This is a genomic window from Streptomyces acidiscabies, from assembly GCF_020010905.1.
Lineage (GTDB): Bacteria > Actinomycetota > Actinomycetes > Streptomycetales > Streptomycetaceae > Streptomyces > Streptomyces acidiscabies.
The window spans coordinates 1,967,455-2,025,125 of sequence record NZ_JAGJBY010000001.1 but is presented as its reverse complement, the minus strand read 5'-3'; the positions used below and the strand labels follow the sequence as shown (position 1 = coordinate 2,025,125).

46 protein-coding genes and 3 pseudogenes (2 of these 49 only partly in view) are annotated in these 57,671 nt (G+C 69.1%); 20 read left to right on the top strand and 29 right to left on the bottom strand.

The genetic code is table 11. The annotated features are described in order from the left end of the window. The 4 genes from J8M50_RS09535 to J8M50_RS09520 all read right to left on the bottom strand — a co-directional run. Nucleotides 1-790: the 5' end (the start) of an AMP-dependent synthetase/ligase gene (locus J8M50_RS09535; protein ID WP_010355660.1), read on the bottom strand. Its footprint begins 1,133 nt before the window's first position; the window shows 790 of its 1,923 coding nt (coding positions 1-790); the start codon lies at nt 788-790; its stop codon lies beyond the left edge, outside the window. A 76-nt stretch (nt 791-866) separates the two neighbouring features. Continuing rightward, the gene (locus J8M50_RS09530) at nt 867-1,721 is read right to left on the bottom strand and encodes an ABC transporter permease (RefSeq protein ID WP_010355659.1); all 855 of its coding nucleotides are present in this window, start codon (nt 1,719-1,721) and stop codon (nt 867-869) included. Continuing rightward, nucleotides 1,718-4,342 carry an alpha/beta fold hydrolase gene (locus tag J8M50_RS09525; protein WP_010355658.1) on the bottom strand — a complete coding sequence of 875 codons (2,625 nt, stop codon included), beginning with the start codon at nt 4,340-4,342 and terminating at the stop codon, nt 1,718-1,720. The genes J8M50_RS09530 and J8M50_RS09525 overlap by 4 nt, the downstream gene beginning before the upstream one ends. Nucleotides 4,343-4,509: 167 nt before the next feature. Continuing rightward, entirely contained in the window at nt 4,510-7,989 is a 3,480-nt protein-coding gene (locus J8M50_RS09520; protein ID WP_141655598.1) for a DNRLRE domain-containing protein, read from the bottom strand. Nucleotides 7,990-8,203: 214 nt separating this feature from the next. On the opposite strand from J8M50_RS09520, the gene J8M50_RS09515 reads away from it, so the two are divergent. The 3 genes from J8M50_RS09515 (at nt 8,204) to J8M50_RS09505 (ending at nt 17,844) form a co-directional block, all read left to right on the top strand. Further along, nucleotides 8,204-9,030, top strand: a protein-coding gene (locus tag J8M50_RS09515; protein ID WP_370516800.1) for an IS5 family transposase whose coding sequence is annotated in 2 segments (ribosomal slippage) — nt 8,204-8,560 and nt 8,563-9,030 — 825 coding nt in all. Because the reading frame shifts where the segments join, the coding sequence is not laid out codon by codon here. 260 nt (nt 9,031-9,290) lie between these two features. Beyond that, a complete protein-coding gene (locus J8M50_RS49660; RefSeq protein ID WP_010350108.1) occupies nt 9,291-17,336 on the top strand; it encodes an RHS repeat-associated core domain-containing protein in 8,046 nt (2,681 codons plus the stop codon). 145 nt (nt 17,337-17,481) lie between these two features. After that, on the top strand, nt 17,482-17,844 hold the full coding sequence (locus tag J8M50_RS09505; protein WP_029183334.1) for a hypothetical protein: 363 nt from the start codon (nt 17,482-17,484) through the stop codon (nt 17,842-17,844). On the opposite strand, the pseudogene J8M50_RS50050 reads toward J8M50_RS09505, so the two are convergent. Next, nucleotides 17,741-18,511 (bottom strand): annotated as a pseudogene (locus J8M50_RS50050) (hypothetical protein); the annotation flags it as partial. The gene J8M50_RS09505 and the pseudogene J8M50_RS50050 sit on opposite strands and share 104 nt — an antisense overlap. A gap of 298 nt (nt 18,512-18,809) precedes the next feature. Here J8M50_RS50050 and J8M50_RS49040 point away from each other — a divergent pair. Then, nucleotides 18,810-18,941: a hypothetical protein gene (locus tag J8M50_RS49040; RefSeq protein WP_256725274.1), complete on the top strand. Its 132-nt coding sequence runs from the start codon at nt 18,810-18,812 to the stop codon at nt 18,939-18,941. Here J8M50_RS49040 and J8M50_RS50045 read toward each other — a convergent pair. The 3 genes and pseudogenes from J8M50_RS50045 to J8M50_RS09485 form a co-directional block, all read right to left on the bottom strand. Then, nucleotides 18,938-19,042 (bottom strand): annotated as a pseudogene (locus tag J8M50_RS50045) (hypothetical protein); the annotation flags it as partial. The gene J8M50_RS49040 and the pseudogene J8M50_RS50045 sit on opposite strands and share 4 nt — an antisense overlap. 60 nt (nt 19,043-19,102) lie before the next feature. Further along, nucleotides 19,103-19,315, bottom strand: coding sequence for a DUF397 domain-containing protein (locus tag J8M50_RS09490; protein WP_010350110.1), 213 nt, complete (start codon nt 19,313-19,315; stop codon nt 19,103-19,105). Then, on the bottom strand, nt 19,294-20,142 hold the full coding sequence (locus J8M50_RS09485) for a DUF5753 domain-containing protein (protein WP_010350111.1): 849 nt from the start codon (nt 20,140-20,142) through the stop codon (nt 19,294-19,296). The genes J8M50_RS09490 and J8M50_RS09485 overlap by 22 nt, the downstream gene beginning before the upstream one ends. 139 nt (nt 20,143-20,281) lie before the next feature. Between J8M50_RS09485 and J8M50_RS09480 the strand changes: the two genes are divergently transcribed. Next, entirely contained in the window at nt 20,282-20,602 is a 321-nt protein-coding gene (locus J8M50_RS09480; protein WP_010350112.1) for a hypothetical protein, read from the top strand. Nucleotides 20,603-20,637: 35 nt separating this feature from the next. Here J8M50_RS09480 and mmsA read toward each other — a convergent pair whose 3' ends face one another. Genes mmsA through iolC form a run of 5 tightly spaced genes read right to left on the bottom strand, consistent with a single transcriptional unit; the run spans nt 20,638 to nt 26,797 of the window. Next, nucleotides 20,638-22,140, bottom strand: coding sequence for a CoA-acylating methylmalonate-semialdehyde dehydrogenase (gene mmsA, locus J8M50_RS09475; RefSeq protein ID WP_010350113.1), 1,503 nt, complete (start codon nt 22,138-22,140; stop codon nt 20,638-20,640). A 23-nt stretch (nt 22,141-22,163) separates the two neighbouring features. Beyond that, nucleotides 22,164-24,032, bottom strand: a complete 1,869-nt coding sequence (gene iolD, locus J8M50_RS09470; RefSeq protein ID WP_010350114.1) for a 3D-(3,5/4)-trihydroxycyclohexane-1,2-dione acylhydrolase (decyclizing) — start codon at nt 24,030-24,032, stop codon at nt 22,164-22,166. Next, on the bottom strand, nt 24,029-24,841 hold the full coding sequence (gene iolB, locus J8M50_RS09465) for a 5-deoxy-glucuronate isomerase (RefSeq protein ID WP_010350115.1): 813 nt from the start codon (nt 24,839-24,841) through the stop codon (nt 24,029-24,031). The genes iolD and iolB overlap by 4 nt, the downstream gene beginning before the upstream one ends. A gap of 7 nt (nt 24,842-24,848) precedes the next feature. Further along, nucleotides 24,849-25,739 (bottom strand): Cgl0159 family (beta/alpha)8-fold protein, encoded by an 891-nt coding sequence (locus tag J8M50_RS09460; protein ID WP_040835146.1) that lies wholly within the window; start codon nt 25,737-25,739, stop codon nt 24,849-24,851. Continuing rightward, nucleotides 25,736-26,797: a 5-dehydro-2-deoxygluconokinase gene (gene iolC, locus J8M50_RS09455; protein WP_010350117.1), complete on the bottom strand. Its 1,062-nt coding sequence runs from the start codon at nt 26,795-26,797 to the stop codon at nt 25,736-25,738. Before iolC ends, J8M50_RS09460 begins: the two co-directional genes overlap by 4 nt. A gap of 143 nt (nt 26,798-26,940) precedes the next feature. Between iolC and J8M50_RS09450 the strand changes: the two genes are divergently transcribed. The 3 genes from J8M50_RS09450 to J8M50_RS09440 all read left to right on the top strand — a co-directional run bounded on the left by J8M50_RS09450 (nt 26,941) and on the right by J8M50_RS09440 (nt 28,920). Further along, on the top strand, nt 26,941-27,858 hold the full coding sequence (locus tag J8M50_RS09450; RefSeq protein ID WP_010350118.1) for a sugar phosphate isomerase/epimerase family protein: 918 nt from the start codon (nt 26,941-26,943) through the stop codon (nt 27,856-27,858). 178 nt (nt 27,859-28,036) lie between these two features. Next, nucleotides 28,037-28,237, top strand: coding sequence for a helix-turn-helix transcriptional regulator (locus J8M50_RS09445; protein WP_010350119.1), 201 nt, complete (start codon nt 28,037-28,039; stop codon nt 28,235-28,237). Between the two features lie 65 nt (nt 28,238-28,302). Next, nucleotides 28,303-28,920 carry a GNAT family N-acetyltransferase gene (locus tag J8M50_RS09440; RefSeq protein WP_010350120.1) on the top strand — a complete coding sequence of 206 codons (618 nt, stop codon included), beginning with the start codon at nt 28,303-28,305 and terminating at the stop codon, nt 28,918-28,920. Here J8M50_RS09440 and J8M50_RS09435 read toward each other — a convergent pair. Beyond that, on the bottom strand, nt 28,901-29,944 hold the full coding sequence (locus tag J8M50_RS09435; protein ID WP_010350121.1) for a zinc-dependent alcohol dehydrogenase family protein: 1,044 nt from the start codon (nt 29,942-29,944) through the stop codon (nt 28,901-28,903). The two genes, J8M50_RS09440 and J8M50_RS09435, sit on opposite strands and share 20 nt — an antisense overlap. 142 nt (nt 29,945-30,086) lie before the next feature. Between J8M50_RS09435 and J8M50_RS09430 the strand changes: the two genes are divergently transcribed. The 3 genes from J8M50_RS09430 to J8M50_RS09420 all read left to right on the top strand — a co-directional run bounded on the left by J8M50_RS09430 (nt 30,087) and on the right by J8M50_RS09420 (nt 33,665). After that, nucleotides 30,087-31,037 (top strand): PrsW family intramembrane metalloprotease, encoded by a 951-nt coding sequence (locus tag J8M50_RS09430; RefSeq protein WP_010350122.1) that lies wholly within the window; start codon nt 30,087-30,089, stop codon nt 31,035-31,037. Nucleotides 31,038-31,117: 80 nt separating this feature from the next. After that, nucleotides 31,118-31,348: a heavy-metal-associated domain-containing protein gene (locus tag J8M50_RS09425; RefSeq protein WP_010350123.1), complete on the top strand. Its 231-nt coding sequence runs from the start codon at nt 31,118-31,120 to the stop codon at nt 31,346-31,348. 79 nt (nt 31,349-31,427) lie between these two features. Continuing rightward, the gene (locus J8M50_RS09420; protein WP_010350124.1) at nt 31,428-33,665 is read left to right on the top strand and encodes a heavy metal translocating P-type ATPase; all 2,238 of its coding nucleotides are present in this window, start codon (nt 31,428-31,430) and stop codon (nt 33,663-33,665) included. A 620-nt stretch (nt 33,666-34,285) separates the two neighbouring features. Here the strand turns inward: J8M50_RS09420 and J8M50_RS09415 are convergent. Further along, nucleotides 34,286-35,515 carry a mannosyltransferase family protein gene (locus J8M50_RS09415; RefSeq protein ID WP_010350125.1) on the bottom strand — a complete coding sequence of 410 codons (1,230 nt, stop codon included), beginning with the start codon at nt 35,513-35,515 and terminating at the stop codon, nt 34,286-34,288. 546 nt (nt 35,516-36,061) lie between these two features. On the opposite strand from J8M50_RS09415, the gene recD2 reads away from it, so the two are divergent. The 3 genes from recD2 (at nt 36,062) to J8M50_RS09400 (ending at nt 40,854) form a co-directional block, all read left to right on the top strand. Beyond that, the gene (recD2, locus tag J8M50_RS09410; RefSeq protein WP_010350126.1) at nt 36,062-38,314 is read left to right on the top strand and encodes an SF1B family DNA helicase RecD2; all 2,253 of its coding nucleotides are present in this window, start codon (nt 36,062-36,064) and stop codon (nt 38,312-38,314) included. A 261-nt stretch (nt 38,315-38,575) separates the two neighbouring features. Next, nucleotides 38,576-39,865, top strand: coding sequence for a citrate synthase (locus J8M50_RS09405; RefSeq protein ID WP_010350127.1), 1,290 nt, complete (start codon nt 38,576-38,578; stop codon nt 39,863-39,865). A 215-nt stretch (nt 39,866-40,080) separates the two neighbouring features. Beyond that, nucleotides 40,081-40,854 (top strand): helix-turn-helix transcriptional regulator, encoded by a 774-nt coding sequence (locus J8M50_RS09400; protein WP_010350128.1) that lies wholly within the window; start codon nt 40,081-40,083, stop codon nt 40,852-40,854. A gap of 27 nt (nt 40,855-40,881) precedes the next feature. On the opposite strand, the gene J8M50_RS09395 is transcribed toward J8M50_RS09400, so the two are convergent. The 9 genes from J8M50_RS09395 to J8M50_RS09355 all read right to left on the bottom strand — a co-directional run bounded on the left by J8M50_RS09395 (nt 40,882) and on the right by J8M50_RS09355 (nt 48,850). Continuing rightward, a complete protein-coding gene (locus tag J8M50_RS09395; protein ID WP_010350129.1) occupies nt 40,882-41,385 on the bottom strand; it encodes a hypothetical protein in 504 nt (167 codons plus the stop codon). 334 nt (nt 41,386-41,719) lie between these two features. Beyond that, nucleotides 41,720-42,109, bottom strand: a complete 390-nt coding sequence (gene rbsD / locus J8M50_RS09390) for a D-ribose pyranase (protein ID WP_010350130.1) — start codon at nt 42,107-42,109, stop codon at nt 41,720-41,722. Then, nucleotides 42,106-43,011: a ribokinase gene (locus tag J8M50_RS09385; RefSeq protein WP_010350131.1), complete on the bottom strand. Its 906-nt coding sequence runs from the start codon at nt 43,009-43,011 to the stop codon at nt 42,106-42,108. The genes rbsD and J8M50_RS09385 overlap by 4 nt, the downstream gene beginning before the upstream one ends. A 77-nt stretch (nt 43,012-43,088) precedes the next feature. Then, complete coding sequence (locus J8M50_RS09380; RefSeq protein ID WP_010350132.1) at nt 43,089-45,035, bottom strand: ABC transporter permease/substrate-binding protein; 1,947 nt, start codon at nt 45,033-45,035, stop codon at nt 43,089-43,091. Next, nucleotides 45,025-46,545, bottom strand: a complete 1,521-nt coding sequence (locus J8M50_RS09375; RefSeq protein WP_010350133.1) for a sugar ABC transporter ATP-binding protein — start codon at nt 46,543-46,545, stop codon at nt 45,025-45,027. Before J8M50_RS09375 ends, J8M50_RS09380 begins: the two co-directional genes overlap by 11 nt. Beyond that, nucleotides 46,542-47,558, bottom strand: a complete 1,017-nt coding sequence (locus J8M50_RS09370; protein WP_010350134.1) for a LacI family DNA-binding transcriptional regulator — start codon at nt 47,556-47,558, stop codon at nt 46,542-46,544. Before J8M50_RS09370 ends, J8M50_RS09375 begins: the two co-directional genes overlap by 4 nt. A 121-nt stretch (nt 47,559-47,679) precedes the next feature. After that, the gene (locus J8M50_RS09365; protein WP_010350135.1) at nt 47,680-48,150 is read right to left on the bottom strand and encodes a GNAT family N-acetyltransferase; all 471 of its coding nucleotides are present in this window, start codon (nt 48,148-48,150) and stop codon (nt 47,680-47,682) included. Between the two features lie 98 nt (nt 48,151-48,248). Further along, a complete protein-coding gene (locus J8M50_RS09360) occupies nt 48,249-48,446 on the bottom strand; it encodes a hypothetical protein (RefSeq protein WP_010350136.1) in 198 nt (65 codons plus the stop codon). Further along, nucleotides 48,443-48,850: a hypothetical protein gene (locus tag J8M50_RS09355; protein ID WP_010350137.1), complete on the bottom strand. Its 408-nt coding sequence runs from the start codon at nt 48,848-48,850 to the stop codon at nt 48,443-48,445. The genes J8M50_RS09360 and J8M50_RS09355 overlap by 4 nt, the downstream gene beginning before the upstream one ends. 168 nt (nt 48,851-49,018) lie before the next feature. Here J8M50_RS09355 and J8M50_RS09350 point away from each other — a divergent pair, with 168 nt between their 5' ends. Both J8M50_RS09350 and J8M50_RS09345 read left to right on the top strand, forming a co-directional pair. Continuing rightward, a complete protein-coding gene (locus tag J8M50_RS09350; RefSeq protein ID WP_010350138.1) occupies nt 49,019-49,861 on the top strand; it encodes a helix-turn-helix domain-containing protein in 843 nt (280 codons plus the stop codon). Then, nucleotides 49,843-50,046 (top strand): DUF397 domain-containing protein, encoded by a 204-nt coding sequence (locus tag J8M50_RS09345; RefSeq protein WP_010350139.1) that lies wholly within the window; start codon nt 49,843-49,845, stop codon nt 50,044-50,046. The genes J8M50_RS09350 and J8M50_RS09345 overlap by 19 nt, the downstream gene beginning before the upstream one ends. A 63-nt stretch (nt 50,047-50,109) precedes the next feature. On the opposite strand, the pseudogene J8M50_RS09340 reads toward J8M50_RS09345, so the two are convergent. The 5 genes and pseudogenes from J8M50_RS09340 to J8M50_RS09320 form a co-directional block, all read right to left on the bottom strand. After that, nucleotides 50,110-50,609, bottom strand: a pseudogene (locus J8M50_RS09340) (sugar phosphate isomerase/epimerase family protein); the annotation flags it as partial. Nucleotides 50,610-50,651: 42 nt separating this feature from the next. Continuing rightward, a complete protein-coding gene (locus J8M50_RS09335) occupies nt 50,652-51,473 on the bottom strand; it encodes an MOSC domain-containing protein (protein WP_010350140.1) in 822 nt (273 codons plus the stop codon). A gap of 99 nt (nt 51,474-51,572) precedes the next feature. Next, on the bottom strand, nt 51,573-52,406 hold the full coding sequence (locus tag J8M50_RS09330; protein WP_010350141.1) for a sugar phosphate isomerase/epimerase family protein: 834 nt from the start codon (nt 52,404-52,406) through the stop codon (nt 51,573-51,575). Further along, nucleotides 52,403-53,557, bottom strand: coding sequence for a dihydrodipicolinate synthase family protein (locus tag J8M50_RS09325; RefSeq protein ID WP_010350142.1), 1,155 nt, complete (start codon nt 53,555-53,557; stop codon nt 52,403-52,405). Before J8M50_RS09325 ends, J8M50_RS09330 begins: the two co-directional genes overlap by 4 nt. Next, complete coding sequence (locus J8M50_RS09320) at nt 53,554-54,705, bottom strand: Gfo/Idh/MocA family protein (RefSeq protein ID WP_010350143.1); 1,152 nt, start codon at nt 54,703-54,705, stop codon at nt 53,554-53,556. Before J8M50_RS09320 ends, J8M50_RS09325 begins: the two co-directional genes overlap by 4 nt. A gap of 246 nt (nt 54,706-54,951) precedes the next feature. Between J8M50_RS09320 and J8M50_RS09315 the strand changes: the two genes are divergently transcribed. The 4 genes from J8M50_RS09315 to J8M50_RS09300 form a co-directional block, all read left to right on the top strand. Beyond that, the gene (locus J8M50_RS09315) at nt 54,952-55,998 is read left to right on the top strand and encodes a LacI family DNA-binding transcriptional regulator (RefSeq protein WP_010350144.1); all 1,047 of its coding nucleotides are present in this window, start codon (nt 54,952-54,954) and stop codon (nt 55,996-55,998) included. A 207-nt stretch (nt 55,999-56,205) separates the two neighbouring features. After that, nucleotides 56,206-56,730 (top strand): DUF6232 family protein, encoded by a 525-nt coding sequence (locus J8M50_RS09310; RefSeq protein WP_010350145.1) that lies wholly within the window; start codon nt 56,206-56,208, stop codon nt 56,728-56,730. Next, entirely contained in the window at nt 56,727-57,059 is a 333-nt protein-coding gene (locus J8M50_RS09305) for a hypothetical protein (protein WP_029183335.1), read from the top strand. Before J8M50_RS09310 ends, J8M50_RS09305 begins: the two co-directional genes overlap by 4 nt. A gap of 339 nt (nt 57,060-57,398) precedes the next feature. After that, nucleotides 57,399-57,671, top strand: the 5' portion of a protein-coding gene (locus J8M50_RS09300) for a Cmx/CmrA family chloramphenicol efflux MFS transporter (protein WP_010350147.1). The gene runs 930 nt beyond the window's last position; the window shows 273 of its 1,203 coding nt (coding positions 1-273); its start codon is at nt 57,399-57,401; the stop codon falls past the right edge of the window.

The window sequence follows — 57,671 nt, the reverse complement described above, 5'->3', positions numbered from 1 at the left end:
GGGGGAGGAAGAGGAGGGTGGAGGCGGTGCGGCCGGTGACCGCCTTGAAGACGGGGTGGAGGAGTTCGAGGACGTTGCCCGCCTCCTCGTGGAGGTTGGTGTGGGTGAGGACGCAGCCCTTGGGTCGTCCCGTAGTACCTGAGGTGTAGCAGATGGTCGCGGTGGCGTCGGGGGTGAGTTCCCGGCGGCGCTTGGTGACCTCGTCGTCGTCGACCTCTCGGCCGAGGTTCCTCAGGTCGGCGAGCGCGCCCGCGTCCAGCTCCCAGAGGCGGGGGTCGCGGCCGGCGGTGGCGGCTACGGCCGTGGCGGTGTTCGCGGGGTTCTCGGTGATGATGTGCCGGGCGCCGGAGTCGCGGACGATCCACTCGACCTGTTCGGTGGAGGAGGTCGCGTAGACGGGTACGGTGACGCCGCCCGCCGACCAGATCGCGAAGTCGAGGACCGTCCACTCGTACCGGGTCCGCGACATCACCGCGACCCGGCCGCCGGGTTCGAGGCCTGCCGCGATCAGGCCCTTCGCGACGGCGGTGACCTCGGCGGCGAACTCCGCCGCCGTGATCGGGCGCCAGGTTCCCGCGGAGTCGCGGCGGCGGAGGATCGCGTCGCCGGGGGCCTCGGTGGCGTTCTTGTACGGCAGGTCCGCCATGCTGCCGGTCGTCAGGGGGGCCGTGAGGGACGGGACGTGCGCCTCGCGGACCGTGCCGGCGCTGTCCCGGACCAGGTCCAGGGCAATGCGGGCCGCGAGGTCGGTGCGCCGCTTGGCTTTCCTGAGGTCCCTGCGTACGCCCATGACGGCTCCCCTGACTTCAACTGGCTGGAAGTGAGGGCAACTTACTCGTGCGTAGCCTTCCGAGGCCAGAGGTTGGTCAAGAGACCACGTCCTTCTTCGCGAACCCCCTGAACGCCAGCGCGAACAGGATCACCGCGTACGTCACCGACACCGACGCCCCCTGCGCCATCCCCGCCCACTCCGGCGTCGGCTGGACCGCGTCCGCCCAGGCGTACTGCCAGTGCGCCGGGAGGAAGTCGCGCCAGTCGCCGAGCGCGGTGACCTGGTCCAGGACGTTGCCGACGATCGTCAGGCCGACCGCGCCGCCGACCGCGCCGAGCGGGGCGTCAGTCCTGGTCGAGAGCCAGAACGCGAGCCCGGCGGTGACCAGTTGGGAGACGAAGATGTACGCGACGACGATCAGCAGCCGCTGCGCCGCCGTACCCGGATCGAGCGCGCCGCCCGTCGGGAGGTCCAGTGAGCCCCAGCCGTACGCGGCCGTGCCGACCGCGAGCGCGACCAGCGGGAGCAGGACCATCGCGGCGAGGCTGAGGCCGAGGCCGACGACGAGCTTCGACCACAGGAGCCGGGCCCTGGGGACCGGCGCCGCGAGCAGGTAGCGCAGGGAGGACCAGCCGGCCTCCGAGGCGACCGTGTCCCCGCAGAACAGGGCGACCGGGATGACCAGGAGGAAGCCGGCCGACACGAAGAGGTTCACGGCGGCGAAGTTGGCGCCCGACGCGGTCGCCGTGTCCATCAGGGTGACCCGGCCGTCGCGGCCGTCCGGTGTGCCGCCGATCAGGAACGCGATCCACAGGACGAACGGCAGCGCGGCGAGGATGCCGCCCATGACCAGCGTGCGGCGGCGCTTGAGCTGGCGGGCGAACTCCACCTTCAGCGGCAGGGTCTTGGCCGCCCGGTAGCCGGAGGCCGTCTCGGTGAGCGTGCTCATGCGGAACCTCCGATCAGGGTGAGGAAGGCGTCCTCCAGGCGGCGGTGCGGGCCGACGGACTCCACCGGTATGTCGAGCCGGACCAGCTCGGTGATCAGGCGCTGCGCGGTGCCGTCGGGACCGAGGCGGACCAGGATGCCGCCGTCCGCCTGCGTCGCCGAGACGATGCCGGGCAGGGCCGCGATCTTCTCGACGATCGGCTCGTCGAGCGGCGTCGCCGTACCGACCAGGAGCGTGTCACCGGAGCCGACGATCTCGGCGACCTTGCCCGCCTGGACGAGCTGGCCGCGGTCCATGACCACGAGGTGCGTGCAGGACTGCTCGACCTCGGACAGGAGGTGGCTGGAGACGATGACCGTACGGCCCTGGGCCGCGTACCGGATCATCACCTCGCGCATCTCGCGGATCTGCGGCGGGTCGAGGCCGTTGGTCGGCTCGTCGAGGATCAGCAGGTCCGGCAGGCCGAGCATGGCCTGGGCGATCGCGAGGCGCTGGCGCATGCCCTGCGAGTACGTGCGTACCGCGCGGGCGAGCGCGTCGCCGAGGCCCGCGATCTCCAGGGCCTCCTCCATGTGCGCGTCCTGCGCGGGGCGGCCGGTCGCCTGCCAGTACAGCTCCAGGTTCTCGCGGCCCGACAGGTGCGGGAGGAAGCCCGCGCCCTCGACGAACGAGCCGACCCGGGAGAGGACCGGCGCGCCCGGGCGGATCGCGTGCCCGAAGACGCGGATCTCGCCGCCGTCGGGCCTGATGAGGCCCATGAGCATGCGTAGGGTGGTCGTCTTGCCGGCGCCGTTCGGGCCGAGCAGGCCGAGGACCTGGCCCTTCTCGACGGTGAAGCTCAGGTCCTTGACGCTGTAGCGGTCGCCGCCCTTGTACTTCTTCGTCAGGCCGGTGATCTGGAGGGGTACGTCGCTGTGCTCCGGGTCCGGCGCCGGGGTCGCCGTGCGGCGGCGGGCCGTGAGGAGCAGGGCGGCGGCGACGCCCGCGCCCGCGAGGGGGAGCCACCAGACCCAGGCGGGCAGGGTGGACGCCGTGCTTTCGAGGGCCGGGTCCGTCGGGACGGTCAGCTTCTGGTCGGCCAGGGAGACCGTGTACGACGCCGTCGCCGCCGGGGAGGCGTAGCCCAGGTCCGTCGAGGCGAGGACCAGGCGCAGGCGGTGGCCCTGCTCGATCTTGCGGTCGATCGCGGGGAGGGTGATCTTGACGTCCTGGCCGTCCTTCGCGTTGTCCACGCGGAGGGGGGTGACCAGTTGGGAGGGGAGGACCTGGCTGCGGCCGTCCGCGCCTACGTCGTACACCTTCGCGAAGAGGACGGCTTCGTCGCTCGTGGACTTGACATGGACGGTGGCCGTCGGGGAGCCGGTGATGCGGAGGTCGTCCGTGACCGGCTGGGACGTGAACGCCGCGTACTGGCCCGGGAAGTCCAGGGAGAGGCCGACGCCCAGGGAGGAGAGCTGGGCCAGGCCGCCGCCGCCCGCGCCGAGGCCCGGGAGTGCGGAGATGGCGGGCGGGTTGGCGCCGGGCGGGTTGGTGAACGTCTGTGCTTCGCCGGTGAGTTGGATGTTCTTGGTGTCGTTGCCGAGGCCCGGGTACGTGTTCGCGCTCGCGCCCCTGAGCTGCGCCGCGCCGTCCGTGGAGTCGACGCCGCCTGTGCGCGTGACGCGGAACGCCGGGCCCGTGTCCGTCGCCTTGTCGTCCTTCAGGTAGCGGTCGAACCAGTTCCGTACGCGGGTCTGGACGCGGTCCGACTCCAGGTCGCCGCCGTCGTGGCCGCCGGCGATCCAGTCGACGTCCACGGGGGCGCCGTTCGCCTTGATCGCCTTCTGTGCGGCGTCCGACTGGTTCAGGGTGAAGAGGGAGTCCGTCTGGCCCTGGATCAGGAGCGTCGGGACCTTGATGCGGGTGCCCACCGCCGAGGGTGAGCGGTCTTCGAGGAGCTTCTTCGCCTGCGCGTCCGGGACGCCGGATTCCGCGACCCTGTCGTACATCGCGCACAGCGCGGGCTCGAACTTCGCGCAGCCGCCCGCCGTGTTGAAGAAGACGCCGGTCCAGAGTTTCTTGAACACGCCGTCCGGGAAGAGGGCGTCGGCGAGGTTCCAGTACGTGATGGAGGGGGCTATCGCGTCGACGCGGGTGTCGTAGCCGGCGGCGAGCAGGGAGATCGCGCCGCCGTACGAACCACCGGCGATGCCCACGCGCGGGTCGTTGGTCTTGTCCAGCTCGACCTGGGGCTGTTTCGCGAGCCAGTCGATCAGCTTGGAGACGTCCTTGACCTCGGCGTTCGGGTCGTTGAGCCCGATCTTGCCGGTGGACTTGCCGAAGCCGCGCGCGGACCAGGTGAGGACGGCGTAGCCGTCGCGGGCGAGGTCTTCGGCCTGGTCCTTGAGGTCGTCCTTGCTGCCGCCGAAGCCGTGCGCGAGGAGCACGGCGGGGCGCTTTTTCGTACCGCCGGTCGTGAAGTACGAGGTGTCCAGCTTGACGCCGTCGATGTCCATGACACGGTCCGCTTCACGCACCGCCGGCTTGCCGTCCGACGCCACCGCCGTCCACGTGCCTGCGCCCGCGAGGACGACGACGGCGGCTGCTCCGGCCAGAAGGCGCCGTGGGGAGAGGCGCCTCATGTGCGGCCCCGGGTCTGCCTGGACACTCGATCACTCATGCGTCAACGGTACGGGGTGAGTCTGACAAAGAGCTGTCGACCGTAGGGCGAGGTGGGGGCCATCCTTGGGGTGTACAAGTCGCCGGGGCGTACCGCAGGTGCGGTACGCCCCGACACTGGTCTCCCCGGTCAGCCCAGTTGCTTCGTCGTGGCGAAAAGGCTGGCGCGCAGGGTCGTGGCCGCTCCGATGGTGGTGGCGCCCCCCTTGTAGAGCAGCAGGGCTCCCGCGCTGTTGGTGGCGACGATGTCGGGGATTCCGTCCTTGGTGATGTCCGGGCTGCCGTACAGGAGAGGGAAGTCGGCAGCGGTGAAGGTGCCCGGGGTGACGTAGTAGTCGTCACCGTCCAGGCTGTCGGCAGAGGTACCGAGACTCTTGAGGACCGTGCCCACACCGTCGCTGTCGAGAATGCCCTTGCGCAGGTAGATATTGCCTGCGGCGGTTCCGGTGCGGACGCGGTACGTCATGTCGGCGGCGCCGTCACCGTTGTAGTCGGCGATGGCGACGAAGTCACGGTCCGCCCAGGCACCGGTGGTCAGTTGGATCGCCTCGGTGAATGTAACGCCGGTGTAGCCGGTGAACACCCACAGCTCGGCCCCGCCCGCACCACCCGCGACGAACAGTTCGGGTCTGCCGTCACCGGTGACGTCGCCTGCCGACTTGATCTCGGAGAACGTCGAGGGGTGAGGCGCGTTCGCCGGTAGGCGTACCTGGATACGACGGCTGACGTCGATGCCTCCGTAGCCGTCACCGGGGTAGACGAAGAGCCGACCCTCAGGAGTACGGATCACCCAGTCGGTGACGCCGTCGCCGTGGGCGAAGTCGCCGTTGTGGGTGACCAGGGAGAACGTGCCCTGGCCGTTCCAGATGTGGGGAACGGTGGCAGCGTCTCTGAGGATCTTGCCCTGATCGTGCGCGGCATATGTCTGGTTGAACCAGGTGCCGTTCTGTGACAGTGCGCCGATCCAGAGGTTCCCGACGTCACTGATGTGCGCGAAGTCGGCGGTGCCGTCGCCGTTCAGGTCACCGGGGCTGTCCGGGGTCGAGCGTGGCTTGACGTAGAAGGTGTGGATGCGGGCGGCGGGGGACATGTTGCCCGCCGCGTCGACAGCCTTGACGTACAGGGTGTTGGGGCCTGCGGCAGGTGGCATGACTCCGGTGACCGTGGCCGACTTGAGGGCCGTGGTGCAGGAGACCGTGGTACCACCCGAGGTTCCCTGCTTACCGTTCGCGCAGACGTAGCCCGCGTAGTTGGTGGAGTTGATCGACCAGACGAACTTCACGATGTCCGTCTCGCTGGTGTCACCGACTGCGAAGGTGAAGCTGCCGGCGGTGCCGAAGGGATTCTTGGACCAGGTCTCGCCGTCACCGTCGTTGTCGTTGTCACCGGGGAAGTCCGTCGAGACGACCGGAGCAGGCGAGTCGGGCAGGTCGGTGTCGTAGGTGAAGCGGCAGGTGGGGGTCCAGCCGCTGCTGGTAGCGGCATCCCAGGCACGTACCCGCCAGGCGTACGTCACTTTGTTCACCAGGCCGGTGAGAGAGGCTCCGGCGACCTCACCGTCGTCGGCGGCCCGGTTGTACGTCGTCTTCGCACCGGTGTCGGAGCGCGTGACCTCGAACTCCAGCTTGGCGAGGTCACCGTCCGGGTCGACGGCCTTGGCACTGATGGTGGGTACGGTCTTGCCGAGTTTGATGTACGGGGCACTGCTGGTGTCGCAACCACCCGGCGTCATCGTGTAGTTGGTCGGAGCACCGGGCCTGCGGTTGTAGGTGACGGCAAGTACGGGCGAACCGGCGCCCTCCGCCTGGAACTTCTTCCAGGAGTACGTGTCCGTCTCCAGGCCGCCGGCGGAACTCGTGGGTGCCGTCGACGAGTTGGAGGCGACCATACCGAGGTTGAACTCGGTCCAGCCGTTGTCGGCGGCCTCCTGGAGGAGGGAGGTGACGGTGAAGTTGACGTAGGCGTCCGGGCAGGCGCTGTTGGACTTCCAGCCATAGGCGAAGGACTTGGAAGTGATCTTCCGCTTCCACGCCGGCTGGTTGTTCCAGGTCGTCCGGGTGCCGAAGCCGTCGGTGCGCCACAGCTGCACGGTGCGCTTGCTGCACGACCAGGAGTGGGTCTCCAGGACCTTCAGGTTGGCGGCGGAGACCGTCGCGCCCTTGATGGCGGTGCGCAGCCTCATCTTGAAGAAGGAGCGGGCGGTGCCCCAGGTGTCCCGCTCAAAGCCGACCCGGGCCTCTTTGGTGTCCTCGTTGTAGTTGGCACCGTCGTAGAAGCTGGAACCCGGATATTTCTTGTAGACCGTCGTCCAGTTGGCCCGGATGCCGGTGGTGGAGGGGTCGAGAAAGAGAGGGTAGGTCAGTCCTTCGGTACTCACGAGATAGCTGCTGGGTGGGCTGACCGTGAGAACACCCGTGTCGAAGGAAGCAGCCGCGGTAGTCGCGTGAGCGCCTTCGCCGGGACCTCCCGCGGCGGGCAGCGCGAGAGTCTCGTGTGCGGCAGCCGGTACGGCGTAGGCGGCAGGGTCGATGCCCTCCTCGCCGGGCACGGTGCCCGCGTCCTGGCCTGCGGAGGGAGCGAGGGAGGGTTCGATGGTGAAGTCCGCGTCCGGGACCTCGCCGGGGTCGTCGCCGTGCGCGTCGGCACTCGGCGGTTCGGTGTCGTCCGGGGCGGGTGCGGGTGTGTAGCCCTCCTCCACCGCTTCCCGGTCCTCGTTCGTGCCGGTGGCGGCGTCCGGGTCAGCGGCCGGGGTGTCGGTGTCGTGCGTACCGGCGGAGTCCCACAGGAAGGGAGTGGGGGAGACAGCGATCTCCTGACCCGCATCGTCCTTGGCCAGCAGCACGTCGGTGGCAGGGTCGAGAGAGAAGGACAGGGTGGGTGAGGTGACGCGGTACCTTGGCGGAGTCGCGGCCAACTGTGCGGCGGCCTCGGGAGTGTGGACGATCAGTACGTGGGTGAAGCCGGTGTCGCGGGCGGACAGCATGAGGTCGACGCCGGGCAGGACTCCCTCGTACAGGGTCCGGTTGTCCTCGACCACGGGTGCGGGCAGTTCTCCGGGCCACTCGAACGTGATGTCGTGGCCGTCCGCGGTCATCGTCAGGAGGTGGTTCCAGGGGGTGTCCTCGGCGCGGAAGGCGGCCTTGCGTGCGGTGGATCCCTCGGCTTCACGGTCCCCGTCCGTGAAGGTCACCGGGTAGGGACTGTTGACGGTACGCCAGCCGTCGCCCTCGCGCCGGAGTGTGGTGTCGACCGGAGCCCACTGTCCTGCGGAGTTCTTCGCACGCACGGGTGCGACGGACGTGGTGTAGGTGAACGTGCCGTCCGGGTTGGCGACGGTCGTGGAGAACTCGTCGTGCAGCGCGGCGACTTCGACCTTTCTGCCGGTCTGCCGCGCCTTGAGCTGAGCGGCGTTCTCGTCCAACGGACGTGCGGCGGCAGGCGGCTTCGCGTCGCGCTCCGGGTCGCCGTCGCTCCGCAGGGCCAGCACGGCACCGCCTCCTGCGAGCAGGGACACGGCGAGCGCGGCGGCGAGGCCACGGCGAACGCGCTTGCCGACAGACGGACTTGGTGCCGTCTCCTGTGCTTCGGTGGCGCTGTCGAGGTCGCTCAAGGAGCCCTTCTCCAAGCGGTGCGGTTCTTCGGGATGCCCTCGGACCTGGCCGTCTCGGCCACACGGACGCGCCGATCGCGCCGGTTCGGGCCGTTGGAGTATGAACAGCTCATCCGTTCGAGATCAACACCCTTTGAGCCACCGACCAGTGACTTGCCGGACACCCAGGGCCACTTAGAGGTTGTCTCATGTGGCGTGATGTTCGTGCGGCATGATGTCGGTCGTGACTGCCGATCTGTCGAAGCGGCTGGTTCCTGATGAACTCTGGGAGCTGGTCGCCCCGTTGCTGCCGTCGTTCGTCGCTCGACCGCAGGGAGGCGGGACCGCTCCGCGTGATGAGCGGGCCGTGTTCACGGCGGTGGTGTACGTACTGACCAGCGGGTGTGCCTGGCGGCACCTGCCGCCGACGTTCGGTACGTCCCCGGCGACAGCGCACCGCCGGTTCACGGCCTGGACCGAAGCCGGCCTGTGGCGCCGGCTGCACCGGGCCGTGCTCGACCGACTCGGCGCCAGGGGTGAGCTGGACTGGACCTCGGCGATCATCGACGCGGCCTCCGTCCGTGCGAAAAGGGGGGATCACTGACCGGGCCGAACCCGGTCGACCGCGGCAAGAAGGGCAGCAAACTGCACGTCCTGTCCGACGCCCAGGGCATCCCGCTCGCCCTCGCGGTGTCCGGCGCGAACCTCCACGACAGCCAGGCGTTCAAGCCGCTGATCCGGGCGATACCCGCCGTCCGCTCGCGGCGCGGACCACGAAGACGACGTCCCGTCAAGATCCGCGCGGACAAGGCGTACTTCTCCGCCGACCACCTGGCCTGGCTCCGTGAACGGGGCCTGGTCCCGCGCATCGCACGTCCGGGCATCGAGTCCGGCGAGCGACTCGGCCGGCACCGCTGGAAGATCGAACGGTCCATCGCCTGGCTGCTCGGCTACCGCCGCCTCACCGTGCGATACGAGCGGAAGGGATCGCACTTCCTCGCCTTCCTCGGCCTCGCAGCCGCCCTGACCTGCTACAAGAAGCTCGCGAAACTCACCACGTGAGACAACCTCTTAGAGCTTTTTTTGCATTTCTTTGTCCAGATTTGACGCGTGACATGAATTACACGAATCCTTCAAATCTTGACGAAGATCTTCATCTGGCCTTTATCTCGTGCTCTGTCCGTGAGTTTGTGATCACCATGCGCCATCCACCCGAGGGGATGGGGCGTCGGGGGGTGCGTGGGGTGCTGTCGTGGTGCGGCAGAGGTGTACTGAAGAGATCGCCGCGTGAACGCCGGATACGACGCGGAGCTCGCGCCGGCGTGATCGCCGGGCTGTTTCTCGCCCTCAACGTCACACTGCTGCCGGGGGCAGTGGCCGTCGGTCCGGACGACACCCGCACCGCAGTCGAGTTGGACGATCTCCAGGAGACGGACGCCGTACCCGTCGACGAGAAGCTCAGCGACGACCTCGCGGAACTCTCCGGCGAGGCATCGACCCAGCCGAACGAGCCCTACAGCCCGGCAGCGGTGGCCGAGGTCCCTGAGACCACTGGCAGCAAGACCCTCGACACCCTGGCCGCAGGCTCCCCGACCGAGATCGCGAAGTCGGCCGACGGCACGATGAGCATCGGCGTCGGCGCACCCGAAGGCGCCACGCCTGAAGCCGCCGACGCCCTCAAAGGCCAATGGAGCGTCGCCGCAGCCGCTGAGGACAAGGTGCTCGCGAGCGGCGCGCAGGGTTTCCTGCTCGCCGTCGACGCACCCGACACCGCCATCGGTGACGCGGTCGTCTCCATCGACGCGACCAAGCTCGCGAAGAGTTACAGCGCTCAGTGGCTCGACCGGCTGTCCTTCACCCTCATGCCGGCCTGTTACGCCACCACACCTGATCTGGAGGAGTGCTCGACCGGTACTCCGGTGACCACCGATGTCGAACGCACCGGCGACACGGTCGAAGTGCCACAGGACGCCGGAGACTCCTCGGGCTCCGAGACGGATCCCGGCGAGGACCCCTCGGACGACGAGGTCGTCGGCGACACGGACACGACTGTCGAGGTCCCGGAGACCCTGCTCAACATCACCGTCGACACCGCCGCGCTCGGCACGGCGTCACAGCCGACCGGCGTCAGCGCCGAAGGCACGCCCTCGGTGAACCAGGCGGTCTGGCGTGGAGGCCGTACCGCCGGTGCCGTACGGCAGATCGCCGACTCCCCGAAGAGTGCTCTGTTCGTCGGCAGTTCCTACGGAGCGGGTTCGGGTGGCGACTTCAGTGCCAGTCCGATCGTCTCCGCGGGTTCCTGGACGGCCGGAGGCGCCTCGGGAGCCTTCAGCTACGCGTACACGATGGCCGCACCTCAGACCCCCGCCGGCCCGTCCCCCAACGTCACTCTCAGCTACAACTCGCAGACCTCGGACGGCCGTACGTCCGCGACGAACAACCAGGTCTCCTGGGTCGGCGAGGGCTGGGACTACAACCCCGGCGCGATCACCCGCACCTTCGTCGGATGCGCCGCCGACACTTCCGGTGCCAACAACAAGGACCACTTCACCGGTGACCAGTGCTGGGGTTCGGACAACGCCGTGCTCTCCTTGAACGGCAGCACCACCGAACTGGTGCGCGTGAGTCCCACCAGCAAGGAGTGGAAGAGCTCCCGTGGCGACAACACGCGCGCCGAACTGCTGACCGAAGCCGACTACTCAAAGGTCGTCACCGGGGTTTCTTCCTCCGGCAACGGTGACGACAACGGCGAGTTCTGGAAGGTCACCACCAGCGACGGCACCCAGTACTACTTCGGTCTCAACCGCCTGCCCGGCTGGTCCTCCGGCAAGGAGGAGACCAACTCAGTCCTCACGGTCCCCGTCGCCGGCAACCACAGCACCGACCCCTGCTACGCCGAGAAGTTCGCGGACGCCTTCTGCGACCAGGGCTGGCGTTTCCAGCTCGACTACGTCGTCGACACCAACGGCAACGCGATGTCCTTGTGGTGGGAGAAGGAGCGGAACGCCTACGCACGGAACATGAAGGAGGCCCGTGCCGTCGGCTACGACCGGGGCGGCTACCTCACCCGCATCGACTACGGCCAGCGCGCGGGTGCACTGTTCACCGAGGAACCGCTGGGCCGGATGCGTTTCAACGCCGCCGAGCGCTGCTTCTACGACAACGCCCTCAAAGTCCCCTGCACGAGCGCCAACTTCGACTCGAAGCAGTCCGACCGGACCCGTCCGTGGTTCGACACACCCGCCGACCTCGCCTGCACGACTGGCTCCAAGTGCACGACGTACACACCGACTTTCTGGTCGCGCAAGCGGCTCGCCTCGGTCGACGCCTGTGCTCAGCGCGAGCAGGACGTGCGGCTGACCGAGTACAAGGCGGACACCGACGGCAACGAGACCGGACAGCGCAACGCCTGCGGTGTGGCGCCGGGCTCGTCGACCCTGCTGTCGAAGGTCGACTCCTGGAGCCTGGGACAGTCCTTTCCCTGGGACCTGACCGGTGAGTACACCGCGCTGTGGCTGGAGTCCATCACCCGTACCGGATACGCCGTCGACGGTGCCACGGACACCCTCAACCCCGTCTCCTTCGGTCACAACAAGCAGGCACTGCCCAACCGGGTCAAGGAAACGGCAGCCGATCAGGGCGAGGTGTTCGACCGGCTGCGCATCCAGGATGTCGTCTCCGAATACGGCGGCCGCACGCACATCGACTACAAGACGCCGGCAGGCAAGTGCCTGCCCGGCAGCGCCCGACCGGACCCGGACCAGAACGACCAGCTCTGCTATCCCGTCCACTGGCACGCCGACGGCGAACTGGCCGACAAGCGCATCTCCTGGTTCCACAAGTACGTCGTCGACAAGATCACCGAGTTCCCGCGGCTCGCGGATGCTCAGGAGATCGTGACGAAGTACACCTACGACACCGACAGCAGCCCTCTGTGGGCCAAGGGCCAGGCGGAGTTCTCCCGTCCCAAGACCCGCACCTGGGACGACTGGCGCGGCTATCCCACCGTCACGACCGTCACCGGAGCCACCGACGCGTCCGCGGGCAGCGTCGCCGCCAAGTCGGTCACCCGCTACTTCCGGGGCATGTACGACGACGTTCTCGCGGACAACACCCCGGACAAGTCGACCGACGACGTCAAGCGCGCCGTCAAGACAGCCGACATCGAGGGCAAGGTCCTCGCGAACGACCTGAAGGCGTACGCCGGTATGGTCGCCGAGTCGCTGGCCTACCCGAACGCCGCCGCCGACACCAGGACCGGATGGACATCCCGTACGGTCAACGTCCCCGACCCTCCGGTCCGGTTGGCCACCCGGGAGCGCACCGACGGCCCGGACGTGGTCGCCGAACGTGTCACGCTGGGCGCGACCACTACGTACACGAAGGCATCGGGCAAGGGTGCCGACGGCTCGACGCTGCGCACGGTCAGCACGAAGACCGAGTACGAGGGCACCTACGGGTTGCCGGTCAAGGTCCATGAATACGGCGACCTGGCAGACTCGAAAGACGACTCGTGCACGGTGACGTCATACGTGCACAACACGGCCGCCTACCTCATCGGCCTGGTCTCCCAGACCGTGACGACGACCGGCGCCACCACCTGTTCCGCCGATCTGTCGGCGTCGACCGGCCCGACCCTCGTGGCCGCCTCGCGCGTCTACTACGACGGCGCGAGCAGCCTCACAGCCACACCCGCCAACGGCCTGGCGACCAGGACGGTCACCCCGACCGGCACCGGCACCGGCTGGCAGGAGAGCATCGCCGAGTCGCGGACCGAGTACGACGGCCTCGGCCGTGTCGTCAAGGTCACCGACCCGACGGGGATCGCCAACACGACGACGTACACGCCGTCGAGCGGCCAGGTCTACTCGATCGAGACAGTGGCCGACGCGGGCGGGAGCAACCTGCGGGAGACCACCGCTGTCGAACCCGGACGCGGCACCACGCGCACGTCGACCGACGCCAACGGCCGCGTCACGTCGTACCAGTACGATCCGCTGGGCCGCGCGGTCGCCGCCTGGGACACCACCCAGTCCGCCACCGACGACCCCACCGCGCGTTACTCCTACAACACCGACCTCAAGAACCCGGTGTCCGTCGTCACGGAGTCGCTGTCGGACAACCCGAGCGGCGCCGCCGGGGACGCGACGTACAAGACCGCCACCACCATCTACGACGGCCTGGGGCGTGAACGTCAGACCCAGGTCCCGGCAGTGGGTGGCGGCAGACTGGTCACCGACACCTTCCACAACGCCTCCGGCCAGGTCCGTTTCACCCGCAACGCCTACTACATGGCGGGTGACCCGGGCACCGGCCTGGTGGCACCCGAGTCCGAGTCGGCGGTCCCCAACGCCACGTCGTACACGTACGACGGCCTGGGCCGCGTCCTGACGGTCACCCCCGTCCACCACTCGTACCCGCAGACCGGCGAGACGTTCACCAACGCCGACAAGCCGGTACCGACCACCGACCGCCGCACCCGCTACGAGTACGCCCTCGACCACACGATCGTCCGTCAGCCGCAGGGCACCCCGGCATCCCGGGTCTGGACGGACGCCTTGGGCCGGACGGTACGTCAGGACACCTTCAGCGACACCCAGTTGAGCGAAGCGGGCGCGGTCAGCACGACGTACGCGTACGACCTGCGCGGCGACATGGTGACCAGCACCGACGACGTCGGCCACACCCGCACCTGGACGTACGACGCCCTCGGCAGGGTCACCGACACCACCGATCCGGACACCGGCGCGACGCACACCGACTACGACGCCTACGGGCGGGTCTCCTCCGCGACCGACGCGCGCGGGCAGAAGGTCTCCTACACCTACGAGCGTCTGAACCGCGTCTCGGAGATCAAGGTCACCCCCAAGGGCGCCTCCGCCTCCACGCTCGTCCAGGCATACGCCTACGACGGCGCGACCGGTGGCAAGGGCCAGTTGTCCTCGGCCACCCGCTACACCGACGGCAAGGCGTACACCACGTCGATCGCCGGTTACACGGCCGACTACCAGCCGACCGCGATGACCACGGCACTCCCGCCGGGTTCGACGCCGGGTCTGACCGCGGACGGCTTCGCGACGCAGTACACGTACAACTACACGTACAACTCCGACGGCCAGTTGGAGAAGTACAGCTCTCCGGCAGCGGGCAGCCTCAGTGCCGAGGACGTCGTCACCCGCTACAACGAGGCCGGCCTGCCGGTCACGGTGTCCGGGCGCGGCTGGTACACCGCCGAGACCGCTTACTCGCCCTACGGCCAGGTCCTGCGCTCGACGGTCGGCGAGGCGGGACACCGCCTGTGGCAGGAGAACACCTTCGACGAGTCCACCGGCGAACTCCTCACCGCCCGGCTGGTCCGGGAGAGCGCCACGGACACCACGGTCGTCCCCGGCAGCGAGGTCAGCAAACGCTCCTACGCCTACGACGCCTCCGGCAACGTCCTGTCCGTCGCCGACCGCATGGGCACGGCGGCCGAACGGCAGTGCTTCACGTACGACACCCTCGGCCAGCTCACCCAGGCGTGGACGACTCCGGGTGGCGGCACCTGCACGGCCTCCGGCAAGCCGTCCCCCGCGCCGGTGTACGCGGACGGCACGGTCAACGTCTCGTCCGCTTCGGCCGGTTACTGGCAGTCGTACGAGTACGACGTGCTCGGCAACCGCACCAAGAAGACGGCGTACAAAGCCGATCCGACGTTCACATCGGGCGTGCGGGACACCAAGGGCGACGTCGTCACGGAGTACGCCTACGGCACAGACGCGTCGGAGGCAGTGAAGAACGACCAGCCGCACACGCTGACTTCGGCCACGGAGACGTCGACGACGGCTGCGGGGGCGCAGGTCAAGTCCCGTTCGACGCAGTCGTACGACGCGGCAGGCAACGTGGTGGACCGCGCCGACGCCGACGACTCCGCCCAGAGCTTGGCCTGGACGTGGGACGGCAAGGTCGAGTCGGTCACCGGGTTCGGTGCGGAGGGTTCAGGGCCGTGGGTGGGCGCGTCGAGCCTGTGCCTGGACCTGGCGGGCGGTCTAACGACGGCCGGTACGGCGCTTCAGGTCTACGTCTGCAATGGGAGCAAGCCGCAGAACTTCCGTGTGCAGCCTGCTGGTTCGGACTCCACCGTGGGCCAATTGGTCGTGGGCGGGCAGTGTGCTCAACCCAGCGGCACGGCAGCCGGCTCGGCCGTGGTGATCCAGGCGTGCGCGACCACAGTGGCGGCACAGCAGTGGCAGACGCTGGACACCGGCCAGATCAAGCACGTCTCGACGGGCCTGTGCCTGTCCACACCGGCCGCGACCGTGGGCACCGATCTGACACTGACCGCCTGCAACTCGACGGTGGCGACGCAGATCTGGAAGCCCGCGTCGAAAACGTCGTATGTGTACGACGCGATGGGCAACCGGCTGCTGGAGCGCACCAGCGCGGGTGCGGTGCTGCATCTGCCGGACGCGAAGGTGTCGTTGACGACCGCGGGGAAAGTCCGGTACGCGGAGCGGACCTACGGCGGCAGCGTCGCGGTGACGCGCTACCACGAGGCGGCGGCCAACACCGCCGGTTTCGTGGAGCACTTGTACGCCCAGGCGACCGACCTCAACGACACGCCACTGGCAGAGGTCCGACTCGACGACGGCATGGCGGTCCGGGTCACGAAGAAGGACCCGTGGGGCGAGGACCGTGCCGCGAACCTGCAACCCCGGTCGCACACGGCGTTCCACACAGGTGACGACGACGCCGGCTCCGGCCTGGTCCACATGGGTGCGCGGGAGTACGACCCGTCGACGGGCCGCTTCCTCTCCGCCGACCCCGTCCTCGACCAGTCCGACCCGCTCCAGGCGAACGGCTACTCCTACGCCAACAACAACCCGGTCACCCACTCCGACCCCTCCGGCCTCACCTCGACGGCATCGAGCTTCGACGCGTCGATCGCAGCGCTGGACGCGAAGATCGCGGAGTACCAGCGGACGCTGAACCGGTCCATCGGCGATGTGATCCTGGCGACCGGCTGGGCGGTGTTCAAGCAGTTCATCGGATGGGACGACGTTGTCGGATGCTTCTCTCAAGGCGACTTGTGGGCCTGCGGAAGCCTGCTGATGGACGCAATTCCCGCCACCAGCTTCTTCTCTAAATCCAAGAAGATGTGGGGAGCCTTCAAATCGACGCGCAAGGCTGTCAACGCCTGGCGCTCGGCCAAGGCAGCAGCTGAGACCGGGCTCAAGGCGGCCCAGGCCGCCAAGGCGGCGCTGGTCAAGGCGAAGAAGGCCGCGGAGGCCGCTGCGGCGGAGGCCAAACGGAAAGCGCAGGCCGCCGCGAAGGCAGCTGCGGAAGCAGCCAAGAAGAAGGCTCATACCGGGTCCAAGGGGGCACGCGGCAACCCCGTACAGGTCCAGGCCCGTAAGACGGCCCAGCAGAAGGGATCTGCCGGGGGCGGCAAGGCGGAGAACAAGTCCGGAGGGTCACGGAGCGGGTCGGGGAAGGAGGACTCGGGCTCGGGCAATTCGAGTTCGGAGGCCGCCGCGTCTTGCACGACCAACAGCTTCACCCCGGACACCCGTGTCCTGACGGCCGATGGCACCACCAAGGCCATCAAGGACGTCAAGGTCGGCGACAAGGTCCTTGCCACCGACCCCGAAACCGGTGAGACGCGGGTGGAGACGGTCACCCGCGAGATCAAGGGCAAGGGCGTCAAGCACCTGGTCAAGGTCATCATCGACACCGACGGCGACAAGGGCACGAAGACCGCCGACGTCACCGCCACCGACGGCCACCCTTTCTGGGTCCCGGAGCTGGGTGAGTGGATCGACGCGACCGACCTGCGAGCCGGCGAGTTGCTGCGGACCGGTGCCGGAACGCTGGTCCAGATCTCAGCCGTCGAACGGTGGACGGCGCTGGATGAGACAGTCCATAACCTCACTGTCAGCAGCCTGCACACGTACTATGTGCTCGCGGGGGCCACGCCGGTACTCGTTCACAACTGCAACGTTAACGGCGAAGCTGAGGTCAGGATCCCCGAGTGGGCCACAGACGCAGAAGCACAGCAGTTCGCAGACTATGTAGATGCGGCCAATGACGCCATTGCGCGGGGCCAGATGTCGCCCACGGGACGGGTCTCTACCGCAGGTTCCATCAGAAGGGAGGCGGCACGTGAGGCAGCCATCGAGCGGCGCCGTGCGGCGGCGGCCGGAACTCCCTACTCTGGTGTTGCCGGGCATGCGCCGGATGCGATGTGGCTGGGTCATGGGAAGCCGCCAACCTGGATCGATATGGCGAAGCGGGTGAACAGTAGTCTTTCTGCCCAGGGGCAGCGCTGCCCCGTGGGGTGCAGTCCTAGGAGATTCGTGCTGGTGGATAACAGGGGTGGCGGTGTCTGATTGGTCGGCGCTTTTTGCGGAAATGGAAACGGCTAAGCGCAGGTTGGCGGCGAGTGACCGAGACGGGCTATGGCGTCACGAGCAACGTCGGCCTCCAGCCATACCGAGTCGGATCGCGGAGATCGCTACGGTGACTCACTGTTCGGTGGACCCTGAATACGCCGATTTCCTCCTGCATGCGGATGGCTGGTCGGCCATTTTGCAGGACATTGACCTGTTCGGGACGGCGGACTTCTATACCGACGCTTACGCCGAAGCCGAGGAATTGGTACGCGTGATCGAGGATGAGGTGGAGATCGAGCACGGAGAAAGCTTCACCCGCCTGATTCCCATCGGGGCGTCACGGACGGACATCGACATCCTCGTCATGCCGTGTGCGAGCGATCTGAAGCGACCGGCCCCCGTCATCTGGCTTGCGGGCGGGGAAATCGAAAGGTATCGAACCTTCTCCGATTTCTTTCGTGGGATGATCGCCGAGAATACTGCGGAGGCGGACTCCCTGGCGTGAACTCACCCCTCCAAAGGTTGCAATAGAAAATAAAAAGCCCTGCCGGGTGCGCCCTGGCGGGGTGTCGGCCTTGCGGGCCCGGCGGCCGTACTGTCGCCAGGTGAGACGTCGGCGAAGTGGCGCTGGGCGAGCTGCACGATAGCGGACCCGCTCGCGCAGGTGGCGGGCCGGGAAGTGAGCCAGTCAGCGACCGACGCCGCGTGCGGCCTTCGACCTGGCCGAACAGACCGCGTCCGCCGATCGCGTCGACGAAGCCGATGTGCCAGGCGTCCGCGACGAGTTCCCACTCGCTGGTGGCGGGGTTCTGCTTCCGCACCGGCTGCCCCGCCGGGTCTCGTCGATCCCGATCGACGAGGTGGCCGGCAGGGCTTCGGCCGCATACTTCTCGAAGCAGTGCTGCACGACCTGGCCGGCTCAGGCGCGGGTCGCGGCCGGCCTGCACGACGGTGCGAGAGCCGTCGCAGACCGCGGCCCCCGCCGCCCGGCGCAGGGCGGTGGTGGTCCGCATTCCCACGGGGACCGCACGGATCGCCTCGGTGAACGAGCCGCGTGGGCAGGCGGGTTCGGTGCAGCACCAGCGCGCTTTGCGCCACTGGATATTCACCGGGCGCCCACCACAGGGCAGGTGCCGGGGCAGGGTGGTGCGGTAGTCCTTCAACCGGGTGGCGAAGACCCCGCAGGGGGCAGACCCGGGCGGATTCCTCGGCCGTGACGACGTACACCGTCGATCCGCCCGATCTGTCGTCCTTGACCTGCGTCACGCTCACCCCCTCCAGCCTCAGAAGTCGCGTGGCCGCCTCATTGGTCCCGGTATTGTCGATGTTCAAGCCCGTGGGGTTTCGTGATCGGTTGCGTAGAGAACAACCACGATCATGAAGACCTACGGGCTCTTTGCGCCGGGGGCGCAGCCATCCCAGCTACCTCACACAGAGTGACCGACCGCAGCCTACGAAAACGTCACTCAAATGGTGGAGGCATTTACAGAATGCTACTACCGCGAGGCATTCTTCATCGACTCCGACGGAACTCTAGATATCGACGTGGAGATCTGGGACGAGGTGGACCGCGACTTCCCGTTCCACCTCCGAGAGGTTTAGCAGGATTTCAAGAGCCCGTCCGCGTAGGCGCGAACGGGAATGGAGTAGGAGAGGTTGTCTGCGACTTCGACGCAGGCGTCTGCCTCCCGCCCTCCGCTATAGGTGGACTTGCGTCACTGGGCAGCGGTCAGGTCTGGGACTGCTCGCATCGCGCAGTCCTTTCAAACAGCGGGAGTGTTCTTAGTTGCCTCGACGAAGGCTTGCCAGGCGGGGAGGGCGAAGGTCAGCGGGGTGGTGTGGGGGGTCTTGCTGTCGCGGACCGGGATGAGGTTCGGGATGTTGTGGGCGACCTCGACGCACTCGCCGCCCGGCTGGGCGTCGCTGTGGCTGGACTTGCGCCAGTGGGCGCCGGTCAGGTCTGGGGTGGCTCGCATGGTGTGAACGTCTCCATCGCCGCTTCGATCATCGCCGCAGACGCCTCCGGCGAGAGAGCGCGGGCTTTCATCCGATCGTAGTCGCGCAGGCGGCGCTGCACGGTGCCGCGATCATCGAAGCTCTCTCCGATGCCGGACGCCTCCTGGTAGACGGTGACGGAGTTGTCGGGGAGCGTGAGCAGGATGAGGGTGCCGTTCATGCCCTCGTACTCGCCGACGTCGAACGGGATCACCTGGATCGTCGTACGCGGCGTGTCCACCAGGGCGAGGAGCGCGGCGAGTTGCTCACGCATCACCGCCGGTCCGCCCACCGCGCGCCGGAGCACAGCCTCGTCGAGGATCGCCCAGTACTCGGGCCTGGTGTCGCCGTGAAGGATCTCCTGTCGGCTCAAGCGTTTCGCGATGAAACGGTCGACCTCCCCGGGCGCCGCCTTCGGATGGTCCCGGAGGAACAACGCCCGCATGTACGCCTCGGTTTGGAGCAACCCCGGTACGAGAGTCGCGCCGTACGCCTGGATCCGCACCGCCTTCGCCTCCAGCGCGAGGCAGTGGTCGAACCGCTTCAGCGGCCTCTCCCGCAGGATCCCCGCGTACATCCCCTGGAACAACACCCCCGTCCCGAACGCCGCGTCGAACTTCTCGGAGATCGGCGGCAGTGGGGGACGTGTGCCCATCTCCACGCCGTAGACGTGAGGTTTGCTGTACTTGACGATGGCCGCCAACTGGCCGAAGGACAGGCCCGCCAGGATGCGCTGGCGATTGAGTTCCTTGCGGTACGACTCGCTTGCGGTGCACGGCACTTCGAGGCCGTTCGCTTCAGTGGTCATGTCGTCGGGCTTCCTTGCCCTCGGTCGTCCACCCGTTTCAGCTTTCAGCCGTTAACGGCTTCCACCTACCCGAGGCTAGCGACAGACCGCAACCATGGAGGCACAACCAGTCAATCCCCCCATATCCGGAGGCACCCCCATGGACCCCAATCTCCGCCTGCTCCCCTGGACCACCCCCGACGGCCGCCCCTGCTACCTCTCCCCCGACCCCAGCGGCAACGGGCACATCACTCAACTCGCCGACGATATCGAGGCGATGCAGATGGACACCGCCGTCGAAGTGCTCGGGCACGCCAAGGTCGTGCTCGACGACCCCGACTCCGCGCCGCGCGAAGTGCGGTTCGCCGGGAAGCGGTTGGTCGAGTGTCTGCGGGACACCGTGCGGGTCGCCGAGTCGCGGGGGCGGCGGATCGAGGTGGGGGACGAGGATGACGACGACGCCCCGCTCGACCCCAAGTAGGGGGGAACGGGGCGTCGTTCGGGTGCCGCTGCTGCTCAGTGGTTGCGCGGGAAGCCCAGGTCCACTCCCGACGGGCCCTCCGACGGGTCCGGCCAGCGGGTCGTGACGACCTTGCCGCGGGTGTAGAAGTGCGTGCCGTCGTTGCCGTAGATGTGGTGGTCGCCGAACAGCGAGTCCTTCCAGCCGCCGAAGCTGTGGTAGCCGACGGGGACGGGGATCGGGACGTTTACGCCCACCATCCCTGCCTCGACCTCCAGTTGGAAGCGGCGGGCCGCGCCGCCGTCGCGGGTGAAGATCGCCGTGCCGTTGCCGAAGGGGGACGCGTTGATGAGGGCGATGCCCTCGTCGTACGTGTCTACGCGCAGGACCGTGAGGACCGGGCCGAAGATCTCGTCCTGGTACGCCTTCGCCGTCGTGGGGACCTTGTCCAGGAGGGAGATGCCGATCCAGTGGCCCTCCTCGAAGCCCTCGACCGTGAAGTCGCTGCCGTCCAGGACCACTTCGGAACCCTCGGCCGCCGCGCCCTTCACGTACGACGCCACCTTGTCGCGGTGCGCGGCGGTGATGAGGGGGCCCATCTCGGACGTCGGGTCGTTGCCGGGGCCGATCTTGATCTTCTCGGCGCGCTCGCGGATCTTCTCCACCAGCTCGTCGCCGATCGAACCGACCGCCACGACAGCGGAGATGGCCATGCAGCGCTCACCGGCGGAGCCGTACGCCGCGCTGACCGCCGCGTCCGCAGCCGCGTCGAGGTCCGCGTCGGGAAGGACCAGCATGTGGTTCTTCGCGCCGCCAAGTGCCTGGACCCGCTTGCCGTTCGCGGAGGCGGTGGTGTGGATGTAGCGCGCGATGGGGGTCGAGCCGACGAAGGAGACGGCCTTGACGTCGGGGTGTTCGAGGAGCCGGTCGACGGCCACCTTGTCGCCGTGGACGATGTTGAAGACACCGTCCGGCAGACCCGCTTCGGCGAGGAGTTCCGCGATCTTGAGGGACGCCGACGGGTCCTTCTCGCTCGGCTTGAGGACGAACGTGTTGCCGGTCGCGATGGCGATGGGGAACATCCACATCGGCACCATGGCCGGGAAGTTGAACGGCGTGATGCCCGCGACGACGCCGAGCGGCTGGCGGATCGACGCGACGTCGACACGGCTCGCGACCTGCGTCGACAGCTCGCCCTTCAGCTGGACGTTGATCCCGCACGCGAGGTCGACGATCTCCAGGCCCCGGGCGACCTCGCCGAGCGCGTCGGAGTGGACCTTCCCGTGCTCGGCGGTGATGAGTTCGGCGATGGCGTCGCGGTTGGCGTCGAGCAGCGCGCGGAACTTGAAGAGGATCTCGGTGCGCTTGGCGAGCGAGGACTGACCCCACGAAACGTAAGCGTCCTTGGCGGCGGCGACAGCGGCATCGACCTCGTCGACCGTCGCGAACGCGACCTTCGTGGTGACCGCGCCGGTCGCCGGGTCCGTGACCGGACCGAACGTTCCCGACGCGCCTTCGACGGTCTTGCCGCCGATCCAGTGGTTGACGATCTTCGTCATGACCAGATGCTCCTTCTTGTCGATCAGAGGTGGCGGCGACGGGTGGCGACGTGCCGTTCGTACTGCTCACGGGCCTTGACGGCGGACGGTCGGGTCGCGGTCTCGGCCACGGGAACATCCCACCAGGCTTGCGCCGGGGGCGCTCCCGACACTGTGTCTGCCGTTTCGGTCTCGACGTAGACACAAGTGGGGGTGTCGGCGGCGCGCGCCTCGGCGAGGGCCTCGCGCAGTCCACCGACGGTCTTGGCGCGCAGGACGCGCATCCCGAGGCTCTCGACGTTGGCCGCGAGGTCCACGGGGAGGGGTGCGCCGGAGAAGGTGCCGTCGGATGCGCGGTAACGGTAAGCGGTTCCGTAACGTTCCCCGCCGGTCTCCTCGGAGAGGCCGCCGATGGACGCGTACCCGTGGTTCTGGATGAGGAGCATCTTGATCGCGATGCCCTCCTGTACGGCGGTGACGATCTCGGTCGGCATCATCAGGTACGTCCCGTCGCCGACCAGCGCCCACACGTTGCGCTCGGGAGAGGCGATCTTGACGCCGATGGCCGCCGGGATCTCGTACCCCATGCAGGAGTACCCGTACTCCAGGTGGTACCCGTCCTTGGACCGGGCCCGCCACAGCTTGTGCAGGTCCCCGGGGAGGGAGCCGGCCGCGTTGATGACGATGTCCGATTCGTCGGAGAGGGCGTCCAGTACCCCTAGTACCTGGGTCTGAGTCGGCCGCACGTCCTGCTCGGTCGCCTCGTACGCCGCGTCGACGCGCTGCTCCCAGAGCTCCTTGTCCTGCGTGTACTCGTCTACGTAGGCGGTACTGACGCGGTAGTCCTCAAGAGCTACGGCGAGCTGAGCCAGTGCACTGCGCGCGTCCGCGACCAGCGGGAGGCCCGCGAGCTTGTGCGCGTCGTACCCCGCGATGTTGAGGTTGAGGAAGCGGGCGTCCGCGTTGAAGAGGGTGTTGGAGGCGGTCGTGAAGTCGGTGTAGCGGGTGCCTACGCCGATGATCAGGTCCGCCGTGCGGGCCAGTTCGTCGGCGGTGGCGGTACCCGTGTGGCCTACCCCGCCTACGTCCTGAGGGTGGTCGTAGGAGAGGGAGCCCTTGCCGGCCTGGGTGGAGGCGACGGGGATACCCGTAGTACTCACGAGGGACGCGAGTGCCTCCTCCGCGCGGCTGTGGTGGACGCCGCCGCCCGCGACGATCAGGGGGCGCCGGGCCGCCTTGACCGCCTCGACCGCCGCCGACAGCTCGACCGGGTCGGCGCCGGGGCGTCGTACCGTCCACACGCGGTCGGCGAAGAACTCGTCCGGCCAGTCGTACGCCTCGGCCTGCACGTCCTGCGGGAGCGCGAGGGTGACCGCGCCGGTCTCCACCGGGTCCGTGAGGACGCGCATCGCCTGGAGGGCAGCCGGGATGAGGGCCTCGGGGCGGGTGACGCGGTCGAAGTAGCGCGATACGGGGCGCAGCGCGTCGTTCACCGACACGTCCCCGGCGTACGGGACTTCGAGCTGCTGGAGCACCGGGTCGGCGACGCGGGTCGCGAAGATGTCGCCCGGGAGGAGGAGGACCGGAAGGTGATTGACCGTCGCGAGGGCCGCGCCGGTCACGAGGTTCGTGGCGCCGGGGCCGATCGACGTCGTCACCGCGTGGGCGGAGAGCCGGTTCGACTGGCGGGCGTAGCCGACGGCCGCGTGGACCATCGACTGCTCGTTACGACCCTGGAGGTACGGCATTTGGGTGTCGTACTCCAGTAGGGCCTGGCCGAGACCCGCCACGTTGCCGTGGCCGAAGATCCCCCAGGTCGCGCTGATCAGCCGCTGCCGGTGGCCGTCGCGCTCGGTGTACTGCGCGGCCAGGAAGCGCACGAGCGCCTGGGCCACTGTGAGCCTGGTGGTCATCGGTAACCCTCCGTGTGGTCCGGGTGGAAGCAGATCCGCCATTCGCGGGTGGCACCCGGTCCGGCCATGACGTTCAGGTAGTACATGTCGTGGCCGGGCTGCGCGATCGACGGGCCGTGCCAGCCGTCGGGTACGAGGACGGCGTCACCCGAGCGGACCTCGGCCAGGACGTCCGCGCCGCCCTCGCGGGAGGGGGACACGCGCTGGTAGCCGAAGCCGTGCGGGCCGTCGATCTCGAAGTAGTAGATCTCCTCCAACTCGGCTTCCTCGCCCGGCCGGTGCTCGTCGTGCTTGTGCGGCGGGTACGAGGACCAGTTGCCGCCGGGGGTGACGACCTCGACGGCGATCAGCTTGTCGCAGTCGAAGGCGTCGGCCGAGGCGAAGTTGCGGACGTGGCGCAGCCGGTTGCCGCTGCCGCGTGCTTCGAGGGGGACCTCCGGTGCGGGGCCGTAGCGGGCGGGGAGTCGTCGCTCGCACTTCGCTCCTGCCAGGGCGAAGCGGCCTCCCGCACCGGAGGCGATCGTTGCCTGGGCGTCGCGGGGAACGTACGCGAAGTCGGTTACCCCCGCGAAAACGCTTTCCCTGCCCAGGAGTTGGAACTGTTTTCCCTCTGTTTGCACGGTACATCCGCCTTCGAGGGGGAGCACGATCCACTCCGTGTCCCCGGTCTCGAAGGTGTGCGCGGCGCCCGGGCCCAACTCGACGATACGCAGGGCGCTGTAACTCCACCCCGCGCTTTTCGGGTCGATGTCGAGCGCGTAATCGCCTTGCGCGGACGCGCCCTTGGGTACGTACAGGTCGTTGCTCATGCGGCCCTCACAGCAGTCCTACGGCGGTGTCCACAGCGGCGGTGACGTCCCCGTCCGCCGGGTACAGCAGCGAGCGGCCGACCACCAGGCCCCGTACGGTGGGGAGTTGGAGGGCGCCGCGCCACTTCTCGTACGCGCCGTCCTGGTCGCCGCCGACCTCGCCGCCCAGCAGGACGGCGGGCAGCGTGGACGTCTCCATGACCTCGGCCATGTCGTCGGGGTTGTCGGTGACCGGGAGCTTCAGCCAGGTGTAGGCCGAAGTGCCGCCCAGGCCCGAGGCGATGGCGATCGAGCGGGTCACCGCCTCCGCCGACAGGTCGTTCCTGACCTTGCCCTCGGGAGTGCGGCGACTGATGAACGGCTCGACGAACAGCGGGAGTCGACGGGCCGCCATGTCGTCGATCGCGCGGGCCGTGGTCTCCATGGTGGTGAGGGAGCCCGGGTCGTCGTAGTCGATGCGCAGGAGGAGTTTCCCGGCGTCGAAGTTCAACCGCTCGATGTCCTCGGCGCGGTGGCCGGTGAAGCGGTCGTCCATCTCGAAGACCGAGCCCTGGAGTCCGCCGCGGTTCATCGAGCCCATGACGACCTTGCCGTCGAGCGCGCCGAGGAGGAGCAGGTCGTCCAGGATGTCGGCGGTCGCGAGGACGCCGTCCACGCCGGGGCGGCTGAGCGCGAGGCACAGTCGTTCGAGGAGGTCGGCGCGGTTCGCCATGGCGAGCTTGTCGCCGCCGACGCCGAGGGCGCCGCGTGCGGGGTGGTCGGCCGCGACGATCATCAGGCGGCCGGTGCCGCTCACGAGGGGGCGGCGGGTGCGGGCCGCTGCCGCTTCGGCGACCGCTTGGGGGCGTTCGGCGCGGAGGCGGACAATCTCGCCGATGTCCACGGCTACGGGGCTCATCGGTCGGCTCCGGGGGTCTTGGTGTCGGTGGAGGTCGCGCCCGCTTCGAGGGCGGCGGCCGTTTCAGTAACCGTTTGCACAACCGCTCCCGCCGCGCCGGAGATCTCCGGCGTGACCTCGCCCGCCTCGACGGCCGCCTCGATCTCGGCGGTCGTCGGCATCGCCGAGCTGCACTCCAGGCGGGAGGCGACGATCGCGCCGGCCGCGTTGGCGTGGCGCATGATCTTCTCCAGGTCCCAGCCTTCGAGGAGCCCGTGGCAGAGCGAGCCGCCGAACGCGTCGCCCGCGCCGAGGCCGTTGAGGACGGTCACCGGCAGCGGCGGGACCTCGGCCTCCTCGCCCTTGCTGTTGACCGCGAGGACGCCCTTGGGTCCCTGCTTGACGACGGCGAGTTCGACGCCCGCGTCCAGCAACGCCCGTGCGGCGGCCCGGGGTTCACGGACGCCGGTCGCGACCTCGACCTCGTCGAGGTTCCCGACGGCGACGGTCGTGTGCTTCAACGCCTCGGTGTAGAACGGCCGCGCGGCCTCGGGGTCGGACCAGAACATCGGGCGCCAGTCGAGGTCGAAGACCGTCGCACCGGCCTTCGCGCGGTGGGCGAGCGCCGCGAGGGTCGCCGTACGGCTGGGCTCCTCGCTGAGTCCCGTACCCGTGACCCAGAACAGGCGCGCTTCCTGAATGGCCGCCAGGTCGAGGTCGTGGGCGTCGAGTTCGAGGTCGGGGGCCTTCGGGCGGCGGTAGAAGTAGAGCGGGAAGTCGTCCGGCGGGAAGACCTCGCAGAAGGTGACCGGGGTCGGGAGCCCGGCGACCGGGGTGACCCAGCGGTCGTCGACGCCGAAGCGGCGCAGCTCCTCGTGGAGGTAGGTGCCGAACGGGTCGTCGCCGGTGCGGGTGATCACGGCCGTACGCCGCCCCAGGCGGCTCGCGGCGACCGCGACGTTCGTCGCCGAACCGCCCAGGAACTTCCCGAACGAGGTGACCTGCGGGAGTGGGACGCCCGTCTGGAGCGGATAGAGGTCCACTCCGATCCGTCCCATGGTGATCAGGTCGTACGCCATCGGGTTCCCTTCGCGTCGGCTCGCCACGGCAATCGGCTCCGCAACCGTTTTCTAGCCCTGGTCTCCGAGCCCTGTCAATACTTTGTCCAGACATTCGGACCAGGTCTTGACACCTCTCGCGGGGACACCGCACGCTGACGCTCATGACGACGTTGTCCTCATCCCCCTCACTCTCCCGCATCCGGATCGGTTCGGCCCCCGACAGCTGGGGCGTCTGGTTCCCGGACGATCCCGCGCAGGTGCCCTGGCAGCGGTTCCTCGACGAGGTCTCCGCGTCCGGGTACGAGTGGATCGAGCTGGGCCCGTACGGGTACCTGCCGACCGACCCCGCAGTCCTCACGAGGGAGGTCGCCGAACGTGGCCTGAAAGTGTCGGCCGGCACGGTCTTCACCGGGCTGCACCACGGCGAGTCCGTCTGGGAGAAGACCTGGGCGCACGTCGCCGACAACGCGGTGCTCGCGCAGGCGATGGGTGCGAAGCACCTCGTCGTCATCCCGTCCTTCTGGCGCGACGACAAGACCGGCGAGGTCCTGGAGTCCGACACACTGACGCCGGAGCAGTGGCGGAACCTGAACACGCTGACCGAGCGGCTCGGCGAGCGCGTGCGCGACCAGTACGGCCTCCAGATCGTCGTCCACCCGCACGCCGACACCCACATCGACAGCGAGGAGAACGTCGTCCGGTTCCTGGACGGCACCGACTCCGGCCTGGTCTCGCTGTGCCTCGACACCGGGCACTACGCGTACTGCGGCGGCGACAGCGTCAAGCTGATCGAGACGTACGGGGAGCGGATCGGATACCTGCACCTCAAGCAGGTCGACCCCGAGATCCTCGCCGACGTGCGCGCGAAGGGGACGCCGTTCGGGCCCGCCGTCGCGCAGGGCGTCATGTGCGAGCCGCCGACCGGGGTGCCGGAACTGGGGCCCGTCCTGGAGGCCGCCGGGAAGCTGGACGTCGACCTGTTCGCGATCGTCGAGCAGGACATGTACCCGTGCGCGCCGGACAAGCCGCTGCCGATCGCCCAGCGGACGCGGGCGTTCCTGCGGTCCTGCGGGGCGTGAGGGTCTTCTGATCGCCGTGTCCGGAACGCGCTCCCCAAGGGCGCGCGTTCCGGACATTTTTCGTCAGTCGTGTCACAAACACCTCCCCCGTGTCACGCATGTCCCGTGTACGCGGGCTTTCGGTCACACGTGATCAACCGGCGCTTCCCTGTGGTCGCCCGGTGTCGTTCAGCAGTTCATGACAGACCGTCAGCTCTGGTCCTACAGGGACATCGCCGCTCACATCCGCGTCCAGCCGGACACCGTCCGCTCCTACCGCAAGCACGGGCTCCTGCCGCCCCCGGACCACGTCGAAGGGGGCAAGCCGTTCTGGTACGCCGACACGGTCCGGGCGTGGGCCGCGTCGAGACCCCGGAGCCAGACCCGCCGGGAGGAGTGACGGGCCTGCGACGACCCCGGAAAACCCCTCTGTGCCCCGCCTCCGGGTGGGGCACAGTGCCGTGCATGGACTTCTCCGTGAAACCCGTTCTCAGCGGCCCCCTGACCGTGCTGCGCCCCTTCACCGAGGCCGACGCCGAGGTCATGGCCCACCTCATGGAGGACCCCGAGGTCGCCCTGTTCACCGGCGCCTCGCCGAACCCGGTCACCCCCGAGTCGCTGCGCGCCTGGTACGGCTCGCGCGGCGCGCAGGGCGACCGGCTCGACCTCGCCGTCACCGACCGGGAGACCGGGGAGGTCGTCGGCGAGGTCGTCCTCAACGAGTGGGACCCGGCGGCCCGCAGCTGCACGTTCCGTACGTTCCTGGGGCCGCGCGGGCGCGGGAGGGGATTCGGCACCGAGGCGACGCGGCTGATCGTGGGGTACGGGTTCGATCGGCTCGGGCTGCACCGGATCGAGTTGGAGGCGTACGCGTTCAACTCTCGCGCCATAAGGGTTTACGAAAAGGTCGGATTCTTGCACGAAGGGGTGCGCAAGGAGATCGAGCTGAGGGACGGGAAGTGGGTCGACGAGGTGGTGATGGCGGTCCTGGAGGACGAGTGGGCCGTCCACCGGGGGCACCCCGACATCGCCGAGGCCACTGGGGTCACTGGGGTCACTGGGGTCACACCCACGGTTCGATGACCGTCACGCCCGCGCCCGGTGCCGTTCCCATCGCCTCCAGGGCCTCGGGGACGGCGTCCAGGGCGATCGTCGAGGTGACGAGCCGGTCGGGGCGCAGGGCGCCCGTACGGACCGCCTCCAGCATCTCCGGGTAGGTGTGCGCGGCCATGCCGTGGCTGCCGATGAGGCGCAGCTCCAGGGCGATCGCGCGGGCCATCGGGACGGGGGTCGTGCCGGTGTCCGAGGGGAGGAGGCCGACCTGGAGGTGACGGCCCCTGCGGCGCAGGGAGTTGACCGAGGCCGCACACGTCACCGGGGAGCCGAGGGCGTCCAGCGAGAGGTGGGCGCCGCCGCCGGTCAGCTCACGGACGTACGCCGCCGTGTCGTCGACCGTGCTCGCGTCCACGCACTGCGTCGCGCCGAACGCCCGCGCGAGGTCCAGCGCGCGCGGGCTGACGTCGACGGCCACCACGCGCGCGCCCGAGGCCGCCGCGATCATCACCGCCGACAGGCCGACGCCCCCGCACCCGTGCACGGCGACCCACTCCCCCGCCGCGACGCGCCCCTGCTGCACCACCGCGCGGAACGCCGTCGCGAACCGGCAGCCCAGGGAGGCCGCCGTGGCGTACGAGAGGTCCTCGGGGACGGCGACGAGGTTGACGTCGGCGTGCTCCAGGGCGACGTACTGCGCGAAGGAGCCCCAATGCGTGAAGCCGGGCTGCGTCTGGCGCTCGCACACCTGGTGGTCGCCGGCCTGGCAGGCGGGGCAGCTTCCGCAGCCGCACACGAAGGGGACGGTGACGCGGTCCCCCGCGCGCCAGCGGGTGACGTACGGGCCGGTCTCCTCGACGACACCGGCGAGTTCGTGCCCGGGCACGTGCGGGAGGGCGATGTCCGGATCGTGGCCCATCCACCCGTGCCAGTCGCTGCGGCACAGACCGGTGGCCTCCACCCTTACGACGACGCCGTGCTCCCGCGCGCGGGGGTCGGGCACCTCCCGTACCTCGGCCCGCTCGCCGTACCGCTCGAACACCACTGCCCGCATCTCGCGCTCCCTTCCGGTCCGACGATCATGCAGGAAGCGGAGGTGAGGGGGTAGCCCGTGCGGGCCGCCCGGACTGCGGCACCCGGCACACCCCCCTAAAGTGCGACGAAAGCCACCCTCCCCGCCTCCTGAGGGGCCTTCTGTGACGTACTCCCCGCCGCCCGGTCCGCCCCGCGCGCGTATTCCTGGTCCGCAGCAGCCGCCGCCCACGTATCCGCGCATTCGCGAGGGGCTGTGGAAGCACGCGCTCGCGGGCGGGCTGACGCTGTGGGCGCTGACCGCGCTCACGACGTACGCGACGGGGAACACGACGCTGCTGCCGACGCTGATCCTGCTCGGGAGCTTCCTGGTGCCCGTGACGTTCGTGCTGTGGGCGTACGAGCGGCACGGGCGGGATCTCGGGGTGAGCGTGCTGCTGGGGTGCTTCCTGACCGGGGGGACGCTCGGGGTGCTGGGCGCGTCGGTCATGGAGACGTATCTGCTGCACCCCTCCGCGTGGATGTTCGTGGGCGTGGGGCTGATCGAGGAGGGCGTGAAGCTCGGCGCGCTGATGCTCGTGGTGCGGCGGCAGGTGCGGCTGCGGGGGATGCGGGCGGGGCTGGTGCTGGGGGCGACCGTCGGGTTCGGCTTCGCGGCCCTGGAGAGCGCCGGGTACGCCTTCGACGCGGCCGTCTCGACCCAGGGGGTGGATCTGAGGGCGCTGGTCGAGACGGAGGTCCTCAGGGGCCTCCTGGCGCCTTTCGGGCACGGGCTGTGGACGGCGATCGCCGGGGGCGTCCTGCTGTCGTACCGGATGCCCAACGGGCGCTTCCGGATCGCCGGCCCGGTCGTGGGCGCGTTCCTCGGCGTGTCGCTGCTGCACGCACTGTGGGACTCGACGCACGGGATCGCGGTCTGGCTGGTCACGCGGCTGACGAGCGTCAACCTGGAGCGTGAGCTGTTCGAGGTGGGGTACCTGGCCGACACCACCCGGCAGCAGGAGCACCTGTTCACGCTGTTCTCGGTCGGCGGGATGGCCTGTGTGGCGCTGTTCGGGCTGTCGTGGGCGCGGTCGCTGGCCCGTCGGGACCCCTCTTGGAGAAATACCCCCTAGGGGTATACAGTCGAAGGAGAAGGAGCACCGTGGGCCCCAGTCGGCCCCCGCTCTCCCACGCCTTCCCGAGGAGTAACGACATGACCGCCACCACCGACACCGTCACCGCCGTCTACAAGGTCAGCGGCATGAGCTGCGGCCACTGCGAGGGCGCCGTCTCCGGTGAGATCTCGGAGATCGAGGGCGTCAGCTCGGTCAAGGCCGTCGCCTCCAGCGGCGAGGTCACGGTCGTCTCGGCCGCCGCGCTGGACGAGGAGGCCGTCCGCGCGGCCGTCGACGAGGCCGGCTTCGAGCTGGTCGGCCGGGCCTGAGACCCGCTCCCCCACCCTTCCGACGGGCCGTACGACCGACCGGTCGAGTACGGCCCGTCGCGCTTCCTGGAGTACGGAGATGTCGAGCACGCACGCACCGGCGGCCCCGCAGACGGCGGAGGTCGAACTGATCATCGGCGGCATGACCTGCGCGTCCTGCGCCGCCCGGATCGAGAAGAAGCTCAACCGGATGGACGGCGTCGAGGCGACCGTCAACTACGCGACCGAGAAAGCCAAGGTCAGCTACCCCCTGGGGGTAGCCGTGACGGATCTGATCGACACCGTCGTCAAGACCGGGTACACCGCCGAGGAACCCGCGCGCGTGGAGCGCGATACGGACAACGGCGTCAATAAAGAGGACGACGATCCGGAACTCGGCGCCCTCCGGCACCGCCTCCTGGTGTCGCTCGTCCTCGCGCTCCCCGTGATCCTCCTGTCGATGATCCCGTCGCTCCAGTTCGACAACTGGCAGTGGCTGTCGCTGACGCTCTCCGCGCCGGTCGTCGTCTGGGGCGGGTGGCCGTTCCACAAGGCCGCGTGGACGAACCTGCGGCACGGCTCCTCGACGATGGACACGCTGGTGTCCGTCGGGACCGCCGCCGCGTTCGGCTGGTCCCTGTGGGCGCTGTTCTTCGGGGACGCCGGGATGCCCGGGATGCGGCACGGCTTCGACCTGACCGTCGCGCGCGAGGGCGCGTCGTCCGCGCTGTATCTGGAGGTCGCCGCCGGGGTCACCGTGTTCCTGTTGCTCGGGCGGTATCTGGAGGCGCGCGCGAAGAGGCGCTCCGGGGCCGCGCTGCGGGCGCTGATGGAGCTGGGCGCCAAGGACGTCGCCGTCCTGCGCGACGGGCGCGAGATACGCGTCCCGATCGGCGACCTGAAGGCCGGTGACCGGTTCGTCGTGCGGCCCGGCGAGAAGGTCGCGACGGACGGGGTCGTCGTCGAGGGGGCGTCCGCCGTGGACACGTCGATGCTGACCGGGGAGTCCGTGCCGGTGGACGTCGGGCCCGGGGACGCCGTCACCGGGGCGACCGTCAACGCCGGGGGGCGGCTCGTCGTCGAGGCCACGCGCGTGGGCGCGGACACGCAGCTCGCGCGGATGGCGCGGCTCGTGGAGGACGCGCAGAACGGGAAGGCGCAGGTGCAGCGGCTGGCCGACCGGATCTCCGCCGTGTTCGTGCCGGTCGTGCTGCTGATCGCCGCCGCGACCTTCGGGGGGTGGCTGGGGGCGACCGGCGACACCGTGGCCGCGTTCACCGCCGCCGTCGCCGTCCTGATCATCGCCTGCCCGTGCGCGCTGGGGCTCGCCACGCCGACCGCGCTGCTGGTGGGGACCGGGCGGGGGGCCCAGCTCGGGATCCTGATCAAGGGGCCCGAGGTGCTGGAGTCGACCCGGCGCGTCGACACGGTCGTCCTGGACAAGACCGGGACCGTGACGACGGGACGGATGACGCTTCAGGAGGTGTACGCCGGTGAGGGGACCGACGAGGGGCAGGTGCTGCGGCTCGCGGGGGCCCTGGAGCACGCCTCCGAGCACCCGGTCGCCCGGGCGATCGCCTCAGGGGCCGCTGAGCGGGTCGGGGAGCTGCCCGAGGTGTCCGGGTTCGAGAACGTGCCCGGGAGGGGCGTACGCGGTCGCGTGGACGGGCTGGAGGTGGCTGTGGGGCGACTCTTCAAGGAGGTCCCCGAGGAGCTGGCGCGGGTCCGGGACGAGGCCGAGCAGGGCGGTCGTACCGCCGTCGTCGTCGGGTGGGACGGGAAAGCGCGTGGTGTGCTCGCCGTCGCCGACGCCGTGAAGGAGACCAGCGCGGAGGCCGTGCGCGCGCTGCGCTCGCTCGGGCTCACGCCGGTGCTGCTCACCGGGGACAACCGGGTCGTCGCCGCGTCCGTCGCCGCCGAGGTCGGGATCGACGAGGTGATCGCCGAGGTGCTGCCCGAGGACAAGGTGGCCGCCGTCCAGCGGCTCCAGGGCGAGGGGCGGGTCGTCGCGATGGTCGGGGACGGGGTCAACGACGCCGCCGCGCTCGCGCAGGCCGATCTCGGGCTCGCGATGGGGACCGGGACCGACGCGGCCATCGAGGCGGGCGACCTCACGCTCGTGCGCGGGGACCTGCGCGTCGCCGCCGACGCGATCCGGCTCTCCCGCAGGACCCTCTCGACCATCAAGGGCAACCTCGTATGGGCGTTCGGCTACAACCTCGCCGCGCTGCCGCTCGCCGCGGCCGGGCTGCTCAACCCGATGATCGCCGGGGCCGCGATGGCCTTCTCCTCGGTGTTCGTGGTCACGAACAGCCTCCGGCTGCGTACGTTCCGCTGAACTCCGGGCCGGGTTACCAGAGGTTACGGGGAGTTCGTTCAATTTGATACGACCGGATATGACAATCCCCCTGGAGTCCGGGCAGCGCCTCACATAAGCTCTTCACAAGGCTCGCGCATCTTCACCACGCGAGAGCCCCGATCGCCGTATCCGGTCACTTGCGCACCAAACGGGACGCGCGCGAGAGACACAGATCACAGTGATGTGAACGTAACCATCGAAGGGGTTCGAAGGTCTAAGTTGACGGTGTCGGGAAGCGTCTTGGGGGGCGCCTACCGGCATCTGGGGATGTCTTGGGGGACCTCCTCAGAGATGCGTTGCCGGGACACGTACAACGGGAAGCTTTGAGCGGCCCTCCCAGCGTGCGCGTCCCGGCAGATCGCAGAACCCTGCGGTGCGGCGACTTTTGCTCGTTCCGCTCACGCACAACCGCATACGCAGTACACAGCACAGCGATTCAGGCGCTGTCCTCCGAAACGCCCGGCCGGATCCCGTGGGGGGAATCCGCACCGGGACATGGGAAGGCGCCCTGGACGTCGGCCCGTGGGGGGACCGGCGCCAGGGCGCCTTCTGCTGTCCGGGGGCGTTTTCGCACCGCCAGTCGCCGGGAGCGTCGGCCGCTAGATCGCGAAGTGCCAGACCGTGAGCATGTACGCGCCGTACCAGGAGCCGAAGAGTGCGGCGACGGCCAGGGTGATGATCGCTGTGCTCGTGCGTACGCGCGCGAGGGCGCGGGCCGCCGGGACGGTGAAGATCAGGGCGGGGATCAGGAGGCGGAGTTTCGAGTGGTAGAAGTTGCTCTGGCCGAGGGTGATCACCAGGACGACCGTGCCGTAGACCGTCAGTGGGGGCCAGACCCTGTCCCGCCAGGCTGCCGCCGTGGCCGCTATCAGGGCCAGGAGCAGTAGGGCCGTGCTGATCGGGACCCAGCCGTCCGACTTCGTGAACGTGTCGCCCAGGAAGCTGAAGAACGCGTCGCCGTTGTCCCAGCGGGTGCCCCAGCCCGCCTCCTGGATCTTGAACCAGGCGTCGAGTTCGCCGGTGCGGTGGGCCACCCACAGGACGTAGGCGGGGACCCCGCAGTAGGAGAGCAGGAGGGCGGTCAGGGGGCGCCAGGTGACGCGGGCCTCGCGGCGGAAGTGGAGGACCGCCGCTACGCCCAGGGCCGCCATCAGGGCCACCGCCACGGGGCGCGTCAGGCCCGCCAGGAGGATCAGCGTGCCTGCTGTCAGCCAGTGTTTGCGGTGGAGCGCCAGGAGGGCCGCTGCCGCGAACGCCAGGAACAGGGACTCGCTGTAGGACATCAGGAAGACGAGCGCCATGGGCTGGGCGCAGGCGACGAGGAACGTCGCCATGTGGGCCGTGCGGCGGTCGTAGAGGTCCAGGAGGAGGCGGTGGATGCAGAGCAGGGCCGCTATGAGCGCCAGGTGCGCGGCGACGAGGCCGGCCGTGTCGTAGTCCAGGAACGTCAGCGTGTGGACCGTACGGACGAGGAGCGGGTACGCGGGGAAGAAGGCCAGGGTGCCGCCCTGGAGGCCGTCGGGGGTGATCGCGAAGGTGTGGGGGTAGCCGTTGCGGGCTATGTCGAGGAACCACTGGCCGTCCCAGGAGGTCAGCCGGTCGTGGACGCTCTGGTCGCCGGGCGGGTTCAGGAGGGCGAGCAGGACGAGGTGGAGGACCAGGCAGACGCCGTACACCGCGAGAGGGAAGCGGGCCGCGCGGGCGGCGCGGTGGAGGCGGGTGAGGCGGGGGCGCGTGTTCCAGGGGTCGGTGTGCGGGGGCGGCGCGGGGGCGCGCACCTCGGGCGGGAGGGGGCCGCGGGCCGGCAGCGGGAGAGGGGTGGGCGGCATAGGAGGCGTTCGCCATTCTTTCTTCGGTAATACGCCTGGCGGGAATTGAGGGAGGGTCAGCCAGGGCCCGGGCTCGGATAAGGGCGGGAATCCAGCGGCGGCAGGCGGTGTTCGGGGGGAAGTCCGAGCGGGCTCGCATTCGGTGGGGAATAGCGGCGGGTCACGGTCGGGTGACTCACCGAAAAGACCAGCGCGACCGCGAGGAGTAACAGCGAGGCGGCGGCGCACGAGCCCAGGACCAGGGCTCTGTACGGGTGCGACGGCATGACGGCATCTCCGGGCGCGGAACGGTGGGGGGTCTCCAGGAGCCGGATATCGCGGGCGGCACGATATTTCTTCGCGTCCTCGCGATGAGATGTTCGATCCTCTCACGCACATGATCGAGGAAATAGACCGTCAGCTTACTTGAAGTGTAAAGCTTCGATCTCGGTTGTGAATCGATGGTGAAAAGTGAGCGCCGGTCGGATACTGACCGGTCGCTTTTCCAAACGGCCCGGAATCGGCCGTGCACACCCCGTTGTCAGACCCGGGCGGTACCTTCGGATCATGTCCAGTCAGGCGGGGAACCCATCGGGCGAACGGCGGTCGACGACCCTCGAAGGCGTACTGGAGCGCATCACGTACGCGAACGAGGAGAACGGCTACACGATCGCCCGCGTAGACACCGGCAGAGGCGCCGGTGATCTTCTCACGGTCGTCGGCGCGCTCCTCGGCGCGCAGGTCGGGGAGTCGCTGCGGATGGAGGGCCGCTGGGGCTCGCACCCGCAGTACGGCAAGCAGTTCACCGTGGAGAACTACACGACCGTCCTGCCCGCGACCGTCCAGGGCATCCGGCGCTACCTGGGCTCCGGTCTGGTCAAAGGGATCGGCCCGGTCTTCGCCGACCGCATCACGCAGCACTTCGGCGTGGACACCCTCAGGATCATCGAGGAGGAGCCGAAGCGGCTGATCGAGGTCCCCGGCCTCGGCCCCAAGCGCACGCGCAAGATCGCCGACGCCTGGGAGGAGCAGAAGGCGATCAAGGAGGTCATGCTCTTCCTCCAGACCGTCGAGGTGTCGACGTCCATCGCGGTGCGCATCTACAAGAAGTACGGCGACGCCTCGATCTCCGTCGTCAAGAACCAGCCGTACCGCCTCGCGGCCGACGTGTGGGGCATCGGGTTCCTCACCGCCGACAAGATCGCCCAGTCCGTGGGCATCCCGCACGACAGCCCCGAGCGCGTGAAGGCGGGCCTCCAGTACGCGCTCTCGCAATCCGCCGACCAGGGCAACTGCTACCTCCCCGAGGAGCGCCTCATCGCGGACGCGGTGAAGCTCCTCCAGGTCGACACCGGGCTGGTCATCGAGTGCCTGGCGGAGCTCGCCGGGCCGCCGGCCGAGGAGGACGGGGAGCCCGGTGTCGTACGGGAGAAGGTGCCCGGTCCGGACGGGGAGCCGGTGACGGCCGTGTACCTGGTGCCGTTCCACCGCGCGGAGCTGTCGCTCTCCGGCCAGCTGCTGCGGCTGCTGCGCACCGGCGAGGACCGGATGCCGGGGTTCCGGGACATCGTCTGGGACAAGGCGCTGGAGTGGCTGAAGCGGCGTACGGGGGCGGAGCTGGCGCCCGAGCAGGAGGCGGCCGTACGGCTCGCGCTGAGCGAGAAGGTCGCGGTGCTGACGGGCGGGCCGGGGTGCGGGAAGTCGTTCACCGTGCGGTCGATCGTGGAGCTGGCGCGCGCGAAGCGGGCGAAGGTGCTGCTGGCCGCGCCGACCGGGCGCGCGGCGAAGCGGCTCGCGGAGCTGACCGGCGCGGAGGCGTCGACCGTGCACCGGCTGCTGGAGCTGAAGCCTGGCGGGGACGCGGCGTACGACCGGGACCGGCCGCTGGACGCGGACCTGGTCGTCGTCGACGAGGCGTCGATGCTGGACCTGCTGCTCGCCAACAAGCTGGTGAAGGCCGTCCCCCCGGGCGCGCACCTGCTGTTCGTGGGGGACGTCGACCAGTTGCCCAGCGTGGGCGCGGGTGAGGTGCTGCGGGATCTGCTCGCCGAGGGCGGGCCGGTGCCGGCGGTGCGGCTGACGCGCGTGTTCCGGCAGGCGCAGCAGTCGGGGGTGGTGACCAACGCGCACCGGATCAACGCCGGGCAGCATCCGGTGACCGACGGGATGGCGGACTTCTTCCTGTTCGTCGAGGACGACACGGAGGAGGCGGGGAAGCTCGCGGTGGACGTGGCCGCGCGGCGCATCCCGGCCAAGTTCGGGCTCGATCCGCGGCGCGACGTACAGGTCCTGGCGCCGATGCACCGGGGGCCCGCGGGCGCCGGGAACCTCAACGGGCTGCTCCAGCAGGTCATCACGCCCGGCCGGCCCGACGTACCCGAACGGCGGTTCGGGGGGCGGGTGTTCCGGGTCGGGGACAAGGTCACGCAGGTGCGCAACAACTACGACAAGGGGGCCAACGGGGTCTTCAACGGGACCGTCGGCGTCATCACCTCACTCGACCCGGTGGAACAGAACCTCACCGTGCTGACGGACGAGGACGAGGAGGTGCCGTACGACTTCGACGAGCTGGACGAACTGGCGCACGCGTACGCCGTCACCATCCACCGGTCGCAGGGCAGCGAGTATCCCGCCGTTGTGATTCCCGTCACGACGGGCGCATGGATGATGCTCCAGCGGAACCTGCTCTACACGGCCGTCACACGCGCGAAACGGCTGGTCGTGCTCGTCGGGTCGCGCAAGGCGATCGGGCAGGCCGTCCGGACGGTCTCCGCGGGGAGGCGGTGCACGGCGCTGGACTTCAGACTGGCGAACGGGTGAGCGGGCGCACCGGAGGGCATGCCCCCTCGCGCGCCTACCCTGTGAAGTCGCGGGAAAAAATGATCGATCAAATGAGTCACGAAGGTCACAGAGCACTTCCGGAAGCGGAACAAAGGCGGCAGGATGAGCAAGTTGGCGGCACTGAGTGCCGCCGACACGCCCGATGGCCGACCCCGAGTGCACTCTCCTGCGCCAAATGGGGGATGGTAGAGACAGTCAGGGCAACCTCGAAGATGAGGCACAACGTCGGTGAGGGAAGACGTGAGCGACAACTCTGTAGTACTGCGGTACGGCGACGGCGAGTACACCTACCCGGTGATCGACAGCACCGTCGGTGACAAGGGCTTCGACATCGGGAAGCTCCGCGCCCAGACCGGTCTCGTGACACTCGACAGCGGCTACGGCAACACCGCCGCGTACAAATCCGCGATCACCTACCTCGACGGCGAGGCGGGCATCCTGCGCTACCGGGGTTACCCGATCGAGCAGCTGGCCGAGCGCTCCACGTTCCTGGAGGTCGCCTACCTGCTGATCAACGGCGAGCTGCCGACCGTCGACGAGCTCTCCGTGTTCAAGAGCGACATCACGCAGCACACGCTGCTCCACGAGGACGTCAAGAACTTCTACCGGGGGTTCCCGCGCGACGCGCACCCGATGGCGATGCTGTCGTCCGTCGTCTCCGCGCTGTCGACGTTCTACCAGGACAGCCACAATCCGTTCGACGAGAAGCAGCGCAATCTCTCGACGATCCGGTTGCTCGCGAAGCTTCCGACCATCGCCGCGTACGCGTACAAGAAGTCCGTCGGGCATCCGTTCGTCTACCCGCGCAACGATCTCGGGTACGTCGAGAACTTCCTGCGGATGACGTTCTCCGTGCCGGCGCAGGACTACGACCTCGATCCCGTCGTCGTCGCCGCGCTCGACAAGCTGCTGATTCTGCACGCCGACCACGAGCAGAACTGTTCGACCTCGACCGTCCGCCTTGTCGGGTCGTCGCAGGCCAACATGTTCGCTTCCATCTCCGCGGGCATCAACGCGCTGTGGGGGCCCCTCCACGGTGGCGCCAACCAGTCCGTCCTGGAGATGCTCGAAGGGATTCAGGCGAGCGGGGGTGACGTCGACTCCTTCATCCGCAAGGTGAAGAACAAGGAGGACGGCGTTCGGCTCATGGGCTTCGGGCACCGGGTCTACAAGAACTTCGACCCCCGCGCGAAGATCATCAAGGCTGCTGCGCACGATGTGCTGTCCGCGCTCGGTAAGTCCGACGAGCTGCTCGACATCGCGCTGAAGCTTGAGGAGCACGCGCTCTCCGACGACTACTTCGTGTCGCGGAGCCTGTATCCCAACGTCGACTTCTACACCGGGCTCATCTACCGGGCGATGGGCTTCCCGACGGAGATGTTCACGGTGCTGTTCGCGCTGGGGCGTCTGCCGGGGTGGATCGCTCAGTGGCACGAGATGATCAAGGAGCCGGGGTCGCGTATCGGGCGTCCGCGGCAGATCTACACGGGTGTTGTGGAGCGGGACTTCGTCCCGGTCGAGGAGCGTTAGCCTTCGGGTGAGTTGTGGGTTCGGGGTCCTTTCGCCTGGTGGCGGGAGGGCCCTTTGCCTATGTGGGGGGTTCTCTCCGCCGTGCGGCCACCTGTGTGACGATCCGTAAATTCACTACAAGTACGACTTGTGCTAGAAAGTTCAAGCACACCAGGTCACCCGAAACCCGGTGCGGTCCCCCACCCCCCTCACCGCGCACCCCGCATGGAGACGCAGTGCCGCACGACCTCGCCTTCCCCCCACAGCCGTTGCGCACCGAGTCGCTGACCGTGGCTCTGGTGAGCCGTCACGGCAGCCGGCCGCCCGCCATGGCGAACGTCGAGAGCCGGCTCGTAGAAGAGCCGCACGAGATTCGCGCGAGCGACGACGTCGTCCTGTTCTACGGCCCCGGCCCGGCGCGGGAACTGGAGCGGTTCTCGGCGGAGGGCGGTCTGCCGCCCGTCGCGGTGCTGGCGTACTGGCTCGACTGGCAGGACGTACGGCAGGCCCTGGACCACGGCGCCGGCAGCTACCTGCTGGAGACCGTTCACGTGTCGCGGTGGCTCCCGTGGATGCTGCTGTGGACGGCGCGCGGAGGAAGCTGCCTCGATCCGGTGATCGCCGCCGAACCGGGCAAGGTCGTCGGCCGGGTGGGTGCTCAGGAGCACGGGTTTCGCACGCTGTCCGAGCGGGAGCGGCAGGTCATGGAACTGCTCGCCGCCGGACAGGGTGTCCGCGACATCGCCCGGGGCATGTTCCTGACCGAGAAGACGGTGCGGAACTATCTGAGCCGCATCTACGCGAAGCTCGAAGTGCGGGGACGGTCCGAGGCCATCCTCCGCTGGCTCGGGCATCTGGGCGGCACGACGTGCGGCGAGACGCGGAAGCCGGACGGACGGGGTACGGACCACGTGTCAGAGGTGACGTCGTCACGGCACATCGTGTCGCGGCGCGCGGGCAGGGGTGGGCCCGCTACTGGGCCCACCCCTGCTGTCCCGTACGTCAGTTGACGTTCACGCCGCTCGGCGGCGAGTCGGTCAGGCCTGCCGGCACCCGGCGCCGAGGCCGTCGGTCCAGCCGCCGTCGGTGCAGACGAACATGGCGGGATTCGTGATGCGGACCTGTACGAGCGTGAACGTCCCGTTCTTCGGGCTGGGACCGTTGTACGAGGCCGTGTAGCCGATGCCCGGGGAGACCTTGTTCCCCCGGCAGGAGCCGTCGCTGAACGCGTCGATCGAGAACGAGGTGCCCTCGCCCACCTGGAGCCCGGTGCTGATATTGGCGCTGCGGTCGCCCGGACGGCCGGTGCAGAACGCGCCCGTGCCGGGGATGGTCACCAGGACGCTGTTGGCGCTGTCGGGAAGGCTGACCCGTCCGCCCTGGATGGAGAGCGGGACATTGCCTCCGCCCCTGTTGGACAGTGCGGCATAGGCGGTGCCGCCCGTCATGGCGACCGCGCCGAGGCCCATTCCGGCCACGGCCAGCAGGCCCAGGGACTTGTTCAGGAGACGACGCCCGTTCGGACGACTCGACGTGAGCACAGTGGCTCCTCTCGTTTCGGTGGCTGTGTTCCTGATCAAGATTTCCGTGGGTAACCATGAGGTGATAGAGGCAAATGACCCCAACTCCCGAGTAGGGCGGGACCGGTGACTTCTGCCTTTATGGGTGATCCGCGTGCGACGCCGCCGCTGATGCCGGCGCCCGGAAAAATCTTGCAGAAGCCGTACAACCCTTTGCCACCCAGCCCGGTCGTACTGTGCGTCGGAACCCTGGAGGGGGATCTGGGGGGATCACGAGGGTTCCGACACGGAGGGGGAAACGCCGAGGGGCCCGGTCGACGGACGGGGCCCCTCGAAGCATTTCCGGCACCGGGAGCTAGAAGAACACCCCGCACCGCAACAGCACGTTCGCGTACGGCCGGGCCTCCCCCGTCCGCACCACCAACCGTGCCCCCGCGCTCAGTTCCTTCAGCTTCTCGTGCGACACGTACGCCAGCTCCGCGAACGACCCGGCCAACAACGCGTCCGCAGCAGGGTTCGCCTCCCGCACCTCCGCCGCCGCGACCGCCCCCTCGACCACCAACTCGTCGAGCAGCCCGGCGAGTACGTCCTCGAACGACGGCACCCCCGCCCGGAACGCGAGGTCGACCACCCGGGGCCCGTCCGGGATCGGCATCCCCGCGTCGCAGACGAGCACCCCGTCCCCGTGCCCCAACTCGGCGATGGCCCCCGCGAGATGGCGATTCAGAATCCCACCCTTCTTCACAGAGCTTCGACCTCCTCGGCCGTGGGGAACGACTCCTGCGCACCCCGCCGCGTCACCGCGACCGCACCGACGCGAGCCGCGTAAGCAGCGGCCTCCGCGAGAGACGCACCCGCCCCCAACTTCCAGGCCAGCGCGGCCGTGAAGGAGTCCCCGGCGCCGGTCGTGTCGACGGCGTCGACCTTCACGGACGCGACTCGCGCGACCCCCTCATCCGAAGACGCGACCAACGCTCCCTCCGAACCCAGCGTCACCACCACCGACTTGGGCCCACTCGCGAGCAACTCCCGCGCCCACTCGGCAGGATCGTCCCCGATCGAGCCACCACCCAGGATCACCCGGGCCTCGTGCTCGTTGACGATCAGCGGATCGCACGCGGCCAACACCTCGGCGGGCAGCGCCTGCGGGGGAGAGGGGTTCAGCACGAACCGCGTACCGGACGGCAGTTGCCGCACGACCTCCACGACCGACTCCAGCGGGATCTCCAACTGCGCCGAGACTACCCGCGAGGCGTGGAACAGGGACCCGGCGGACCGGATGTCCTCAGGCGTCAGCCGCCCGTTCGCACCGGGCGACACCACGATGCTGTTGTCCCCCGACGGGTCGACGGTGATCAGCGCGACGCCGGTCGGCGCCCCGCCCACCAGCACGCCGACCGTGTCGACCCCGGCGCCGCGCTGCGACTCCAGCAGCAGCCGCCCGTTCGCGTCGTCCCCGACCCGCGCGAGCAGCGCCGTACGCGCACCGAGCCGCGCGGCGGCGACCGCCTGGTTGGCCCCCTTGCCGCCGGGATGGACGGCGAGGTCCGACCCGAGCACCGTCTCCCCGGCGCCGGGCCTGCGCTCGACACCGATCACGAGATCGGCGTTGGCCGAACCGACGACCAGCAGGTCGTAGTCGTACATGAATTGACTCCCAGTCATCCCTGTGAACGGCGGTGCGGGTGACGGGAGTTCACCCCGCCACCCACCCCTGAGCTGTCTCAGCCGCTGAACCCGGCCACGTTCTCCTTCGTGACCACCTTCACCGGCACCTTGATCGTCTCCTCGACCTTCTCCCCCTTGATCGCCTTCAGCGCGTTGTCCACCGCGATCTTCCCGAGCTGCGACGGCTGCTGAGCCACGGACGCGTACAGCGTCCCCTGCTCAACCGCCTTGAGCCCATCGGGAGTTCCGTCGAACCCGACGACCTGCACGGACTTCCCGGCCTTCGACCCGAGCGCCTTGGCCGCGCCCAGCGCCATCTCGTCGTTCGCGGCGATGACACCCTGCACATCGGGGTGTGCCTGGAGCAGGTTCGACATCACGTCGAGCCCCTTGGTCCGGTCGAAGTCCGCCGGCTGCTGTGCGACGACCTGGATCCCCGGGTACGCCTTGAGCCCCTTGGCGAAGCCCTCGGCCCGCTCGCGCGCGGCGGACGTACCCGCCTGCCCCTGAAGGATGACGATCTTCCCGTTGCCGCCGAGCTTCTCGGCGATGGTCTTCGCCGCCTGCTCACCACCGGCGACGTTGTCGGAGGCGACCAGCGCGTCCACATCGGCCTTGTTCACGCCACGGTCGACGGCGATGACCGGGATCTTCGCCTTGTCCGCGGCCTTCACGGAGTTGCTCGCAGCGTCCGAGTCCACCGGGTTGACGATGATCGCCTTGAGGCCCGAACTGGTGAAGTTCTGGAGCTGGTTGGCCTGCTGCGAGGCGTCGTTCTGCGCGTCGGTGACGGTCAGGTCGACACCGAGCTTCTTCGCCTCGGCCTGCGCCCCGGACCGGATCTGCACGAAGAACGGGTTGTTGAGGGTGGAGAGCGAAAGCCCGATCTTCTGGTTGCCGGACGTCGAGTCGTTGTGCAGGAACGAGGTCGCCCCCACGATCGCCACGGTCACCACAGCCGCGATGCCGTACGTCGCGACCTGCTTGCTCTTGCCCCCACCGGGCGCCCCGATCGCCGTAGGAGCCGCCCCGGCCTTGCGCCGCACCGTGTCCAGCAGCACCGCCAGCGCGATGACCACGCCGATCACGACCTGCTGCCAGAACGCGGAGACGTTCAGCAGGTTCAGCCCGTTGCGCAGCACCGCGAGGATCAGCGCACCGATCAGCGTCCCCGAGGCCTTACCCGTACCCCCGGCGAGGGACGCGCCCCCGATGACGACGGCCGCGATGGCGTCCAGCTCGTACCCGCTGGCGGCCTGCGGCTGCGCGGAGGAGAGCCGGGAGGCCAGCACGACACCGGCGATGGCGGCGAAGACACCGGACATCGCGTAGATCGCGAGCTTCTGCCGGTTCACCCGAAGACCCGACAGGCGTGCCGCTTCCTCGTTACCACCGATGGCGTACATCGAACGACCGATGTACGTACGGCTGAGGACGAACGCCGCGATGAGCCCCATGGCCACCATCACGAGCACCGGCACCGGCAGCCACCCGCCGAGCGTGTCACCGAGGTGGGAGATCGAGTCCGGGAACGCGGTCGGCGACCCGTCCGAGATCACCAGCGCGAGCCCGCGCCCCACCGACAGCATCGCGAGCGTCGCGATGAACGGCGGCAGCTTGCCGTACGAGATCAGGAAGCCGTTGATCAGACCGGCAGCGACACCCGTAGCCAGCGCCAGCAGCACGGCCAGCACCACCGGCACCCCGTGCGACGTGGCGCTCCACGCCAGCACGGTCGCCGACAGCGCCGCCACCGAACCCACCGACAGGTCGATGCCCGCCGAGACGATCACGAAGGTGACACCGAAGGCGAGGATGGCGGTCACGGCCGCCTGGACACCGACGTTGAGCAGGTTGTCGGTCGTCAGGAAGTCGCCCGACAGCGCCGACATGGCGATGACGAGGACGATCAGCGCGGTCAGCGCGCCGTTGTCGAGCAGCAGGCGGCGCACCGCCGCGGCGCCACCGGCGCCCGTACCGCTCTTGAGCGTTTCAGCGGCCACGGGGGGCCTCCAGTTCGGTAGTGGGGTTGCTCACGGCCAGCGACATGACCGCGTCCTGCGTGGCGTCGGCGGCGGACAGCTCGCCCGCGATGCGGCCCTGCGCCATCACCAGCACCCGGTCGCTCATACCGAGCACCTCGGGCAGATCGCTGGAGATCATGAGTACGGCCGCCCCGGCGGCCGTCAGTTCGTTGATCAGCTGGTAGATCTCGACCTTGGCGCCGACGTCGATCCCGCGCGTCGGCTCGTCGAGGATCAGCACCTTCGTGTCGGCCAGCAGCCACTTGCCGATGACGACCTTCTGCTGGTTCCCGCCGGACAGCGTGCGCACCTGCTGGCCGAGCCCGGCCATCCGTACGCCGAGCTGCTCGGCGATCCGCGCGGCGTCGTCGTGCTGGCTCTTGAGGTCGACGATGCCACTTCTGGTGGCAGACCTGAGAGTGACCAGTCCCAGGTTCTCCTCGACCGACTGATCGAGGACGAGACCCTGACCCTTGCGGTCCTCAGGTACTAGACCGATCCCGGCGGCCATCGCCGCGACGACGTCGTGCTTCTTCAAAGAGTCCCCGGAAACCCGGACCGTACCGTGGTCGTACGGGTCCGCCCCGAACACGGCGCGTACTACTTCAGTACGACCCGCGCCCACGAGACCGGCGATCCCGACGACCTCACCCGCGCGCACCTCGAAGCTGACGTCGTGGAAGACGCCGTCCCGGGTCAGCCCCTCCACGGACAGCAGCGCCGCGCCCGTGTCGGCCCGCTCGCGCGGGTACTGCTGCTCGATGGACCGGCCCACCATCAGCCGTACGAGTTCCTCCTCCGGCGTGGAGGCGGGCACCTGGCCGACCGACTTGCCGTCCCGGATGACCGTCACCCGGTCCCCGAGCGCGGCGATCTCCTCCAGGTGGTGCGTGATGAAGACGATCCCCACGCCGTCCTCGCGCAGCTTCCGCACGATGACGAACAGCTTCTCGACCTCCTCGGAGGTCAGCACGGCCGTCGGCTCGTCCATGATCAGTACGCGCGCGTTCAGGCTCAGCGCCTTCGCGATCTCGACCATCTGGAGCCGCGCGATGCCCAGTTCACGCACCCGCGCGCGGGGGGAGACGTTGACGCCGACGCGTGCGAGCAGCACCTCGGCGTCCGCCTCCATCCGCTTCCGGTCGATCATCCCGTACTTGCGCGGCTGGCGGCCCAGGAAGATGTTCTCGGCGACCGTCAGGTCGGGGACGAGGTTGAACTCCTGGTAGATCGTGGCGATCCCGAGCCGCTCGGAGTCCTGCGCACCATGGATGCGCACCTCCTCGCCGCCGGCCAGAATCCGTCCCTCGTCGGGGGTGTACGCACCGGAGAGCATCTTGATCAGCGTGCTCTTTCCCGCGCCGTTCTCACCCAGCAGGACATGGACCTCGCCCCGCCTCAGGTCGAAGTCGACGCGGTCCAGCGCGACCACCCCGGGGAAGGTCTTCCTGATGCCCTCGATGCGCAGCAACTCGTCCGCGTTGCTCACGACTGGCTCCTGTTCGTTACGGGGTTCTCGCCGCAGGAGCGGCGAACGACGAGACGGGCGGGGAGTGTCACCGACTGCGGCGCCCGCCCCTCGATGCGGTCCACGAGCGCGCGTACGGCCGCGCGGCCCAACTCGCCCGTGGGCTGGGCGATCGCGGTGATCGGCGGGTCCGTGTGCACGAACCAGCGGATGTCGTCGAACGCGGCGAGCGCGATGTCGTCCGGCACGCGCAGCCCGCGCGCGCGTACGGCGTCCAGGGCGCCCAGCGCCATCAGGTTGTCCGCCGCGAACACGACCTGCGGGGGTTCGGCGAGGTCGAGGAACCCCTCGGTGACCCGGCGTCCGCTCTCGGCCTGGAAGTCGCCCTGGCCGATGTACTGGGCCGGCAGGTCGAGCCCGCACTGCGCGAGCGCCTCCCGGAACGCCTCGACGCGCTCCTGGCCGGTCGTGGTCGCCGCGGGCCCCGCGATGATCGCGAGCCGCCGGTGGCCCAGCCGGTGCAGGTGCGCGACGAGATCCCGGACAGCCGCGCGGCCGTCCGACCGCACCACGGGTACGTCGACGCCGGGGATCCAGCGGTCCACGAACACCATCGGCGTCCCGCTCCGGGCGGCCTCCAGCATCAGCGGCGATCCGCCGTCGGTGGGCGAGACGAGCAGGCCGTCGATACGGCGGTCCAGCAGCGTCCGTACGTGGTGGTCCTGGAGGTCCGGCCGCTCGTCCGCGTTCCCGATGATCACGCTGTATCCGAGCGCCCGCGCCTCTTCCTCGACGGACCTCGCCAGCTCGGTGAAGTACGGGTTCAGCACGTCGCTGATCACGAGCCCGAGGGTGCGGGTCTGATCGGTACGCAGGGAGCGCGCGACGGCGTTGGGGCGGTACCCCAGCGCCTCGACGGCGGCCTCGACACGGGTCCGTGCGTCCGCACTGACCGAGGGGTGCCGATTCAGGACACGCGACACGGTCGCCACGGACACGCCCGCCTCGGCGGCAACATCCTTGATGCTCGCCATGACCGCCCCACCTCCTCGTGGAATCGATTACATCGACGTGTTAACTCGATTGGAATCGATTACATGCCCGAGATGCAAGGGTTACGCCACTGGCTGAAACCCGATCGTGATGAACCCCCGCTCAGATGAGCGCGAGCTCGTACCGGACTCCGCCGCGCTCAGTGGCGCCGGTGGTCACGAACCCGTTCCGCTCCAGGACGGTCTGCGAGGCGCGGTTTCCGGTGTCGGTCCCCGCGAAGAGTCCTCGGAGGCCGTACGTGTCTCGCGCCAGCCGGCACACCTCGCCGACGGCGCGTGTCGCGACTCCTCGCCCGGTCCAGCGCTCGCCCACTCGGTAGCCCAGCTCGGCGAGGTCGTCCTCTACGTCCACGAGGTTGATCCGGGCCGCCACTTCCTCGCCGCTCAGCAGGACGTGGAAGTGGCATACGCCCTCTTCCTGCTCGGCGAGGAGGCCGGCGAGTCGGTCGTCGAACTCCCGGAAGTAGTCGTCGCCACGGTCGGGGATGGTGCGGGCGAAGTAGGCGCGGTTCTCCAGCTCGAAGGCGAGCAGGGCGGGGGCGTGGTCGGCTCTGAGGCGCTCCAGACGGGTCATGGGGTGACGCTAGCTTGGGGGCGGGGGGCGGTGGAGTCCCGTCCGTCCGCTGCGGGGGACAGTGAACGGGCGGGACGTTCAGGGGTGTTGGGGGCGGATCAGGTGTGGAGGAGCCTCGTCAGGGTCGCTGCGGACATCGCGAAGAGGCTGGCGAGGCTCAGGGCTGTGAGGAGGGTGTCGAGGAGGCGGGGGGTGGGGGGCGGCGGGGGTTGCAGCGGCGGTGGGGGGATGCGGGGTGGGGGTGTCGCGTAGGTCGGGGGGACTTCGGTGATCTGGTGGGGGTGGAGGCGGGTCACTCCGTGGTGCCCTGGAGCTGGGGGTGGGCCTCGGCGTGGTGGCGGCGGAGGAGGACGTTCGCGTCGGCGGCTGCGCTGTAGTCCAGTTCCTTGGCGGCGGCTCGGCGGAGGGTGGCGAGTTCGTCGCAGGTGGCGCAGTTGGGGTAGGGGCGCGGGGGGACGTTCAGGTCGATCGCCGGTTCCAACGGGGGGTTCTTCGGCGGGGTGTTGAGGCTCTGGCGGTTCGCGGCCTTCACGCCGGCGCGGAGGCGTTCGGTGTCCGTCGGGGGGCGGAGGGTCTTGGGGTCGGCGGACCATTCGGTGCCGCCGCCGACGGGGCGGAGCATGGCGTACTTGCCGAGGTGGTCCTGGTATTCGCCGACCTTGTCGGTGGCGGGGTCGTAGTAGAGGGTTCCCGGTTCCATCGGGTATCGGTCCTTTCGCCCAACATCTGTACGGAATGCGGCAGTTGCACTACTCTGCGTATTCCTGGGTAAGAAGAGGATGGCCCAGGCTCGGGTGTCGGTGCAGCCGGAATGGGCGTTGGTTCCGGGTGGGGCGGCCAAATTCCATAAATTCCGGGAGGGGACGAGGTGCCACAGCGGAACCCGGTCACAGGACGCAGCCAGGAGCCGAGGAAGAGGTTCGCGCAGGAGCTGAGGCGGCTGCGGGAGGAGAAGGGGGAGACACTTCAGCAACTCGCGGACCAACTCGGGTGGGACGCTTCGACGTTCGGGAAGCTGGAGAGCGGGCGGAACCTGGGGAGTCCCGAGATCGTGGAGGCGCTGGACCAGCACTACGGGACGACGCCGTTGCTGATGGCGTTGTGGGAGTTGGCGATCTTGGACATGAAGCAGTTCAAGGCGGAGTTTCGGCCGTACATGGTGTGGGAGGCCAAGGCGGTCAGCATGTGGCACTACGGCGCCGAAAACCTTCACGGTCTGCTTCAAACTCCCGCGTATGCCCAGGAGTTCCTGGCGGCAGGCGGCATGACGGGTGACGAACTTGCCTCTCAGGTCGATGCGCGTATTAGCCGACGTGACCTCCTGGTCGGGGAGGACGCACCGACCTTCCGCTCGATCCTCTCGGAGGTCTCGCTGCGGACCCCGCTGGCCGACCTCGACGAATGGTGCATCCAACTCCAGCAACTGCTGGACCTGTCGGAGCTCAGCAACGTCACCATCCAGGTGCTCCCGGCGTCCGTCGGGCTTCACGCCCTGACGAACACGGACACCATGTTCCTCCAGGACGCCTCCGGTCAGACCGTCGCCTGGGTAGAGACCGGTTACGACGGCGAGTTGTTCGAAGAAACTGATGACATCCGACGGCTTCAGCTCAGATACGATCGGGTTCGCGATTTGGCCCTATCCCCGGACGAATCGCGCGAGTTCATCCGGCGGCTGTTGGAGGAAGCACGGTGCGCGACATCGACCTGAGAAACGTCTCGTGGCGCAAGAGCAGCTACAGCAACCAGTCCGGCGGGGCCTGCCTCGAATTCGCCTCCAACCTCCCCTCCCTCGTCCCCGTCCGCGACAGCAAAGCCCCCACCCTCGGCGCCCTCCTCTTCACCCCCGCCTCCTGGAACACCTTCGTCGACTCCGTCAAGGAATCCACGCGCTGACCTCACGCCGAGGCCCCGCCCAGGAAACGTTCCCGGGCGGGGCCCGTTGCGTCTCCCTCGCGCTCAGCCAGCCGCGTGTTCCACGAACCGCGCCGCCGTCTCCGCGAGGAGTTCACGGCCGTCGCGCGCCCGTTGAGCACGCCCTCAGGCAACGGCGTTGTCCAGTCGGTGAGTTGGAGGGTGTGGATCCGGCCCCGGCACTCGCGCGAGCGATCTACGCGGGCGCGTCGTCGTCCCACCAGATGTGGTACGTGGCCAGCGTCGAGACGACGCAGCGGTCCGAGCCGTACATCGGGTGGAGTGGCTCGATGGCGAGACGTACGCCGTGCTGCTCCGCGTACGGGCCCAACTCCCCCAGCGCGTCCGCGATCCGCTCACGGGCACCGCGCAGGTCCTTGGAACCCGCCGGAGACCAGAACCAGCGTGTCGGTGCCGAGAGTTGCCGCCTCCTCGATCGCACGGCGGTTGTCGGCCAGGGCCGCCGCCCGCTCGGCCGCGTCGATCGCCGTGAAGAAGCCGCCCCGGCAGAGGGTGGTCACGGTCAGGCCCGCGTCGCGGACGAGCGAGGGCTGTACGGTTTCCGCAAGATTTTTCCGGCCGTAGCTTCAGAGGCGTACGGCGTCCCCTTCGCGCACCGAGCCGCCCCGTACGACCTTCGCGTAGACGCCCACGCAGGGTTCGGGTTGCCGCCCCGGCAGTGCCGGGACCCGGTTGTGTAGGGCCGGGATGCGCAACGCCTCGGGGTCGCGCGGGAGTTGGCCGTGCTCCAGGGTCGGTACGGCACAGCGCGGGGTCGAGGCGATGATCTGGAGTACGGCGTCGCCGATGGCCAACTCCCGTCCTACCCAAGCGTGTTCGGGGAACCCCTCCCCCGCCGTGCCGATCACGAGGTTGGCCCGGTACCGCTCCGCCTCGACCGTGCCGCGTGGGCTGAGGGCCGCCAGTGTCCGCAGGGTGGACGTGGTGACGAGGTGGACGGGGGCGAAGTCGAAGAACGTGCCCGGCGGGGCCGCCGACCCGAACCGCACGACGTCGTGGGCGACTTGGGCCGTGACGCCCTGGTCCAGTACCTCTTCCGGACGGTCCCTGTCCAGGCTCGCGGCCGGGGGCGGTACGTCGATGAGGGTGACCTCGCGGCCGAGGTGGGCAGAGAGGGCCTCGTGCACGCCGGGGTCGTCGGCGGCGATGCGGTGGCCGTCGGGGGTGGTGATGTGGACGCCGGCTGCGGCCGACACCGCCGTACAGCGCGGCAACTCCCGCCAGAGGCGGGGGGACTTGGCGCTCGCGATCTTGCCGGTCTCCCGGTCGAGGAGGGCGAGGCGGCGGTCGCCGGTGAGGCCTCGGTCGGTCAGGGTGGCGGCCGGGAGGCGTTCGCCGAGCATCGACTTGACCGGGTAGCGGTGGAGTTGGGTGACGGACGCGATCATGCGGGCATGAGATCACGGCCCGGCGGATGCGGGGTGGTCCTCACAGAAAGACGACCACCCCGCACCGGAATCGGCGAGGGGTGGTCGGTGCGGTGCGGGTCAGCGGATCGCGTGCTCCACGAACCGCGCCGCCGTCTCCGCGAGGAGTTCGCGGCCGTCGCGGGCCCAGAGGTGGTCGTTGAAGAGTTCGACCTCGATGGCCCCGGTGTACCCGGCGTCCTCGACGTAGCGCTTCCACTCGCGCATGTCGATCGCGCCGTCGCCGATCTGGCCCCGGCCGTTGAGCACGCCTTCGGGCAACGGGGTTGTCCAGTCGGCGAGTTGGAAGGTGTGGATGCGGCCCCCTGCGCCCGCGCGGGCGATCTGCGCGGGCGCGTCGTCGTCCCACCAGATGTGGTACGTGTCGACGGCCACGCCCACCTGGTGCGCCGGGAAGCGTTCCGCGATGTCCAGGGCCTGGGCCAGCGTCGAGACGACGCAGCGGTCCGAGGCGTACATCGGGTGGAGCGGCTCGATGGCGAGACGTACGCCGTGCTGCTCGGCGTACGGGCCCAACTCCCCCAGCGCGTCGGCGATCCGCTCGCGGGCGCCGTGGAGGTCCTTGGAGCCGGCGGGGAGGCCGCCGGAGACCAGAACCAGGGTGTCGGTGCCGAGGGTGGCCGCCTCGTCGATCGCGCGGCGGTTGTCGGCGAGGGCCGCCGTTCGCTCGGCCGGGTCGATCGCCGTGAAGAAGCCGCCCCGGCAGAGGGTCGTGACGGTGAGGCCGGCGTCGCGGACGAGCTTGGCGGTGGCGTCAAGTCCGTACGTCTGGACGGGGTCCCGCCAGAGGCCGACCTTGTCGATGCCCAACTCGGCGCAGGCGTTGGCGAGTTCGGGGAGCGACAGTTGTTTGACCGTCATCTGGTTGATGGAGAAGCGCGCGAGGTCGGTCACTGGTTCACCCCGTACACCGCGAGCAGGCTCTTCATGCGCTCCTCGGCGAGCTTCGGGTCCGGGAACAGGCCCAGGCCGTCGGCGAGTTGGTAGGCGCGGGCGAAGTGCGGGAGGGAGCGCGCGGACTGGAGGCCGCCGACCATCGTGAAGTGGGACTGGTGTCCCGCGAGCCAGGCGAGGAACACAACTCCCGTCTTGTAGAAGCGGGTCGGCGTCTGGAACAGGTGCCGGGACAACTCGACGGTGGGGTCGAGGAGTTCACGGAAACCGGCCGTGTTGCCCGTGTCCAGGACGCGTACGGCCTCGGCGGCGAGCGGGCCCAGCGGGTCGAAGATGCCGAGGAGGGCGTGGCTGAAGCCCTTCTCGTCTCCCGCGATCAGCTCGGGGTAGTTGAAGTCGTCGCCGGTGTAGCAGCGGACGCCCTGCGGGAGCCTGCGGCGCAGGTCCACCTCGCGCTGCGCGTCGAGCAGGGAGACCTTGATGCCGTCGACCTTGTCGGGGTGGGCGGCGATCACTTCGAGGAACGTGTCGGTCGCCGCGTCGAGGTCGGAGGAGCCCCAGTAGCCCTCAAGTGCCGGGTCGAACATGGGGCCCAGCCAGTGCAGGACGACCGGTTCGGCGGCCTGGCGCAGGAGGTGGCCGTAGATCTCCAGGTAGTCCTCGGGGCCCTGGGCGGCTGCCGCGAGCGCCCTGGACGCCATCAGGATGGCCTGGGCGCCGGACTCCTCGACGAGCGCCAACTGCTCCTCGTAGGCCGCTCGGATCGCCGCGAGGGACCCGCCGTCCGTGAGCTGGTCGGTGCCGACGCCGCACGCGATGCGTCCGCCAACCGCCTTGGCCTCGGCGGCACTTCGGCGGATCAGCTCCGCCGCGCCCGCCCAGTCGAGGCCCATGCCGCGCTGTGCGGTGTCCATCGCCTCGGCGACACCGAGGCCGTGGGACCAGAGGTGGCGGCGGAAGGCGAGGGTGGCGTCCCAGTCGACGGCGGCCGGGGAGTCGGGCGACACGTCGGCGTACGGGTCCGCGACGACGTGGGCCGCCGAGAAGACCGTACGGGAGGTGAAGGGGACGCCGGGGGTGACGGCGAAGGGTTCGGCGCGTGGCTCGTACGCGTGCAACCCGCCGTCCGGGGAGGGGAGTTGGATGGTCACAGCGAGATCTCCGGGACGTCGAAGCGGCGGCCCTCGGTGGACGACTTCAGCCCCAGCTCGGCGAGTTGGACGCCGCGGGCGCCCGCGAGGAGGTCCCAGTGGTAGGGGGCGTCGGCGTACACGTGCTTGAGGAAGAGTTCCCACTGTGCCTTGAAGCCGTTGTCGAACTCGCCGTTGTCCGGGACCTCCTGCCACTGGTCGCGGAAGACCTCGGTGGCGGGGATGTCCGGGTTCCAGACCGGCTTCGGGGTCGAACTGCGGTGCTGGGCGCGGCAGTTGCGCAGGCCCGCGACGGCCGAGCCCTCGGTGCCGTCGACCTGGAACTCGACGAGTTCGTCGCGGTTGACGCGCACGGCCCAGGACGAGTTGATCTGGGCGATGGCGCCGCCGTCGAGCTCGAAGATGCCGTACGCGGCGTCGTCCGCCGTCGCGTCGTACGGCTTGTCGTTCTCGTCCCAGCGCTGCGGGATGTGGGTCGTGGCGAGCGCCTGGACGGACTTCACGCGGCCGAACAGCTCGTGCAGGACGTACTCCCAGTGCGGGAACATGTCGACAACGATGCCGCCGCCGTCCTCCGCGCGGTAGTTCCACGACGGACGCTGGGCCGGCTGCCAGTCGCCCTCGAAGACCCAGTAGCCGAACTCGCCGCGGATGGACAGGATGCGGCCGAAGAAGCCGCCGTCGATGAGGCGCTTCAGCTTGAGCAGGCCAGGGAGGAAGATCTTGTCCTGGACGACACCGTGCTTGACGCCCTTCGCGTTCGCGAGGCGGGCCAGCTCCAGGGCGCCGTCGAGGCCGGTCGCGGTCGGCTTCTCGGTGTAGATGTGCTTGCCCGCGGTAATCGCTTTCTTGATCGCGTCCTCGCGGGCGGAGGTCACCTGGGCGTCGAAGTAGATGTCGACGGTCGGGTCGGCGAGGACCGCGTCGACGTCCGTGGAGATGTGCTCCAGACCGTGTTCGTCCGCCATCGCGCGCAGCACGTGCTCGCGGCGGCCGACGAGGATCGGTTCGGGCCACAGCACCGTGCCGTCGCCGAGGTCGAGGCCGCCCTGTTCGCGGAGGGCGAGGATGGATCGGACGAGGTGCTGGCGGTAGCCCATCCGTCCGGTGACGCCGTTCATGGCGATACGCACCGTTTTGCGTGTCACGTCGGTCCCTTCGGAGAAGTCGTACGCGGGGAGAGTGCGCCGCACGCACGCCTCCACCTGATCAGCGTCACAGCAAGCGCTTTCTATTACTCCTGGCAAGCTAGCCTCTGACCAGTGGTCCGGACAAGACCGTGTCCAGTTCGAGACACTCGGGTCGTTCGAGGGGGCGAACGGTACGGCCGTTCGGCCGTAGGGTCTCTCCGGTACGACGATGTACGGCGACGCGCGACCCCGGAGGACGACGAGATGACGGTGACCCTGGCGGACGTGGCGGCCCGCGCACAGGTCTCCCCCGCGACGGTGTCGCGCGTACTGAACGGGAACTATCCCGTCGCGGCCTCGACCCGGGAGCGGGTCCTGCGCGCCGTGGACGAGCTGGACTACGTCCTGAACGGCCCCGCGAGCGCGCTCGCCGCCGCCACCTCCGATCTCGTCGGCATCCTGGTCAACGACATCGCCGACCCCTTCTTCGGGATCATGGCCGGTGCCATTCAGTCCGAGATCGGTGGGACCGGGGGGCGCGCGGGGGGTGAGCGGCTCGCGGTCGTGTGCAACACCGGGGGCGATCCCGAACGTGAGTTGACTTACCTGACGTTGCTGCAACGGCAGCGCGCTGCGGCCGTCGTCCTGACCGGCGGCGCGATGGAGAACGAGCCCCACGCGGCGGCCGTGGCCGCGAAGTTGCGCCGGCTGGAGGAGGCGGGGACGCGGATCGTGCTGTGCGGGCGGCCTCCGGCGCCGGACACCGGGGCGATCGCGCTCACCTTCGACAACCGGGGCGGGGGGCGGGAGTTGACCGAGCATCTCCTCGGGCTCGGGCATCGGCGGCTCGGCTATATCGCCGGGCCCGAGGAGCGGACGACCACTCGGCATCGGCTTGAGGGGCATCGGGCGGCTCTGGAGGCCGCTGGGGTCGAGGAGTTGGCCGGGTGGACCGTTCATGGGCCTTATGACCGACGGGCGGGGTATGAGGCTACGCTCGAACTCCTGCGGCGCGACCCGTCGTTGACTGCTGTTGTCGCCGCTAACGACTCTGTGGCGCTCGGGGCTTGCGCCGCGCTGCGGGACTCGGGGTTGCGGATTCCTGATGACGTTTCTGTAGCCGGTTTCGATGACTTGCCGTTCAGTATCGATGCGGTGCCTGCGTTGACGACTGTTCGGTTGCCGCTTGCTGAGGCGGGGGCTCGGGCGGGGCGGATTGCGATGGGGCGGGAGGAGCCGCCGCCCGGGGGGATTGCCGTGATCCGGGGGGAGTTGATGGTTCGGGGGTCCTCCGGGGCGCCGCGGGGGTAAGCGGTTGCTGGGGGCTACTAGAGGTTGCTGATAGTTGCTGGGGGTTTCTGCGGGCCGTTGTCGGTCTTGTCGGTGAGCCGTTAATCGAATAAATCAGCGGGATTCTTTTTCTTGCATTCCGCTTGCCGAGTCGGTGATGCGCGAGGATGCTCTTTCCCTGTCGGGGGAGCGTCCTTGTTCTTGGGCGCCGGTTCGGGGGAATCCGTCATGGCCAAGCGCGAAGTCATCGATGTCCGGGTCAGCCGGCGAATCCTGTGGGTGGGGGCGGAGGCGTATCCGCTGCACAACATCGCGCGGGCTACGACGGTTCGGATTCGGCCTCGGCGGATGGTCGCGCTGGGGCAGTTCTTCGGCTATGCGCTGGTCCTGGTGATCGTCTCCGGCGTGATCGTCTCGGCGGCTTCGCATGGGGAGTTGAACAACGCGGACGCCGGGACCGTCTCGGACCTCGTCCTCCTCCTCGACTGCGCGCTCGGGTTCGTCCTCGTCGCTCGGCTCGTGTCCGTCCTGGTCACGCCCGTCTACCACGCGCTCGTCATCGAGACCGCCGGGACGCCGTACACCGCGCTCGTCAGCACCGACAAGGCCCTCGTCTCGCGGCTCGTCTTCCAGATCATGGACGCGATCGACAATCCCGAGGCGGAATTCCAGATCCAGGTCGAGAACTATCACATCGGGGACAAGATCAATATGGTCGGCGGGAACAACAACGTGGGGAAGCAGGGGAATTGAACGCCGAAGAGGGTCGTCATTTTCATCAGGGGGATGTCGTGAACATGTACGGCGGGGCGGGGAACGTCGGGAAGATCCAGAACACGTATCAGTCGGCCGGTGATTCGGAGGCTGCGTTCCGGGAAATGGTGGTCGCTGTTCGCGCGTTGCGGGGGCAGGTGTCTCCGGCTGATCGGGAGAGCCTTGACGAGGCGTTGCGGGTTATCGGGGAGGGGGCTGAACCTGGGGTGCTGCGGCGGGCGTTGACTGCGGTTATGGGGGTGGCTGTGGTGGTGGGGGAGGTGGGGGTGCCGGTGGTGGAGGCGGTGCGGAGGGTGTTGGGCGGTTGATCGGGGAGTGGTTGGGCGGGGCGGGGGTTGGTCGGAGGTGCGGTGGTGTTGGGCGGTGGTCGGAGGTGGGGCGGGGTTGAGCGGTTGGCCGGAGGTGGGGCGGTGTGGGGGTTGGTCGGAGGTGCAGTGGTGTTGAGCGGTTGATCGGAGGTGGGGTGGGCTTGTAGCGTGCCGGGCATGTCGAGCCCCGAGTCGGACAGAGTTCGGCCGCAGATCCCGTGCGGCTGAGTAGTAACCGGTAACTGAGGCTTTTCTGGGCCACATCGGCGCCGTTTCAGCGCGCGGGACCTGTACGTCAGCGTCCGTGCACTCTCTCCTCTCTGGCTGGAGCGGCTTCCCTTGCCTGTTTTTCTGTACGTCCTCGGCCTTGCCGTTTTCGCGCAAGGCACCTCTGAGTTCATGCTGTCGGGGCTGATCCCCGGCATCGCGCGCGAGTTGTCCGTGTCCGTCGGGGCTGCGGCCAGTCTGACGTCCGCTTATGCGGTCGGGATGGTCGTGGGGGCGCCGGTGATGGCCGTCGTGGGGGCGCGGTTGCCCCGGCGGGCGGCGTTGGGCGGGTTCCTGGCGGCGTTCGTCGTCGTGCATGTTGTGGGAGCGGTTACCTCGGATTTC

Coding starts and splice junctions, on each gene's coding strand:
- J8M50_RS09530 (WP_010355659.1), bottom strand. CDS start 1,721: ATGAGCACGCTCACCGAGACGGCCTCCGGCTACCGGGCGGCCAAGACC.
- J8M50_RS09525 (WP_010355658.1), bottom strand. CDS start 4,342: ATGAGGCGCCTCTCCCCACGGCGCCTTCTGGCCGGAGCAGCCGCCGTC.
- J8M50_RS49040 (WP_256725274.1), top strand. CDS start 18,810: ATGGTGGAGGCATTTACAGAATGCTACTACCGCGAGGCATTCTTCATC.
- J8M50_RS09490 (WP_010350110.1), bottom strand. CDS start 19,315: ATGCGAGCCACCCCAGACCTGACCGGCGCCCACTGGCGCAAGTCCAGC.
- J8M50_RS09485 (WP_010350111.1), bottom strand. CDS start 20,142: ATGACCACTGAAGCGAACGGCCTCGAAGTGCCGTGCACCGCAAGCGAG.
- J8M50_RS09480 (WP_010350112.1), top strand. CDS start 20,282: ATGGACCCCAATCTCCGCCTGCTCCCCTGGACCACCCCCGACGGCCGC.
- mmsA (WP_010350113.1), bottom strand. CDS start 22,140: ATGACGAAGATCGTCAACCACTGGATCGGCGGCAAGACCGTCGAAGGC.
- iolD (WP_010350114.1), bottom strand. CDS start 24,032: ATGACCACCAGGCTCACAGTGGCCCAGGCGCTCGTGCGCTTCCTGGCC.
- iolB (WP_010350115.1), bottom strand. CDS start 24,841: ATGAGCAACGACCTGTACGTACCCAAGGGCGCGTCCGCGCAAGGCGAT.
- J8M50_RS09460 (WP_040835146.1), bottom strand. CDS start 25,739: ATGAGCCCCGTAGCCGTGGACATCGGCGAGATTGTCCGCCTCCGCGCC.
- iolC (WP_010350117.1), bottom strand. CDS start 26,797: ATGGCGTACGACCTGATCACCATGGGACGGATCGGAGTGGACCTCTAT.
- J8M50_RS09450 (WP_010350118.1), top strand. CDS start 26,941: ATGACGACGTTGTCCTCATCCCCCTCACTCTCCCGCATCCGGATCGGT.
- J8M50_RS09445 (WP_010350119.1), top strand. CDS start 28,037: ATGACAGACCGTCAGCTCTGGTCCTACAGGGACATCGCCGCTCACATC.
- J8M50_RS09440 (WP_010350120.1), top strand. CDS start 28,303: ATGGACTTCTCCGTGAAACCCGTTCTCAGCGGCCCCCTGACCGTGCTG.
- J8M50_RS09435 (WP_010350121.1), bottom strand. CDS start 29,944: ATGCGGGCAGTGGTGTTCGAGCGGTACGGCGAGCGGGCCGAGGTACGG.
- J8M50_RS09425 (WP_010350123.1), top strand. CDS start 31,118: ATGACCGCCACCACCGACACCGTCACCGCCGTCTACAAGGTCAGCGGC.
- J8M50_RS09420 (WP_010350124.1), top strand. CDS start 31,428: ATGTCGAGCACGCACGCACCGGCGGCCCCGCAGACGGCGGAGGTCGAA.
- J8M50_RS09415 (WP_010350125.1), bottom strand. CDS start 35,515: ATGCCGCCCACCCCTCTCCCGCTGCCGGCCCGCGGCCCCCTCCCGCCC.
- recD2 (WP_010350126.1), top strand. CDS start 36,062: ATGTCCAGTCAGGCGGGGAACCCATCGGGCGAACGGCGGTCGACGACC.
- J8M50_RS09385 (WP_010350131.1), bottom strand. CDS start 43,011: ATGTACGACTACGACCTGCTGGTCGTCGGTTCGGCCAACGCCGATCTC.
- J8M50_RS09370 (WP_010350134.1), bottom strand. CDS start 47,558: ATGGCGAGCATCAAGGATGTTGCCGCCGAGGCGGGCGTGTCCGTGGCG.
- J8M50_RS09365 (WP_010350135.1), bottom strand. CDS start 48,150: ATGACCCGTCTGGAGCGCCTCAGAGCCGACCACGCCCCCGCCCTGCTC.
- J8M50_RS09355 (WP_010350137.1), bottom strand. CDS start 48,850: ATGGAACCGGGAACCCTCTACTACGACCCCGCCACCGACAAGGTCGGC.
- J8M50_RS09335 (WP_010350140.1), bottom strand. CDS start 51,473: ATGATCGCGTCCGTCACCCAACTCCACCGCTACCCGGTCAAGTCGATG.
- J8M50_RS09315 (WP_010350144.1), top strand. CDS start 54,952: ATGACGGTGACCCTGGCGGACGTGGCGGCCCGCGCACAGGTCTCCCCC.
- J8M50_RS09310 (WP_010350145.1), top strand. CDS start 56,206: ATGGCCAAGCGCGAAGTCATCGATGTCCGGGTCAGCCGGCGAATCCTG.